Consider the following 41092-nt stretch of genomic DNA (forward strand, 5'->3'; position numbering starts at 1 on the left):
CTCTAAAAAGCTTTCATCCAGAATAAAAATTCCGATAACTTTCTGGGATGAGAGGTTGACCACAGTTGAATCTCTGAGGGTTTTAAGAGATACAGGAGCAAAACTTCATAAGCATAAAAAGAAAGTGGATATGCTTTCAGCGGCATTCATTCTTCAGGGATACCTGGACAATCTGCGAGTGAAGAAAAATGAGAAACCGGAATCCTGAGACCCCGGCTTAAGAGAATATATCTGAGTATCTCAACTCTATTGGTTCTGCTTTTGCGTAATAGCTTAGATAGGTAATCTATTTTATTGGCTCAAAAATGAAACGTCTTGTCAGAAGAAAAAATCTCACCAAAATTGGCATATCTTTTTTCATACTCTTAATTATAATCTTTTTGTATATATTTTTTTACCCTCTTCCCTGGGGAATAAGTAAGAAAAACACCTCCATAACAGTGGAAAAAGGTGATAATCTTCATAAGATCTCGCAAAAGCTGGGAAACTCTGGCCTGGGATTCAATTCCCCTCTTCTTTTTCTTTCCGCCAAACTCTTGGGGATTGACAGAAAGATAATCCCAGGCAGATATGATTTTCAAAAGGGAATAACATTTTCCGGGCTCTTGACGAAGCTGTCCAAAAACGAAATCTCCTCTATTGAGGTTACTATACCTGAAGGGTATAATCTTTACCAGATAGCATCTCTTCTGAAAAGGGAAACCGGATTAGATTCCCTTCTTTTCGTGAAGGCTACATCTGACACCAGCCTGATACATAGATTAGGCCTGGATTCCAAAAATCTGGAGGGTTATCTTTTCCCTGACACCTACAGGCTTTTCTGGAAAATGGAGCCTGAAAAAATCATTGAACTGATGGTGGATGAGTTAAAGAAAATCATAGATATCTCTTTTCCTCTTCAACTGAGGAATTTTAACTTCAGCCTCTCGCAACTGGTCACCTTAGCTTCTCTGGTGGAATCTGAAGCCGGGATGGACAAGGAAAGGCCCTTGATCTCCGCGGTCTATCATAACCGTTTAAAAATCGGAATGCCTCTGCAGTGCGACCCTACGGTGATCTATGCTTTAGGAGGCTTGAGCCGACCTTTAAACCATAAAGATTTAGAAGTGGATTCCCCTTATAATACTTACAAACATCCAGGTCTCCCCCCCGGACCTATCAATAACCCGGGAAAAGCTTCCATCTTAGCTGCTTTATTCCCGGCAGAAGTAAACTATCTTTATTTTGTGGCAAAAGGTGATGGCTCGCATATTTTCTCAGTCGATTTAGAAGAGCATAACCGGGCAATCGCTAAGATAAAAAGAGAAAACAAAAGTTAAAATCCCGGTATTCCCACCTTGCCCACCAAGGGGGGGATTTTTCTCTGTGGAGACGCATTGCCATGCATCTCTACTTTAATAACACCAATTTCTTCGCCTCAGAGAAATCCCCAACCCCGCCGTTGGCGGGATTTTTAACTTTCAATTGATAAAAATAGACCCCTGAAGCAACCTCTCTCCCTGAATCATCCTTCCCATCCCAGAGCACAGACTTATAACCAGGAGTCAAATTCTCCGAAACTAAGGTTCTCACCTTTCTTCCTAAAAGGTCATAGATATTTAGGCTGACAAAACCTGAATTCACCAGAGCAAATTCTATCTTAGTGCTCTGATTAAAAGGATTTGGGTAATTCTGAGACAAGGAAAACTGTTTGGGTAACTGGTCAATATCCTCTTCATCTTCTACGTTGACAATAATAGTCCGATTAAGAAGAATGAAAATGTTGTTGTCAACATAATTTGCCACAGCTAAATCCAGATCACCATCCTTATCTAAATCTGCACAAAAAACAGATAAAGGACGGTATCCTACCCCATAGTCCACCGCACTCTGAAAGCTCCCATCCCCGTTATTCTTTAAGATGGAGACATTATTGCTCTCATTATTTGCCACTGTCAGGTCCAGACTACCATCCTTATCTAAATCTGCACAAAAAACATCAGAAGGACCGTTTCCTGCAGCATAATCCACTTTAGACTGAAAAGTACCATCCCCGTTGTTCTTTAAAATGGAGACACTCTCACTAGTCCAAATATACCAATTTGCCACTGCCAGGTCTAAATCTGTATCCCCATCTAAATCCGCACAAAAAACAGAATAAGGATAATAACCTGCGCCATAATCTATCCTTGTATCAAAAAGTGGCTCAAAAGCTGGTGTAGTCGAAGGGATAAGTAATAATAGAGAAGAGAGTGTAAAAACTTTAATTTTTAGAGACATCTTTCCCTCCTTTTTAAGGTTGGAATTTTTAAAATCACTATAATCATAACTCAAAAATTGAAAAAGGCAAGGGAAATTTTTCTTCACAGCAGATAGAGCAGATTAAGCAGATTCGAGAAACGGATAGATAGGATAAAATTGCTGATATCAGCCTCAAGGTCAAATTCGACTTAATCCCATTAATCAGCTGTGAGGCATTTTTTGCTCAAAGCGGATGTTATCATCCGCTTATTCTCCCTGCTGGATGATAACATCCAGCAGGAGCGAAGTCCATTGGATGCACTCCATAAAGAAAATTTAAACCACCACTTTTCTTTTCAGATTAAATCTTTCAAGAAGTTGCGGATTTTGTAAAATCTCTTTTGGTTCTCCCCTGGCAGAAAGCTCGCCTTTTGGACCCATCAGGTAAAGGGTATCCGCAATCTCCGGAACCAGTTCCAGATCATGCAGGGCAGTTATCACTGTGGTGTGTCTGGATAAATTAATCTCTTTTAAAATCTGAATGAATTCCTCTTCAGACTTCTGGTCTAAATTGGCAAAAGGCTCATCCAGGATCAAAAGCTCCGGTTCTAGAATCAATGCCCCGGCTAAAGCCACTTTTTTCTTCTCCCCTCCTGAAAGATAATGCGGGATTTTGTCTTTCAGATGAATAATTCCTAACCGATGCATGATCTTATCTGCCAGCTTTTCAGCCTCTTCCATTTTGTAACCATAATTCAAGGGCGAGAAAATTATATCATCATAAACCGTAGGACCGATTATCTGTTCATCTACCTCCTGCAGCACCACCCCAATCCTCTCTCTTATTCTTTCAAATTCCTTTGCCGGATCAACCCCGAATACCTCCACCTCCCCTTCATTCGGCTTTAATATTCCTAGTATATGCTTCAGCAGAGTAGATTTGCCGCAACCATTAGGTCCTAAAATGGCAACCTTTTCCCCTTTTTTGACTAAAAAATCCAGCCCGCAGATTTTTATTGCGGTTTTATCCTGATAGGTATGGCTTATGCAGTGGACCTGAACTACTATCTCTTGTTCCAAGTACAATACCTCCGGTTATGCTCTATCTTGCCTTGAAATCCTCTGAGCTTTAACCCTTCATAAAATCTCTGGCTATCATCCATTCCCTTGAGGATTAAATAACCAAAGGCCTTGGCAAAATTGGACAAGCTTCTTTTTGGGTACTTTATCTGAAAACCCCCTCTTAATTTGAAACCCATTCTGATATTCTCGAAGATAGAAAAAAGGATAAAAATCGAACGGTAAGTCATAAAGAAAACCGTGATGAGAAATTCCGGAAAGACCTTGCCCAGGCTGGCAAAGATGCAGGGATAAGGCGTAGTGGAGAAAAGTAGTATCATGGTGGTGGCAGTTCCCAGGACCCTTAAAAGAATGATAAAAAACCATTCCCAGCCTCTTCCCAAACTGGCGTAGGCGAAGATCAGAGCGAATATCAAAGGATATAAAGAGATCAGGAAGATTTTTATGAAAGGTAGCCGGGATAAGAGTATGAGTGAATAGAGAAATGCCAGGATAATGACCATAAACAGAACCTGCTTGATCAAGATGATAAACCCGATCAATGTAAGAGCAAGTATTATCTTCAAACCTGCCGGAAAACGGTGCAGAAAACTTTTTCCGCTGGTAGCTAAATAATCCAGATAGGCTAAATCCATTTTAATCTCACTCCAATATCCCTGGCCTGACTTTGTTCAGGTAGCTTAAGATTCCGCTGGTGATCAATCCTTCTAATACCCAGCCTATAGATCCAAAACCTAAAACCAAAAGCAGGAATTTCCTGAAGTCAAATTGCGGTAAAGATTCCTGTTTATGCGTTTCCTGCTCTCCAGTCTCAAATTCCAGAAGACCCGTGCTTTTTTCTGGCTGAAGTTTATGTCCTATTCCAAAAGCGCTTGAAAGGTCAGTCTTCCCGATCGCCACAATCCCCAAAGCCAGGAAAGTCGATAAAAGAAGGCTTAAGAAGGTGGAGACAAAACCTGCCCAGGATATCTTCTTCAAAATTCGTCGCAGGGCTTTAAACATAAAATAACCCAGGACCCCCTCGGCTGATATTACCAGACTATTTAGTCCCACCACGGTAATCCCTCCGTGTCCAAAAAAAGCCAGGATAAGATTGACCACAAAAGAACAAAGGATAAACCAGGCAGGACCCAAGATTATGCCTGAAACGACTGAGAGGTTTATATGATAGAAAAGCGGAACTACCTCCAGAGACATCGAGATTACCATCACTGCGGCAAACATTGCTAAAAGAGGGATTTTGCTGGAGAATCTTTCTCTCTGGAACTGCCCTTTGAATATGAATAGAAGTCCGGCCAATAAGACCCAGCCTAAGACCCAGAGCCAAACCGGTAAAATTCCATCTGGAAGATGAATATGAGACATGGAATTAAACTTTGAAAAAATTATCTCCTACTAACTGCTAAGTTTAAACCTCTTTAGCCTTAATGTCAAGATATTTAAACACAAATGAGTTGTGCAAAATTCAAAAAAACCTTGATTTTCAGTCGATGTAGATTTATACTTTAAACAGGTTTACAAGTTCAAACCTTAACCAGTTTTTATTATGTCAACCACTCATAAGATAATAATATGCGATTCCAGGCAGATGAAAGAAGTGGAGGATGAATCTATTCATCTCATAGTAACTTCTCCACCTTACTGGCAATATTTTCTGAAGAAGGTGTAACCAAATGAATGAAAGTCTCGTTCAATGGGTTTTACTGAAGCGACCTGAATACTTACAGAAAAAACTTGGGTTTCAATTAGAGAGAAAACTTGGTGAAAATTATACTACGGAGCAAGGTAGGATTGATTTTGCTTTTGAAACTAAGAAAGAAATATTGGTTGTAGAACTTGAGACAGGAATAAACAACAAAGCTAAGCTTGAATACTGCACCGACCAAGTAGAAAGATATCAAGATATTAAGTTTATTACTGATAAACAGTTAAAGTTCATTATCTTGTATGATAAGGAGAATACTCCCCCAACATATGTAAAATTACTGGAAGATTTTTCTCAGAAAATGGGCATTATTTTAAGAACTTATTCAATATTAGACGTTCAGGAGCTGTATAAAAAATGTTTAGAAGAACTCAGTAAAACAACAGGAATCTATCTTGGTCCTACTGTGGCTATGGATGTTACTCATCTACGCTGGCTTAATAGAATCATCAAACCCTTTTACGATGATCAGGAAGATGCATTGCCCTATGATAAGCTAAGGGGTTTATTTAAGTCCAGTACAAACTTTGGAGTATATACATCTTTCGCGAAATATTTTGAATTAATAAGAGAAAAGGAAAATGGGGTAATAGGTTTGACAGATTACGGCAAGAGATTTAGGGACAACTATAATGCCCAAATAATCACGTCAAAAGCTATGCCAAATCTAAGCACAGAACAGAAACGTGTTTTGTTAGAAGTTTTAACCAATGGAGTTTTTACTAAAAGTAAGGTTAACGTATACTATTTTCTCAGATTTGTGCATCTTACGAGCGGCGATTGGCTACCTAAATCTGGTACACCTGAAGATAAAGAAAAACTTGAATTTGTTAATTTTTTATTCGGAAAGAGTTATAGATGGAATACTGCAATTGAATTATTGCAGTTCACTTGTAATCAATGTGAAGAACTAGAATTAGTCGAAAGAATGAAGCTTCAGAAAACCAAGTTTGATAGAGTAGTTTTAACAACATTGGGTTCAAGAGTTCTCGGGTATTTAGAATTATATCTGCATTTAAGAAGAGAACAGCTTCAAATACCATTACAAATCTAATTGGGCATAGATGAACAAGAATTTGAGCTTCCTGAGAAAATTTCCAAAGGAGACAAGTGGACTATACATAGTCTATGAACTTTATACCTTTGACAATCTCCTTCGTCTTCTTTTAAAACATGGTTTAGATCATGAAGAATCTCTCGACTTTATTATTTATAATTGTTCATTGAGCGGTATCGTATTTCAAGAGAGGATTTTCAATAAAAAATATAAGAAACTCTCCGCCAAGGATGCTTTGCCACCTGATTTAGCTGCTCATAAAGCCAGATTAATTAACGATCTAATGAGCCTGACATTGAGGAAAAGAAAGAGGAAACTGAAGTAGATTACGGGAAATCTCAAGTTAAAGTTACTTTCTTATCCCGATTTTCAAGGCCTGGCATAAAGCCTGGGGATTATTCGAGGTTAAAACGTAATCCTTCCTTTTATCCTTTATCTTTATCCTCACTCCCTTTCCGAAACGGGTGTTATAGCAAATAGTTCCGTCTGTGCCCAGGCGGATACCTATTCCCCAATACCTTCCAAAAGAAACCTGGCTTTCCTCGCAGGAGACAATGTCAGATAATGGAATCTTCTTCCTGAAAATCCCGAACCCGAACTCCAGAAATCTTCCCTGGACTTTTATCTCCAGGCTCCGGAAGTTGACAAACATAAAGATAAGGACTAACCCTATAAGTATCAAGAAAGGAGTCACCCAGAAAGGGGTATTTGGGTCCTGGGGAGACAGGACCAGACCCAGGATAATCCCAATCAAAGCCAGGACAAAAACAAATTTGACCCACCAGGCCAGACCTTGTTTCTCTGAGTACATGATACCTCCTTTTAAGTCCAATTGATAATCTCATCTCTAAAATAAACCTTTTTTGACTTGACACAAGGGATTTCTTAACTTAACATAGCCTCGAATCATGTCCTACGGATCTCCGATTGGATCCATTCTGGACAAATTCGGACCAGGCCAAGCCACCCAGATTCACTGGATGGCTATTATATTTTAAAGGAGGTTTTAGATGAAGTCTTATGTAACCCGGGATAACCTGAAAGAGAAAACGAAACTCTGGCTTAAGAAGATCTCCCCTTATAACACTCACAGGTTAAAATTGAATTTGAAAAAGTCAGCCCTTCTGGTGATTGATATGCAGAGATTTTTCTTGGACCCTGGCTCTCCATCCTTTACCTGCGGTGGTCCGCCTATACTTCCCAATATCAAGCGATTGATAGATTTCTATCGGGCTAAGAAAAGGCCGGTGATCTACACCTGCCACGTTCATAAAAAAGACGGAAGCGATGCCGGTATTATGCGCTGGTGGTGGCAGGGGATGTGCATAGAAGGAACCGAAGAGGCTAAAGTTCATCCGGAGATAGAGCCTCTGCCTGAGGAGAAGATAGTTTATAAGCATCGCTACAGCGCTTTCTATAACACAGACCTGGAGACTATCCTGAGATGTGCAAAGATCGAAGACCTGGTGATAACCGGGATAATGACCAATATGTGCTGTGAATCCACAGCCCGGGATGCATATTTCAGGGATTACCGCATAAAGTTCTTAGCTGATGCCACCGGAACAATCATCGAGGAAATGCACCTGGCAAGTTTACTTAATTTAGGCTTAGGTTTTGCAGATATTTCAACAACGGAGGAGGTTATCAATGCTCATAAGAAGTAGTTTCTTCTAACCAAAATTAGTAATTGGTAGCCGCTCTACGGGTGTTTTTTAAACTCATCCCCTGGCCCCTTCTCTTAAAAAGAGAAGGGGCAAAAGTCCCTCTCTTTTCAAGAGAGGGACTTAGGGTGAGTTATTTAATCGCAAACTGAACTCCGAGAAGTCCACCAAAGGTGGGTAGGACTTGCAGCTATCTTCTTCAGCAATAGTCTCAGAATATCTGTCTTACCGATGACTAATTTTAATCCTTGACAAATAAAATATAAATTCCTTATTAAAACTCGATTTTACTTTTAACCTGATTGTCAAAATAGAAGAAAAATAGACATTTTTTAAGATTTCGATGAGAAAATATAAGATTCTTTTCTTAAACTCAATTCGGGAGAACGTCTGGGGAGGTGGGGAGAACTTAATTTATAATTTAGCAGCTCACCTTTCTTCAAGAGGACACAGTATCTGGATTGCAGGAAGGAAGAACAGCGAGTTCATGATTCATTTTTCTTCCCCGGAGATTAATTTAGTTCCTCTGAAAATAAGAGGTGATTTTGGTCCGGTTAATATCCTGTCCCTGGCTAAAATTCTCTCAAAAGAAAAAATAGATTTCATCTGGGTCAATTTCAATAAAGACTTAAGGCTGGGAGGAATTGCAGCCAGACTTGCAGGAGGAGTCAAAATTATCTGGGGAATGGGTGTGCTTTTACCTGGAACCAATTTAGTTCACAGGCTCACCGGAAAGTACCTCCCGGATAGGATAGTTGTCCCCAGTCAGAATCTAAAAGACCAGCTGAAGAGATTTACCTGGATAAATCAGGAGAAAATTGAAGTCGTCTTGAATGGAATAGACCTCTCCTGCTTTGATTTTGATTTAAAGAAAGAGCGGGAGAAGCTCTTTCAAAAATACGGCCTTGACCCAAGGGTGATCTTGATCGGAGTTCCAGCCAGGCTGGTTGAAGCTAAAGGGCAGCGTTACCTTCTCCAGGCTATCCCTGAGATAGTTCAGACCTTTTCTGAGGTAAAATTTCTTTTTGCAGGAGATGGCTCAGAAAAGGAATCATTAAAGAGTCTGTGTACTCAACTGAATCTGGATAACTATGTAATCTTTGCTGGATATGTAAGAGAAATATTTGAGACTATGGCTGGATTCGACCTTCTGGTTTTGCCTTCGATAATCGAGCCTTTTGGCCTGGTCCTGGCAGAGGGGATGGCTTTGAAGAAGCCTATAGTCGCTACCCGTGTCGGTGGTATTCCAGAAGTAGTTCAAGATAAGGTGACCGGACTTTTGGTTCTGCCAAAAGATCCCCATTCTTTAGCTCAGGCAATTATGACTTTGCTTCAAGATAGAAACCTGGCTGTAAGTCTGGGCGAAGCCGGCAGAAAAAGAGTAGAAGCTTTTTTTGACATGAAGAAAATGATTGAGAAAATCGAGGCACTTTTGGCTGAGATGTCAGCATAAAAAAAGTCTCTACCCTTTTCAGATAGGTAGAGACTTCATTTAGACGAGAAGATCTACTTCCTTATTTCTTAGGAGCTGAGGCTGCTGGTGCACCAACTGCATAAATCAACGGAATCGTAACTCTGGTGTTCTCCTTACCCTGCAATTCAATAGTGAGGACTTTCTTAAACCCTTCAGCCGGGAATTCTTTGATCGGTTTTAACTTTATCTCAGCCGACTTGCCCGGTTTTAGCTTTTTGTCTGCCTTAACCTTAAAGAATTCATGCGGGTAATCGACCACTGAGATCTTATATTCAAGAACATCCAGATTTTTCAAGGAGAGCTTTTTCTCCTTGGGCTTCTGGCCTTGCAGCATTGAGAAATCCAGGAAGGAAGGGTAGGATTTGATTGTGAAGGTCGTATCCTCCTGGGGTGCTATCTGAGCGTGTAGATCAATTTTCTGAATCTGATCTACAGAATCTTCTCTATAAGATATACTGGCGTATTTGCTTACCCTGCCAGGGGTAAGTCCCGAAGTATAACTTACTATAAGCTCTGTGCTATCACCGATAGCAAGCTCCGTCTTCTTTAGCGGAGCCTTTGTGCACCCTCAGGCCACAGAGACATTAAGCGCTCTCAGGGTATCGGTGCCCACGTTCTTTAACCAGAAGCTGTGGCTGAGCACGGCATTCTGGGGCGACCGGCCCCAATCCCAGGTGGTTTCAGAAATCTGTAATTTTGCTTTACCTGCTTCCAGCCCAGTCTGTGCTAGAGCCAGAACAAGGATCAGAAATATCGCCGTGAGCAAAAACCTTTCTTTTCTCATCTTCACCTCCTTAAGAAAAGGAAAAACCCTTTTTTATATTTACGAAGATTTCACTCAAAATCATTAACTAATAATCTGCGATTTAAGGGGAGTTTTTATGATTTTTTCATCTTAACGACCAAGCTCACCTGCCGCTATGAAGCGCAGCGGAATAGCGGTCGGGTGCAGCGCTTTGTTAGGTTTTGTTATTATGTTCCAAAGTTATTATTATTTTTCCTCGGGCGTGTTCTTCTTCAAGATACCGGAGAGCTTCAGGAACCTCACTTAACGTGTAACGTCTATCTATAACGGGTTTTACTTTGCCGGCTTTAAGAAGCTCTTTCATAAAAACCAAATCTTTTTGGTTTGGTTTCGACATCAGGCTACCCATTTTCTTACTCCCGGTCATTGAAATCCATGGTCCTAGGAGCATAGCTTGGAACATTTGAGCCAACGAACCTCCGGTCATGACATAAGTTCCCTTGGGACTTAATGCACGCTTGTAATCTGAAATCGAATGATATCCGTTAGCAGCAAGAATCAGGTCATAACGCTGCCCACTTTGGGTGAAATCTTCCCTGGTGTAATCAATGACCTGGTCTGCCCCAATCGAGCGCACCATGTCCAAATTCCTCGTGCTGCACACGCCAGTCACTTCAGCCCCGAACGATTTGGCAATCTGCACCGCAAACGTACCAACACCACCAGATGCGCCATTAATCAAAACCTTTTGCCCTGGCTGAATCTGTCCTTTATCGCGAAGACCCTGCAGGGCGGTGATTGCCGCCATAGGTACGGCCGCTGCTTCCTCGAACGATATATTGGCTGGTTTCAACGCCAATGCATTTTCACGGGCACATACATACTCGGCAAAACCACCCCAACCACAATCGGATATGTTCCCGAATACCTCATCATCTGGCTGAAACTGCTTTACGTTTCTGCCAACCGCTTCAACCCGCCCCGCAATGTCAGATCCGAGTATCTTGTTTTTTGGTTTTAGAAGCCCAAAGCCCATTAGGCGAATCAAGAGCGGTTTACCTCTCAGGATATGCCAGTCACCTGCATTCACGGATGCCGCATGAACTTTTACCAGTACTTCATCCTCCTTGGGAGTAGGTTTTTCTTCCTCTTTTAATTCAAGAACATCCGGTGGTCCGTATTTTGTGTATACAATCGCTTTCATGAGCCTCCTCCATGAATACTTTGATCGGGTCATTTTACGTGTAGTTCACGACAATCTAACCGATAAGTTTGTAAAACCTAACCTAAGACGAGGACGCCTTTTAGCTACCTCCAGTTTTCACCGGAATGGTTATCCTGAACTCCTTTTCCCCGCTCACCTGTAAGGTAATCGATTTTTTGACCGTTCCTGCTGGAAGAGTTTTCGCAGGCTTCACTTTCAGTTCTACTGTCTTTCCCGGCATAAGGGTTTCCTTACTTAATTGCGCCTCAAAAAACCTCTTGGGATAATCAATAACTTTAAGCCTGAATTCTTTCTGTCCCTTATTTGTAAACTCAACTTTCATCTCCTCAAATTTCCCTTTTTTCTTCTCTTTGAATTCTAAACTGTATGGTGCATAGCTTATATCCAGCAGGGTATCCGGCTTAGGCTTTACGTCTGCCGTTATCTCCAGCCGGTTGAAGCCGGAAACAGTATCGCTGGAGCTCACCGTGACAGATTTCGTCTCCGGGGTCATTGCCGCTCCGGTAGAGTAACTTATCTCTAACTCAGTGCTATCGCCGATAGCCAGCTCCGTCTTTTTAAGTGGAGCCTGGGTACAGTGTCAGGGGACCCGGGCGCTGATTCCTTTAAGGGTGTCAGTCCCGACATTTTTAATCCAGAAGGTATGAGAGACTGTGGACTGCTGGGGGACCCTTCCAAAATCCCACACCCTCTCGGAAAATTCGATCCTCGGAGTCCCAGCCTGAGAAAAAGGATGAACTGCAAATATAACCGCTATGAGTAAAAAAGAACTTCTTAATCTCAATCTGCCTCCTTAACTCCTTGATAGAATTATAACTGAAACAATCATTTTGTCAATCGTTTTTTGCGAACGCTCCTGTCTTATTTTAGAGATTAATCCATAGAATATAAAAACCCGCGAAGATTATCAATAATCCGCTTATCTTTTTAGCTGTATTTGAGAAATTTGTTATCCCTCTGGATTGGGCAAAGCTCTCCACAAAGCCAGTTGATACCCCGGCCAGAATTATCAAAGCACAGTGTCCAAGGGCATAAACGAAAAGAAGGGAGATACCATATACTATCTTCGCCTTTGTGGCTACGAGAGCTAAAATGACGGCTAAGACCGGGGTAGCGCAAGGGGAGGAAACCATTCCGAAAAGAAGCCCTAAAAGGAAAGCACCTAAAATCCCTTTATGTTTAGTTTTCATCTCCACAGTTTTAGGAAACGGGATTTTAATAACACCCAGTAAATATAACCCCATAACCAAAGCCACTCCCGCGGCCAGGTAATACCATAACTTCCCCACATCTCCAAAAAGCTTTCCTAAGAGGGAGGCGATAGCCCCTAATATGGTAAAAGTAATGGATAAACCTAAGGCAAAAGTCAAAGAATAAAGCAGGGCTTTCTTTTTGTTTCCTTCAGAATAGCCTCCCACAAATCCGATCACCAGGGGTATTATCGCCAGAACACAAGGGCTGGAGGCTGACAAAATCCCGCCCAAGAAGATCAAGATATAAGCCAAGGCTGGGGTGTTATTTATTGCTGAGGATATATTTCCTAGAATATGTTCCATTTATTTAACCCCGATCTCCTGAAGCTTTTGTTCAATTGAGAGTTTATCCATAAACCCTTCATGCCTATAAATTTCTTTGCCAGAAGCATCGAAGAATATCTGGGTGGGGATTAATCTTATTTTATAGAACCTTGCCGGTTCTGGGTCGTAACGAATATCTATAATCTGGATGATAGCTCTTCCTTTATATTCCTCCTGTAATTCCTGTAATATCGGCAGCATCATTTTGCAGGCTTTACAGGTCCCCCTGCCTAAATCGATAAGAACTGGTAAATTTTTAGCTATTACGTCTAAACTGTCTTTATTCGTAGAAATTTTCTCGGAAGACGAAGTCTCCCCCTCCTTAAAAGATGCCTTATCTCTTCCTTGAAAGATAATTAAACCTGCAATTAAAAAAACAATTGCTAAAATAATCAATAATTTGAGGATATTATTCATAACCTTTCCGAGCTGAAGTTAGCTTTACTATTCCTTACTCAACCATTCTTTAATTTCTGCCAATCCTGGTACCCTGCCAGAACATAATACCTTTCCGTTGATAACCAGAGCCGGGGTCAAAAGGATTCCATACTGCATAATAGATTTTATATCCTTGATCTTTGATAACTCAGCTTCTTTGCCTAACTCTTTTAAAGTCCTCTCTACGATTTCATAGATCTTCTCGCATTTTGCACATCCCGGACCTAAAACTTCGATCTTCATTTTATGACCTCCTTTTAGACTATCATTAAACTATTTTGTAGCCTTCTTTACCCCCTCCTCTTTTTTACCGGCAATAAAACTATTAAGCTCCTTCTGAAAATTAATCAGGAATTTCTCTTCCTCTTCACAAAATTCCCATACGGATTCGATCTCTTTAAACTCCTCTTTCTCTTTAAATACCTTTTTAAAACCTAAGGCAGACCCGAATATTTTGTATTTCCCGGCAGTTGAAGAATCTTCATCTATATTGCATTCCTTGAAAATAATGCGTCCGTTTTTATAGGGCTTTGAATAAAGTTTTTCTAATCCTTTTTTTGAAAAGTTGCCAACATTTATGCAACAAGAACATTGAGCTGTGGGATGAAAATGAATGATCAACAGGCTGTCAAAATCAAAAGTGGAATCTACAGTTTCTTTGCCTGGGCTATCGACCTTTTTCTGAACAGGACCAGATGATTTCTTGTTTTGACTGTAACTGCTCGTCCACATTAGCAAAAACAGCATGATGCAAACGAGACAGAGGACTGAGCTTTTCTTAATCATCTTCTAAAATAACGCTCCGAATACCATTCCGGTTATAGTTGCCATTATCACTACTAAGATAATGTAAGCCCCTGTTTTCCTCCACCCCATAATCCCGATTAACACAATCATACTGGGAAGGCTCAAGGATGGACCGGCTAAAAGTAAAGCCAGAGCAGGACCTCTGCCCATTCCTAAATCTATCAAGGCACGGATTATGGGGACCTCAGTTAAAGTCGAGAAATACATAAAGGCGCCGAAGACTGAAGCTATGAAATTCGCCCTTAATCCATTCCCGCCGACCAAATGTTCTACTATCTGTTGCGGTAATAAAACCTTTATCATCCCGGCAATGAAGACCCCAACCAGCAGAATTGGAAAAATCTTTTTCCCTAAATCCCAGGTTTGATAGAGCCAATCTTTAAGCTCATTTTTTTTGAACCAACGATAGAGGATTAAAAGTAAAGCGAGCAAAAGGATTCCAGTAACCAGCCACTTTTTTGCCGCACCGAAGATAAGAATCCCCACTAAAACTGCAAAATATAGAATAGTGACCCCCTCATGTTTGGGTTTCTCGCTTTGGGGTAGGATTAATTCCTGAGCATTCTTTTCTTTTTCTAACTCCTCTTTTCTCCAGATAAAAGCCATAATCAACCCGATTATAATTGAAAAAGATATAGCTCCAACTGCCCTGGCAATTCCCAGATCAAATCCTAAAAGCCTGGCAGTATAAACGATAGCCAAGATATTAATTGCCGGACCAGAATATAGAAAAGCAATAGCCGGACCTAAACCTGCACCTCTTTTATGTATTCCTGCAAAAAGTGGCAAGATAGTGCAGGAGCATACCGCCAGGATCGTACCAGAAACTGAAGCGACACTGTAAGCTAAAACCTTTTTCGCCTGAGCTCCGAAATATTTCATCACCGCGGCCTGAGAGACAAAAACTGCAATCGCGCCAGCGATGAAAAATGCCGGAACCAGACAGGTCAGAACATGGGCGGAAAGATATTCAATTAATGCTTTCACTCCACCATTCAAGACTTCCACTAAACCCATGCTAATCTCCTATCTAAATAACCTTAACCGTTCTGGCTTTCTCTTTCACTTGTGTCCTAATGATCTCATCCACTAAATTAAGTAGATCAAATACTCTTTTATCATTAATTCGGTAATAAACCGAAACCCCCTCTCTGCGCGAATCTAAGATGCCTGCATCTTTCAAGTGATTCAGATGTCTGGAAATGTTAGACTGGTCTTCCCCTATTTCAGGGATGATCTCACAAGCGCATTTCTCTCCTTTTCTCAAAAAATACAAAATCCTAAGCCGGGTGGGCTGGGAGACGACCTTCAGGAAATCGCTTTCCAGTAACAAGACTTTTTCATCGACCATTTTGAACACCTGTTTATATGCATTTATGCTCATAATTACATTAAATACGCCATTAGAATTTTGGTGTTTGTCTAATTGATTATTTTATTTAGAGTTTTTTTTTAAAGTTGGTGCGGGAATTGGAATTCCCGCACCAGCGAGCGAGATTCTAAAATTTTCAACTTTGCTTTAACTTGCTCAAGAATTCTTTTATATTCTTTTCTATCTTATCTCTTACCTCTCTGAACTTTTCTTTTGCTTTTCCTTTAGGGTCTTCGATCTCCCATTCAATTCTTTCCTTTGCCGGCACAAAAGGACACACATCTCCACATCCCATAGTTATCACATAGTCAAAATCATTAAAGGGTAACTCCTTGAACCCTTTTGACTTTTGGTTGGAGATATCAATACCCTTCTCTTTCATAACTTCTATTGCTATCTGGTCGACCTTTCCAGAGGGATTTGAGCCGGCGCTGAAGACCTCTACTCTATCTTCGCCATAGAATTTAGCAAACCCTTCAGCCATCTGGCTCCGGCAGGAGTTCTCAATGCATACAAATAAAATCTTTGGTTTCATCTTTCATCCTTAGGGAGACGCATTCAATGCGTCTCTACGCTTGTGAAATATTCGAGTTGGTTCGGGAATTGGATTTCCCGAACCACGCCCGTGCAGGAATTCCAATTCCTGCACGAACTTAAAGGTTTCGTCTCTTAAGTTTGCTCTTCCGCTTTGAAGTATTTTGTTCTAAATCTTAAAGCTACATTCACCAGACTTATCAGAACCGGAACCTCTAACAGAGGCCCGATCACGGTGGCGAAAGCCTCTTCGGAGTTTATGCCGAATACTGCAACTGCCACCGCAATGGCTAATTCAAAATTGTTGCTGGCAGCGGTAAAGGAAAGCGCTGTCGTCTTTGGATAATTGACTCCAAGTTTGTAAGACATATAGAAACTGACAAAGAACATAAGCAGGAAGTAAATGACCAGGGGAATAGCCACTTTGACCACATCTAAAGGAAGCTGAACAATATAATTTCCTTTAAGGGAAAACATAATGATGATGGTGAAGAGCAGGGCAATCAGGGTTACAGGAGAAATTTTAGGGATAAATTTTTCTTCATACCAGCTTTTGTTTTTTGCTTTTATCAAGGCAAAGCGGGTGATTATTCCCGCGATGAAAGGTACACCCAGGTAGACAAACACGCTTCTGGCAATCTGCCCTATGGTTACATTTACTGCAATCCCCTCTGCCACTCCAAACAATTTGGGAAGAATGGTTATGAAAAGGTAAGCATAAATGGAATAGAAAAAGACCTGAAAAAGTGAGTTCAAACCAACCAGGGCTGCAGCATACTCTGTATCCCCTCCAGCCAGTTGATTCCATACGATCACCATCGCGATGCAGCGTGCCAGCCCGATGAGGATAACTCCATACATCAGATGAGGCTGATTGCGCAAAAAAAGGATAGCCAGAAAAAACATCAGAATCGGACCTATGACCCAGTTCTGGATAAGTGATAAAGTCACTACTTTAATATCTTTGAAGACCTTGCCCAGCTCCTCATATCTCACTTTTGCCAACGGAGGATACATCATCAGGATTAAACCGATGGCTATGGGAATAGAGGTGGTTCCTACCTGTAAACCAGCAATGAATTTAGTTATATCCGGTGCAAAATAGCCTATCCCCACCCCTGCGAACATCGCGGAGAATATCCACAGAGTTAGAAATCTAGTCAAGAACGAAAGTTTTTTGCCTCCTTGGGACATTTAACGACTCCAATATTTAGCGAGAGTTAACTGCACTTATAAGCATAAACCTGAGAAAGTTTTTTCTTCAGCCTTTTCTCATCTTCCTTAACCAGATCGTTATCAGCAAGAGCATTTTTTACAATCAGCCAGACCGCTTTCTCAAAATCATCTCTGGGTTTGAACAGGGAGTAAAAAATCCAGGTGCCCTCTCTTCTATCCTCTACCAGGCCTACTGAGCGAAGAACCGTAAGGTGTCTGGAGACTTTGGACTGAGGCAGGTTCAGCGCAGCCTCTAACTCACAAACACAGAGTTCTTTTCTCAAGAGAAGCTTCAAAATCCGAAGCCTGGTCTCATCCCCCAAAGCTTTAATCATCTTAGTTTGTCTCTGCATAATTCCCCAGAAATATATACGTATATTCGAATATACGGATATAATAAACGATTTTTTGTTTTATTGTCAATGGAGATATTGAAAACTGTCATTCTAGGGGAGTCCAGATGGACGACCGAAGAATCTTCCTTGCGCTCAAATTTAATAGATTCTTCGCCCTTTGGGCTCAGAATAACAATTCTGGCACGGGCTGTAGTTGTGCTCCACTCCCTAATTGGACAGAACACTGTTCTGTCCCTACAAAAAGAATTTCTGGAACTTTTCCCTACGTGCCCGTCGGGTCCCCTGACCCGACGGAAAACCTCTCTCTTGCCCTCTCTTTAGGAAGGACAAAGGATTATACCCTTCTCAATGATTCATTTGTCCCGTTTAGAGGACAAGGCGGAATTACCGAGAGTGAATTAAGAAATTTCTGGAACTTTTTTGCTTTTCTCAGCGTAGTTTTTATAGTATTATTAACTCAACCTTAAACCGGGAGTTGTTATGAGAAAAAGGATAAGTTTATCTCTGGCAGTCCTGCTGGCTTTTATACTGTGTGCTTTCAGTCAGGTAATGCCGGCAGAGGAGATCCTCACCAAACATCTTGAAGCAATAGGAGGAAAGGACAACCTTCTGCAGGTAAAAACCACCTACGTGAAAGGAACTGTCAGCACAGGAGGGCTGCAGGGTGAGTTTACTTCTTACTCGGAGTTTCCTAATCTATCCCGTCAGGATGTGGATTTTAAGATACTTCAAGTTAGCTCCGGCACAGACGGAAACACTTACTGGACCAAAGACCAGAACGGAAAAATAAGGGAGTTGGAAAAAATTGAGAAGTCATTTGCCTGGACTGAAAACTATTTCGGAAACTTCCTTTATTTTTTCCCGGATGAATATAGAAGGGACCTGACTTACTTAGGTGATGAAAAGGACAGTCTGGGACAATACTATGTTGTGGAGATAAAACCCGAAGGAGGTGAGCCTCGCAAGCTCTTCATAAACAAGGACACCTATCTATTGGATAAATACCAGCAGAAGATGGATATAGATGTGGCTACTACTTATCTTACGGACTATCGTGAAATCCAGGGAATAAAAATCCCCTTTCATTCGCATACCACCACGGGTAAGCCCCAGTATGATACAGACGTGACTATCACTGAGGTAAAATTCAATGTTGCAGTCGATCCATCGGTTTTCCAGATGTCTCAGGAGAAGGTAAAAGATTATGCGTTCTCCACTCCGGACGGAAAAACCACTGTTCCTTTTGAATTAGCCAATAACCACATTTACATCCAGGTTCTGGTCAACAGCACATATCCAGCCTATTTTCTCCTGGATACCGGTGCTGGTGCTTCCTGCATAGATTTGACCTTTGCCAAAAATATAGGCCTGGAGATAACCGGTAAATTCGAAGCCAAAGGGGTAGGCGGGTCCGAGGATGCCGGAATTTTAGAGCTTCAGTCTCTGCAGTTAGGTGACCTTAAGATGTCCCAGCAGAAGATCGTCAGTTTAAATTTAAGCCCGATGAATATTTATGAAGGCAGGGAGATGGACGGGATTTTAGGTTACGATTTTTTGAGCCGGTTTGTTTTCGAGATAGATTATCAGAACAGCAAACTGACTTTTTATGACCCCAAGTCCTTCAATTATGCCGGAAAAGGCGAGAGTTTGGAGATCGAGCTTTACGGAAACACCCCGCACCTAAAAGCGACTGTGGATGGAAAATATGAGGGGATGTTCACTCTGGATACTGGCTCCAGAAAAAGTCTGGACCTGCACGCGCCTTTTGTAAAGGAAAACGGTTTTTTGAAAAGATATCCTGATGCCATCGAGGCTTTTGGGGGAGCAGGGATCGGAGGGGAGACCAAATCCTTGCAGACCAGAATAAAAGCGATACAGATCGGAAATTTTACAATTAAAGAGCCAATAACCGGCTTAAGCTTAGCAGAAGAGGGAGCTTTCAAGAGCGAGAAAACTCAGGGAAACATAGGTGGTGCAATTTTAAAGAGATTTAAGGTGATTTTCGACTATGAGAACAAAAAGGTAATCCTGGAGAAGAATGAATATTTTAACCAGAAAGATGAGTTCGATAAAAGCGGGCTGATGATACTCTCGAAGGATGGGAAGTTTCTGATTCAGAGGATTTACGCCGGCTCTCCTGCAGAAAAGATTAAGATAGAGCCGGGTGAAGAGATAATCTCTTTAAACGGCGAGCCGGTTGTCAAATATTCCCTGAGCCAGTTGAGAGACCTTCTGTCAGGCAAAGACGGGACTAAGATAAAATTACAGTTGAAAAAAGACGATAAATCAAGAGAGGTTTCTTTCAAGCTGAAAAGTTTGATTTAAGTGTAGGGGCGTTTAATTAAACGCCCCTACAAAAAACGCTATCGGTAGGTCAGACATTCCTGTCTGACCATTTAGAACAGACAAAAATGTCTGTTCTACTGATCGGGTGAACCCATAGGAACGTAGAGACGCATGGCCATGCGTCTCTACCGCTCGACCGTCCCCACGTGAGTGAGGATGTTACATATTTGATTCTAGCTCAACGGGGATGTTATCATCCCCGTTATCTTTTCCGCTGGATGATAACATCCAGCGGGAGCAAGAGAGCAAGGGACAGACTGAAAGTCTATCCTACCGCTATATCTGTTTAAACAAAAATCTCTTTATCTTCCTTGTCGAGGTCTTCTCGAACTCTTCTTTCCTGATCTGGAAATGTTTTACCCTTTTGTAATCTGCAATCCCCTCACAACATTTTTCAATTTCCTGTTTCATCAAAAGCCTCAGATTCTCCTCATCTGGAATCTTGTCACCCTGTAGCTGTTGAATATATTCCAGATTCGGCACAACTACTGCCTCTACCTCTTCACCACCAGACACTTTCTTTCCTAAAACTAAAGCTTCTAAAATACAAGGGGACTGGATTAGCTGATTTTCGATTTCCTCCGGATAGATATTCTTTCCTGCGCTGGAAACGATAACATTCTTTCTACGTCCTACTATATAAAAATACCCATCCTTATCTTTCCAGCCTAAATCCCCAGTATAAAGCCAGCCATTTTTCAAAACCTTTTCAGTTTCCTCAGGATTATTATAATACCCTTTCATCACCATATTCCCTTTAGCTAAAATCTCACCAACCCCATCCTTATCCGGCTCAAAAATTTTAATTTCGGCTCCCGGAATCGGCAACCCAACTGATGAATACTTGGGCTTGTCGTATGGATTTAAAGTAAGAACCGGTGAGGTCTCAGTCAGACCGTAACCCTGAAGGAATTTAATCCCTAAAAGGTCAAAGCATTCAGGTATTATAGAGGGAAGAGGAGCTGCCCCGCAGATTAAGATTCTCAAACTGGAAAGCCCGGCTTTCTCCCTTAAGTTTTTGAAGACATATTTCCCCAGGTTTCTTCCAGATAATTTCTTAACGGTTTTCGTTAAATTAAAGCTCAGGTTAAAAAAAGTCCGGGTTAGAAAGGACTTTTTCTGGATATTTTTCCTCAAGCCAGTGAAAAGCTTCTCATACAAAAGTGGAACCCCAAGAATTATTGTGACTCCGCTGTTCTTTACATCCTCCAAAATCTCTTTGGATTTTAAACTGCGGGCATAGGTTACTCTGGAGCCACCGGAAAGAGGTATTAGAAATCCGGCTGTGCATTCAAAGGTATGATGCAAGGGAAGTAGAGAGAGGAAATTGTCTTCGGGATAAAGCGCTAAAGCTTTTTTTGTTCCCCAGACATCGGACATTATGTTCTTATGAGAAAGCATCACACCTTTGGACTTTCCGGTTGTACCAGAAGTATAGATTATGACTGCGGTATCTTCAGGAGAAACTTCAGTCAATTCAGATTTATTCTGCTTGCCTTTATCCAGAATCTCGGAAAATGAAAATATCCCGTTTCCCTTTTTCTCATCCATACAAACCAGAAAATCAAGTCCCGACAACTTCTTTTTGATTCCGAGAATGTCGAACATGAATCTACCTGAGGTAACCAGACCCTTCATTCCTGAATCTCGAATCAAGGCTTCCATCTCCGAGCACTTCAGCAACGGATCTAAGGGAACTACAATTCCTCCAGCTCCTAAAATCCCTAAATAAGATATCCCCCACTCAGGCCTGTTCTCGGAAACTATCCCCACCCTGTCGTTTTTAGTTATCCCTGAGCCTTTTAGACCCCTGGCAAAAAGAGCAACCTTATTTTCAAGCTCAGCGTAGGTCAGTGAACAGAATTCGTCATTCTTCCAAGTTGATAAGGCGATAGAATCACCAAAAAGGTGTGCGCTCCTCTTTAGCATTTCGGGGATAGTAAGTTCATTTAGCTCTTTTTTGTGCAGGAGCTCATTCATACTTGCTCAATCCTGTTTCCTATACTATTCTATTTAGAACCTATAAATGTCAAGAGATTCCTTTGACGAATTGGACGGGCAAGGTTGCCCGTCTTATCCTACCCTACGGGTGCTTGCTCCTGGTCCGTTTTTCAGGACGAAATTCAAAACCCTTGAACCCGTAGGCGGGGCTCCCAGCCCCGCAGCATCAAAAGGCTTGATAAATCAAGCCCCTACTGACGAATAATGCAGGGACCCACCTCTTCTTTAGCAAAGAATTACTGAAAGAACGATTTATAAATAAGTAAGGGCAGGCTGACCCTGCCCTTTCAGCTAAGAAAATCTTATATGAATCTACCTAAAAAGCTCTGAAACTTTAACCACGGATACATCCTCGGGCTTGATTTTAAGATCAAAAGCTTTGATCTTATCGTCCCCTTCTTTTAAAGATGCAGCATCTACGCCTGAGGGGTATTCAATCACAGTCTGATCTGAGAAAAGCTCTTTTTTGAAATCTTCTGCATTGCTGACAATTGCCACTATCGCAATATCATCCGGGAAAATATACTTCATAAGGTCTGAATTAACCTGGTCCGAGCTTACCCCTTTAACGTTTTTTTCGAAGTTGTCCACAAAACCATAATTACCATAAAACTCCTCATCCAAAAGGAGCCCTAATTTCCTCTGGGGGGTCTGAATCTCAAAAGGGAAATGGTTGATCTCGAAATTCTTATATCTTTCCAACTCCTCTTTGGGAACTCCAGCTTCTACTAAATCAGTCAAATCTTTCAAGACCAATTTCATAGTGAATTTACCGTTTATGCTCTTGGGATAAGTCCAGATGCTGAAATACTGCTCCCGGCGCGGAATATTGGGCGAGGTTAAATTAGACCAGCCTGCCTGCCTGAAATACTCCATATAGCTGTAAGCGCCGTAGCTCAACCCGTGTGCGGTGCGGACTGTCTGAAATAAGACTCCGAAAGATTCTCTATGTTTGCCAAAGTAGGTATTTGCGACATACAAAGGGAAAAACATTTTTTCATCTTTTCGCGTGAAACTAACCGGATGACCAAAACAGAACTGGGTCTGGCCCCTGCCCTCTTTTTCAACCAAGAGAAGTTTTCTACCCTTAAGAGGTTGAACAGTTCCCTCTGGATGAACCACTTTCCCTTCTTTTAAAGTGGAGAAGTCTTTTCTTACCTTTTCCCCCAAGTTTTCATCAATATCTCCGGCTAAGCCGATAACCAGATTATCCTTTAAAAAATGAGTGTCATAGAAATCCTGAACGTCCTGCCTGGTAAAACCCTTGATCGATGATAAACTTCCCACCACCGGGTGTCCGTAAGGATGGTCTTTGTAGATATAATCCTGCAGGCACTCCTTTACTAATTCCCCATCATCCTGCAGAAGCATATTGACCCCATCTTCCTGTTCTTTTTTCTGTTTTTCTATCTCCTCCTGAGGAAAAGAGGGTTTCAAAAGGACCTCAGTGAAGAGCGGGTAAAATTTGTCTAAATTTTCCTTTAAGGTCGTCCCGCTCACCACGATTACCTGTTTGTCCACGCTGACATCTATCCTGGCGCTCAGGAAATCCAAAAGCTCTTCTAACTGTTCCCGGGAATAAGACTGGGTACCTTTTTTCAACATAGAAGAAGCAAAATAAGCTAAACCTTCTTTCCCTTTCTGGTCATCAGCCGAGCCGGAGAAAACCATCACCCGGAAATGAACCACCGGTATCTCGGTCTTTTTCACCTGAATGATTTTGAGCTTCTGGGTCTTGCCGCAATCAATTGAAAAGACCAGTAAAAGACAAATCAAACTTAAGAGTATGATTTTCAGACCTGTATTTCTCATCTTTATTCCTCCATCTATTTTTTGAGAAAGTTAAGCTACTTCTTGGGTAATAAGGTAAGCACAGTCCTGTTCTCGGGACTGAAATATTTCTTTGCCACCTGTTGAATCATCCCCGGATTCACTTCCGAGTATTTCTTCTGAATCTCGAAAAGCAGATTGTAATCGCCGCCTTCTATCTGAAAATGCCCAATAGTATAAGCAACTGAGAGCGGGTTATCCATCCGGTAGATCATCTCAGCCTTTACGGAGTTTTTGGCTTTTTCCAGCTCTCTTTCCGAGACCGGCTCATTTTTCAGTTTTTCCAGCTCCTCTAAGATCAGGGGTTTCACCTCATCTATCGATTTTCCCCTTTTTAAAGAGGTGCTGATCTCGAAAAGCCCCGGATCCTTTCTATCTCCCATTCCGCCGGAGATATATTCGACCAGCTGTAGGTCATTGTAAAGCTTTTTAGTGAGCCTGCCTGAAGACATAAACAGAACCCGGGCTGCAAGCTCCAGCGCACAATAATCGTCATCTTTTATCTCAAAATTTGGCCCGTGAAAAGCGATCAAAAGCTTGGGAGAGATCTCAGAATCCTTCCACACGTAATTTTTCACCCTCTCCTTTGTCTGCTTCGGCTCAGCCGGTATCTTGAGATCAGGAGGAGGAGTCTTTTGCCAGTCCCCATAATACTTTTTGATTACTTCCAGGACTTTTGGAGTATCGAAATTGCCGGTTACGACGATGGCGGTATATCCAGGAGAATAGAAATTCTTTTTGAAATCCAGCCCATCCTGAACCTGGATATTTTTCTCCAGGTCTTCCTCAAAACCTATTACCGGATGGTGATAAGGATGCACCTGGTAAGCGGTCTGGACCAGCTCATCCCAGATGAAACCGTCCGGGTCATCCACCACACCCCTTCTCCTTTCCTCCTTGACCGGACCCATCTCCATTCGGAAAGCCTCATTGGTAAAGGCTAGATTCCTTACCCGGTCTGCCTCGATCGGGATTATTTTCTCCAGATAATCTTTTTTCACGTTCACAAAATAAGAGGTATAATCCTCGCCAGTCGAGGCATTGGTATTAGCTCCAAAAGAGGTAACCGCTTTATCATAGTCCGGATATTCTTTGGTTCCCCGGAACATCATATGCTCGAAGATGTGAGCCAATCCGGTAGTTCCCGGTTTTTCCTCACGCGAGCCGGCATTTATAAAGGTCATATAAGAAATAGTGGGTGCGGATTTATCCTCGCAGGTCAAAATGGTAAGCCCGTTATCCAGGACATTTTTCTTTATGTCCAGTTTGAGTTCCTGAGCCGGAAGAGAAAAGAACGGAATCAAGATCAAGAGTAAAAAAGAAACTATGCTTACCTTAAAGATTTGTCTTTTGTTCATATTTTCTCCTTGATTAGCTATTCGTTAGTTGTAGCTTCTTGCCTTGCTCAACTCGTCTAATTAAATTATTTACAGATATTTGTCAACTGATTTTTCTGGAAATAAAAATGTAGGGGCACGGCGTGCCGTGCCCCTACCAAAACTTGACACTTGAGTTTAGCAGGCTGGAGCTGGTCCGCCTTTAAACAGATAGTTTATCAGGAAGATCACGTCTGAGACGGTTGAATTGCCATCACAGTTGGCATCTCCGGCTTCCAGTGGATCGGGAGGATTTCCTCCTTTAAAAAGATAGTTTATTAAATAGATTACATCTGCCACGCTGATATTGTTATCCCCGTTGACATCCCCGCGTTTGTATCTGGCTATTCCCAGGATGAGGACGTCGTCTATGTTCCAGCCTCCCAAATGCAGCCCTTCATCTGACCTGAGCCGGTATTTGAGCTGAACCGAAAAGTTAGTGTCTGCAATTGAGGAGATATCGAAGTCCTGAAGCACCCATTTCATATCCAGATTATCAGTGGTTGAGTCATTTTGCCAGAGTAGATTTCCATTGAGTGAAACCTGGGCAGTATCCCAGATCGCTTTCTCTACAGAGAGCCACCTATGAAATTGCAGTCTGGTCTTGGTATATCTTCCGCAATTGATCACTGGAGAGAGGAGATAATTTTCCACCTGGTCAGGATAATTGTCGTTCAGATTATTTGCCCAGATCTTTGTTCCGGAGAAAGCAGACTTAGGGTCGGTTCTGCTACCGCCCAGAGGCGTTCCGTGCTGCCAGTCGTCCAAAAGGGTGACAAAACCATGTGTCCAGCCGTTATCAGTCCCCTCCATATTATCGAAAAAGACAGTGTCCATCTTCCCTATCAGGGTAAATAGAGTGCCGGTGAAACTGCCCTGGTCAGAGCTAATCGCTAAATTGAAATCTGCTCTGGTTCCGGGCTGAACTGAGGGATCGATCTGAAAACTGAACCCGGGTGAATCTGAAATCTGGGTTGCTCCAGGGGCAATTGCAGGAAAAGTGCCAGAAGAGCCGGTTATATTGATCCCTGGAGTGGAAATTGATAATGTAGCAGAAACCCCTGTGGCAGTACTCGGTCCGCTGTTTTTGAGGTCAACTGATAGCTTGATAGTTTCGCCTGGATCCAGTATTCCATCCCCATCTCCGGCTGACTCTGTAGCCTGATGTGACTCGTAAGCCAAATTCACCGGGTCAGGAGGATAAATCGGAAGGACTGTGCTTCTGCCTATGCCACAATCTCCCCATTTGATATAAAAGTATCCACCCAGTCCGCCCCAGTTTGCGCCCCAGCTATTTTTACAGATCCAGGCACCCTGGCCAGTGCCGCAGGAGTTATCATCCCAGCCAACGATTACTATGGCGTGCTCGCCCCGATAGTAACCAGAGGTATGCTGGTAACATCCGCTCGAATAAGAGTCAAAATCGTGATAAACGGAAAAGCCGCTATATACTGGTCCTGTAAGAAGTGCAGTCTTAATTGCGTTAACATCATTTTCTACGTATTGCCAGCCTTTGAGCTTAGCTACTATTTGACATTGGTCTTGAGAACAGGGCACGCCATCACTTGCCTGATAAGGCATACAGGATTCTAACACCGCTCCATATCTTTGAAAAAGCTCATAGGCCGTCTCAGCCCAGGCTCCATTACATCCGTCCTCCACATATACATTGCAGGATAGAACCTGCTGTTCGGAAAGATCATATGCTATTCCATCATGTTTTTTTATGGCTGCCTCAAAGGCACCAGTTGCAGCAAAATCCCAGCAGCTCCCACAGGAGCCTTGATTTTTAACCGAGGTTACGATACTCGAATCACGCCAGTCGAAAACCGGGGGGAATTCCATGCCCGCTTTAGCCCTCAGCTTAGGCTGTTTTTCCAGCCATTCATAATACCCTTTTGGTGGCTTAAAACCTAAAAGCTTATCGAACTCCTCATCTGAAAGCTCCGATGTCCAGTTCCTTCCCGCAATCCAGTGATACCCTTTAGCATCAATTTCCTTTTGAAGCTGGGCAATTTTCTGGTCAACAGAGTCTCCAACTGGTGTAACCTGAGCCAGAGCCAGACTCAGTCCGGCAAATAAGAAAACTATCCAGAATCCCAGTAGGGAAAACTTAAAAAACTTTAACAAAACTCCTCCTTTAGCCACCCTGGTCCAGAGATGTAAATAAGTGACCACATATCGATACATAATAACTTATTTCCAAAATTAGTCAATCCTCAATTCACCCTATAATTGCCACCTATCCTTATATCGGTATCCCCACCTTGCCACAAGGTGGGTCATGCGTTGAACTTCCTTTGCTTTCACGCTGGATGATAACATCCAGCAGGAGCAGGAGTACACCTTGCTTACCCTCAAAACTGGAAAATTCTTGTAAAATTCCTGTTGTATTTTCTCCAGATATACGTATATTTTAACAGGACTTATGCCACTTTCTTGGGGGCGATCGGTTTCGACGGGGATCAAGGGTAAAGGAAAGCAGGCCGAGGTACCCAGTAACCTCGTTAATCCATTGGGAACAAATCTAAATGCAAACGAATACTCGTATGCATTGGCTGCCTAATAAAAGGTAGCTCGTCTTACCTGAGCCTGCCTGTTGGTTCGGGCTAAGGCGTCGAGAAAAACAGGATAGCCTTCTTCTATCTCCTGGGGGAAGAGGGCGAATCAAAACCGGGATAGTTCCGGGTTAAACCTGCTTGTCGGTCTTTCCCGGAGCGAAATCCCCTCCTGCCAAAAGCGGGAAGGAAAAAAGATTAAGCTAAGCCTGTAGAAGTCCTTTAGTTCTTATCTTCGGACGTGGGTTCGATTCCCACCGCCTCCAGTTTTTTATTACCGGAGCAGTTCAAAGTTACGTTAAAAGCTCTAACATTAATGACTAATAAATTGCTTTTAGAAAAGAAAATCTCTCTGCTATTCCATTCCAATGCACTCTCATGAATGATTTCCCTATTGATAAAAAAAAGAATCCAGAGCAAAATGATATTGAAATACTGAATTTCGGGCCTCTGAGAATTGAGAGGAGGGGTCGATTTATTCGAATGAGTAGCCATTGGGATGAGAAAGATCATCAAGAATTTCTAAAGAAAATTGCAAAGGAACAACCAACTCTAAAGTCGAGAATTGATAGAGAGATTCAAGAACTGAGGAGTCTTTTGACTCAGCATGACTCACTTGAACTTTTGTCACCTGTTACTACATACAATCTAATTAATAATCAAGATACGGACTCTTATGGAAATTTTAAAGGCCAACCTTTAATAGAATTTGCGCTAAACTTAGCCCTAAGTGATGAATATCCTGAGAAACCTAAAAAACTCACTTCTTCGATTACTCAACAAGTAATTGACTCTGCAAGAAATATCATTAGAGATGTTTGGACATATTTTGGTTTTGAATTTGCTGAGAAGAAAAGAGAGCAAATCGAGGAGAAGCTCAGATATCTATCAATTTTAAGACATTTAGTTGTAAGAGGGAAAGCTTATCAAGATCATTATTTAGATACCACTAGAGAGTTATTCCAGCCACTTAATGATTTTTTTAAAAAACATTGGGGGTATGAGGTAATAGATTTTATAAATGTGGTTAAAGAAGTTTTTCAACAGATTTCTAATAACCTAAATAGTCATGCAGAAGCTTACAGATGCCAAGCAAAAGATTTACACGATTTATTCATTAAGTTCACAAGTGACAAAGATCTCAATAGATTGAAGAATTTCAATAACTTTAGGGAGCAGTTCAATGAACTCCCTGAGGTTAAAAAGAGTAGAGTCAAATTTCTTGAGCTAGAAGATATACGAGATTCTGCCTAATAAAAAAGTTCCTACCCAGATATTGGATTTGCTTAGCTGTTCTTATGGTGATAACAGAAATGATAAATTTCTATTAAAAAACTGGGAAGGTTGGCCGTTAAACGAATCAGTTATTTTTTATAAACCTATTATTAAATTCCAGAATAAGTATTATTGCTTTGTTTCTTATTTGCTCGTTCAGAATCTCCAGCCGATATTAGAAAATCTAATTAGAGAGGCTGATTCAAATTATTATTCTTCAAAATACTTAGTTATTAGAAAAGCATACTTAGAAAATAAAAGTATTAATTATCTCGCGAAAATGCTACCAGGAGCGAAAATTTATAAGAATTTATATTACTCTATAAGAGAAAATGGTGAACAAAAAAGAGTAGAGTTAGACGGGCTGATACTTTACGATCAAAATCTATTACTTATAGAGGCAAAGTCAGCCCCACTTTCTATTAGTGCTCAGCGTGGAGGGGTGGAGAGAATAAAGAGGGATGTGAATGAAGTAATTGTTGGAGCATACTCTCAATGTAAAAGGGCAAAAGATTACATTGATATTGAGGCCACGCCATGTTTTTATGATGCCAAAGATCAACTTCTCGTTAAAATAGGTGATAAAAAGTTTTTTAAAAATATTTTCCTGATTAACGTAACTTTAGATTCATTTGGAATTTTGGCAACTCATCTTAGTTCTATTAAGGCAATTGGATTGTTAGACGGTAAGGAATGGCCGTGGTCAGTCTATTTGAATGATTTAAGAGTGATTAGCGAGCTAATTGAATTTCCATCTCAGTTTTTGCATTATCTCCAGAGTAGGATTAGAATCAATGAATTCCCTCAATTTGAAAATATGGATGAACTTGATATTTTTGGGTTTTATCTTAAGGAGAATCTTTATTTCAAAGAAGGAGAACTTGATGACTTCACTAGTGTTACTCTTACTGGATACACAGATGAAATAGATAATTATTATCAAAGTGCAGGTGGTATTTCTGAAAAGAAAAAGCCTTGTCAACAATTTACTATGGGATTCAGAAAGATTATTAATAATATAGAGTTGTCAAAACGGCCAGGGTTTACAATAATTGTAACAAAATTGCTCGATTTTTGTGGAGATTCTAGGGAAGAATTTGCAAAACAATATGAGAGAGTAATACGAGATACTTTAAAAGACCATAACATGCATAATTTCAGTATGCTGTTTAATACAAAAGCCTCATTCGGTTTCACAGTTGTAGGTCTTTATGGAATTGATAAGGACGCAAAGAGCAAATGGACTTCGTACTGTTTGGCAAAAAAGCAGAAAAATAAAATTAATTCATGGTTCTGTCTATTAGTTTATGTGAAAGACAATCACTCAATATTCGATTTTCTATTCGCTTAAAGACCAAACTTATAAGATGGAATATGTGTTAAGGCATTGTCACTACTTGAAAATGATTTTAAGATAAAATGTCAACCAGTCCTTCGATTCGACTTCGCTCCCTTCGGGTCTGAGCCTCAGGGTCGAAGACATCGCCCTGAGTTTATCGAAGGGCGGACATGGTCGACCTACTTGAGATTCCTTACCAACGGATGTGAATTCTCGTTAACCCCGATTATCTTGGCATTTCTTATATCATGAGCTAAGACCACAGAAGGTCTGGCATCATCCAGGCCAAATCCTCTGCCTGTCAGGGTTTCCCGATAAACAATGGTGTGCAAATTGGTGAACCCTTCTGAGAATTCGACTTCATGCCCGTCAATGGTGATCGAGCGGAATGTTGTTCTGCCTTTGCTTTTACACTCTTCCGGCAGATCTTTTTTCTCGATTGACAAAAACCACTTTACCCTGGCATTTTCAAGCTCCATATAACCTGCGGTTCTTGTGGGTGTGGCAAGATGTACCTCGGAACCTTCTACTTTTCCGAATAGCCAGAGCAAAAGGTCAAAGAAATGAATCCCGATGTTTGTGGCTAAGCCGCCGGATTTGTCGACCTGGCCTTTCCAGGAAATCAGGTACCAAAGACCGCGGGAAGTAATATATGTAAGGATAATCTCTTTTTTGGAACTTGACTTCTCTTTCTGTACTTTTTCTTTGAGTGCGATCAATGACGGATGAACCCGTAACTGCAGGACCGTGAAAATCCTTTTCCCGCTCTCCATCTCTAATTCCTGCAGTGCATCGATATTCCAGGGGTTTAAGACAACCGGTTTTTCGCAGATAACATCCGCACCGACCCTGAGGGCAAAACGGCAGTGAGCATCGTGCAGATAATTAGGAGAGCAGATGCTGACGTAATGCACACGCTGGTCCTCTCCCTGCCGGCGAAGTTTTTCAATATGCCGGTCAAATCTCTCGAACTCGGTGAAGAAGCTGACATCTGCGAAGTAACTGTCCAGAAGACCCACCGAATCATGCGGATCAACTGCTGCGACCAATCTGTTACCGGTCTCTTTCATCGCCTTAAGATGCCTTGGCGCCACATATCCTGCTACTCCGGTTATTGCGAAGTTTTTGGACATTGTCTTTTCTCCGATTATATTTCTTTTATTTTATCGACTAAATTGCTCTTCTTCTTACTTTTCGACAGAGATAATAAACGCCTGGCAGTCCAGATTGTCAAATGGAAAAGATTCCATACCTGTCATTCTGAACGAAGCGAAGAATCCGCGACACGGAAAGCGAGATTCTTCGTCCCACCTTCGGTGGAACTCAGAATGGCACGAGTCGCCTTTTCTGGTTGCGAGATATGATCACCCACGTTGCGGGCAACGTGGGGCTAACGCTAATTACCCCTCATAGTCTGTCATTGCGAGGAGTCCGTAGGACGACGCAGCAATCCCTTCAGAGTAAACGGATTGCTTCGCCCCCGTACGGGGGCTCGCAATGACTCGTAAGGTTCACCAATTTCTCAACTCAACTTTATCTTGACAATCCCTTTTAGAAACGATAAAATATCCTCACATAAAAACCTTATTTCAAGGAGGGAAAGATGAATCACAAAAAAATCGTCCTGACAGTTTTAATGCTACTTTTATGTGTAGCTCTTTCGAACGCCCAGGAACTTAAATCTTATCCCTGCCATACCTATTCCATCGTTGCCCGTGACCCTTCAACCGGCGAGATGGGGGTTGCGGTTCAGTCTCATTATTTCTCAGTTGGACCTGTGGTCCCCTGGGCTGAGGCAGGGGTTGGCGCTGTGGCTACCCAATCCTTGGTGGATGTCTCTTATGGTCCTTTGGGCCTAGATTTGATGAGGGCAGGCAAGACTGCCCAGGATGCCCTGAAAGCTCTGCTTGCCGGAGATAAGAATAATGCCGTTCGCCAGGTGGCGATGATTGATGCGTCTGGAAACGTGGCAGCTCATACTGGAGATAAGTGCATACCGGCTGCTGGGCACATTGTCGGGAAAAACTATTCGGTTCAGGCAAATCTGATGTTGAATGATAAGGTCTGGCCTGCAATGTCCAAAGCCTTTGAGAATACCAAAGGGAGTTTGGCTGAGAGGATGCTCGCTGCCCTGGATGCGGCTCAAGCACAAGGCGGAGATATCCGAGGAAAACAATCTGCCGCAATTTTGATAGTCAAAGGTAAATCCTCTGGCAAGCCCTGGCAGGATAAGGTCCTGGATTTGAGAGTGGAGGATAATCCTGAGCCCTTAAAAGAGCTTAGAAGATTAGTAAAAATTGCCGAAGCCTACCACCATTCAGATTTAGGTGACCTGGCTTTAGAAAAGAAAGACCTGAAAACCGCTCTGAAAGAGTATGCTGAAGCAAGGAGACTATATCCTGAAAACGTGGAGTTGGAATTCTGGGAGGCAACCGCCTTAGTGAACAACAACCGGGTAGACCAATCCCTGCCTATCTTTAAAGAGGTTTTTGAAAAGGACCCTATCTGGAAAGAGCTGGTAAGAAGGCTTCCTTCAGTTGATTTGTTACCGAAAGACGAGAAGGTAATCAAGAGAATTCTGGAAGTTACAAAATAAGCTGGGAGCTTGTAGCCTGTAGCTTTTCAAAAATAAAAAAAGACGAAGAATATGAGAAATCCATTCAAGTTTCTAATAGTCTCTATTTTCCTTTTGGTTTTATTCTCGAACTCTTTAGCCCAGATAAATAGAACCTGGTATGTGAATGACCTCAAAGATAAGAAGATCGGAGTCGGGTCAAAAGATGAGCCTTTCAGGGATTTGCAGTATGCATTTGACCAGGCAAAAGATGGGGATACCATCTTCGTTTTTCCTGGAACTTATGAGGCTAAGCCTGAAGAATATATAGAAGAACTGTGCGGCAACTGTCAGGAGCACAAGACCAGGGTTACTGCTACCAGAGGCTTCATAATTCAGAACAAAGGTCTGAACATAATCGGTAGTGGAAAAGATAATACAATCCTGGTTACAAGTGCAGGCTATGGAGTTTTGTTCGAACAAAGCCGGAATTCATTTATAACGAAACTTAAGATAACCGGAGGAAAAAGGGACCCGGATGGGAATGCCACTGATGCAGGGATTGTCACCAAATTCAGCACTGTTACCATAAAAGACCTTGAGGTCTCGGACAACACTCACCGGTTAGATGGGGTCGTAGTTGGAATCGGAGGTGTGTTCGGAAGGGAGAATTCTGAAATACATATTCTGAACAGCCGGATTCAAAATAACGGCTGGGACGGAGTGGCATTATACCGGGGTGCAACTGCCTATATTGCAGATAATGTTATTTGCGACGGACGAGGTGCAGGAATAGGGATAACCTGGGATGCTGTGGCGACGGTTTACCGCAACGAAATTTCTGGCTACTGGAAGGGAATCGGAACCTTTGGAAATTCCAGAGCTGTGGTGAGGAATAATCTGGTGCACGAGAATTTAGGGTGGGGTATAATCGCCACTGGTACATCTTATATGGATGCTTCGAATAATGTTATCACCAGAAACGGAAACTGCGGCTTTGCAGTCTGGAGCGCAGAGTGCAAAGGGGTCTGCACGAATAATATCATCACTGATAACGGCTGGAGAAAAGAATGGGTCTGCCCCTGCGTTGGAATCTGGGCAACTGATATAAATCCGAATTTTCCCATAACCTATAATGACGTCTTGAATAATAGCGCAGGCAACTACAAAGATTTACCAGACCAAACTGAGCAAAATGGGAACCTGTCAGTTGACCCGCTCTTTGAAAGCCAGACAGATTTTCATTTGAAATCCGGCTCTACTCTAATTGACAAAGGCAACCCTCTTTTGACTGATCCAGACGGTAGCATAAGCGACCCTGGATTGTATGGAGGACCAAACGCTCGCAGATAATTACCGTTCAGGTGGGGGCGTATTTCAATGCGCCCCACTTGCTCTCCGTTGGTCTCCTGACCAACGGAGTATCTTTGTTGGTGAGGACACCAACAAAGAGCTTTTAAAAAAATCGTAGAGGCTTGATTTATCAAGCCTTATAATTTCATATCTATGACCTTTCCAAAACCAAAAAAATTCAAATGGCGCTATGTCTTTTTAGGTTTGCTTTTAATTTTTGTTCTCATCTTTCTTTTAGAGTATTTAACCCTGCCGGATGTAAAATATCTTCAAAAGGAAAATCCTGAGACCACCTCTTTAGTCCGGATAAGGAACAAAGAATATGAGAAAAAAGGCAAAAAGCCCAGGGAATACCGCATCTGGGTACCATATAGCCAGATTTCGCCCTATCTGAAAAAAGCTATTTTAGTGGGTGAGGATATAAATTTCTTCACTCACAGCGGAATAGATCTGCAGGAGATGAAAGAATCCTTAAAGATCGACTGGAAAAAGAAAAAATTCTCCAGAGGAGCATCCACCATTACCCAGCAATTAGCCAAAAACCTCTACCTTTCACCTTCAAAAAATCCTTTGAGAAAATTGAAGGAGATTCTAATTGCCTTCAGATTGGAAAAATCATTGAGCAAAAGAAGGATCTTTGAGCTTTATCTGAATTTAGTTGAATGGGGAGATGGAATCTACGGCTGTGAAGCGGCTTCCAGATATTATTTTGAAAAATCATCATCAGACCTTACTCCAGATGAGGCGATCTGCATGGCGACCTCTTTACCCTTTCCCCGGAAATACCCGCCTACCTCAGACGCCCGAAGATTTGAAAGAAGAAGAAATATAATTTTAAACCGGATGCTAAAATACGGATTCTTAACCTTAGAGGAATATGAAGCACCTTTGAATCCGCAAGTTGAGGAACCCAAAGATTCAACTTGATGGTAGACGTGTATTTCGTAGCGCGACCCTTTTAGGGTCGCAAAATACAAGGGACAAAATCCGCCTGTGGCGGATTTTGTCCCTACCCATTAAAAATATCGGCGCCTCCTTTATAAGACTCGACTTTACCTTAGAACCTCACCCTTACCCTCTCCTTTAAAAGAAGAGGGGGAATGAAGGGGCGACCCTTCCTTCGTTTCTGCTCAGGACGGTGAGCTTGTCGAACCGCGTGGTCGCCCGCGGGTATGTGAGACGGGAGGGGACAAGCCCCTCCCCTACAAAAGATCTTCCCAATAAACCGTTGACAAAAAGGCACTGAAAAACTATTATAAGCCATATATAGAACCGTCAAAGGATTAAATCCGGGGAGAAAAGATGCGTTCTTTAAGGGTCGGGATGGCACAGATAAACTGCACCGTAGGGGATTTAGGGGGAAATACCAAGAAGATAATCCAGTATTTGGACAAAGCCAGAAAAATTGGGGTTGAGCTGATATGTTTTCCTGAGCTTGCCATCACCGGATATCCGCCTGAGGATCTGCTCCTCAAGCCCCGGTTCATCGAAGATAACCTGAAGGCTTTGAAAAAAATTATCCAGAAGACTGTAGGTTTAACTGCAGTGGTAGGCTTTGTGGATAAAAATGGGGAGGTTTTCAATGCAGCAGCCATTATCCATAATAAGAAACTGGTGGACGTTTATTATAAAAGCAACCTGCCCAATTATGGGGTGTTTGACGAATACCGCTATTTTCAGCCGGGTGAAAAACCCTCTGTTTATCAGGTGGGCGACTTCGTCTTTGGGGTAAATATCTGCGAAGATATCTGGTATCCAGAAGGACCGGCAAAGATTCAGGCTTTAATCGGCGAAGCTGAACTGATAGTGAATATCAACGCCTCACCCTATCATATGGACAAGTGGAAAGAAAGGGAAAAGATGCTTTCCACCCGTGCCAGCGACAATCGGGTCTTCATTTTGTATAATAACTTAGTTGGAGGCCAGGATGAGCTGGTCTTTGACGGAATGGGTATGATTTTTGACCCTGAAGGTAAAACCATCTGCCGGGGTAAACAGTTCGAAGAGGATTTTATAATAGCAGACCTGGACTTGGATGAGGTTTTCAGGGCAAGATTACACGACCCTAAATGGAGAACGGAAAAAGAGAAACTCAAATCTAAAACCGTCAATAAAATAATCGTCACAAAAAAAACTCTTAAGAGAAGAAAATCAAAGATAAAAAGGATAAATCCGGAACCTCTCTCGCCTCTGGCTGAAGTCTATAAGGCTCTGGTTTTGGGGACTAAAGATTACCTCAGGAAGAACGGGTTTTCTAAAGCGGTCCTTGGACTGAGCGGAGGAATAGACTCTGCCCTGGTAGCCGTGATTGCCAAAGATGCCTTAGGTAAAGAAAACGTTATTTCTGTTTTTATGCCATCTGAGTTTACTTCTAAAAGAAGTCTTTTGGATGCTAAAAAATTAGCTCATAATCTGGGGACCAAGTTTATCAATCTTCCTATCCGGAAAATCCTGGAGACCTATATCTCAACTTTGTCTTCAGGGTTTAAAGGTAAAAAGCCGGACGTGACTGAGGAAAACCTCCAGGCAAGGATAAGAGGTAATCTTTTGATGGCTCTTTCCAACAAATTCGGCTGGCTGGTGTTGACTACCGGGAATAAAAGCGAGTTAGCTGCAGGATATTCTACTCTGTATGGAGATATGGTTGGTGGCTTTGTGGTTTTGAAAGATATTCCCAAAACTTTAGTTTACAAGTTAGCCCGCCATAGAAATTCTCAGGAGAAAAAGGAGCTGATCCCGGAAGATATTTTGAAAAGAGAGCCCACGGCCGAGCTTAAGCCCGGGCAAAAGGATACTGACACTCTTCCTCCTTATCCGGTTTTAGACCCGATTTTAAAATATTATGTGGAGGAAGATAAGGGGTTCAAGGAAATAAAGGATTTGGGTTTTAATGAAGATACTATAATTAAAGTTATGCAGATGGTGGACAGAAGCGAATATAAAAGAAGACAGGCGCCCCCTGGCATAAAGATTACTGCCCGAGCCTTTGGAAAAGACCGCAGATTGCCAATCACCAATAAATATAAAGAGTTCTAAGATGTCCGAGAAGCTAAGGCCGATTTTAGAGATAGCAGAAGATCTCGGCTTAAAAGAGGATGAGTTAGAGCTGGACGGTAAGTCTATTGCCAAAGTGTCTTTCAAGGTCTTAGACAGATTAAAAGAAAGAAAAAACGGGAAGTATATTTTCGTCACGGCTATCACCCCTACCCCGGCCGGAGAGGGAAAAACAGTTACTGCTATCGGTCTCTCTCAAGCTTTAAATAAAATCGGTAAAAAAACTGTCTGCACTTTAAGGCAGCCATCTATGGGACCATTGTTCGGGCTTAAAGGCGGGGCTACTGGAGGCGGGAAAGCTCAGGTTCTGCCCAAAGAGGAGATAAACTTACATTTCACCGGAGATTTTCATGCGGTTGGTTATGCGCATAATTTACTCTCAGCTATTCTGGATACCCATCTGCAAAAGGGAAATAAATTATGCCTGGATATATCTGAGATTTTCTGGCCCAGGGTGGTAGATATTGATGACCGGGCTTTAAGACATATAGTCATTGGCTTAGGTGGTAAAGCTGATGGAATTCCCAGGGAATCTTATTTTGACATCACCCCTGCCAGCGAAGTGATGTCGATTCTATCTTTATCTACAGATTTAGAAGACCTCAAGAAACGCCTCTCAAATATAACTGTGGGCATAGACCAGAACAAGAAGATGATAACAGCTCAGGATTTTAAATCTCCTGGCGCTATGGCAGTGGTCTTGAAAAAGGCTTTCAATCCCAATTTAGTCCAGACTTCAGAGGGAACCCCTGCCTTTATCCATACTGGTCCCTTTGCCAATATTTCCCACGGTAACTCTTCAGTGATTGCTGACCTCATCTCCCTGAAACTGGCTGATTATGTGGTGACTGAATCAGGGTTTGGAGCTGACTGCGGTGCAGAAAAATTGATGGATATCAAATGCCGGGAATCCGGGTTAACCCCTGATCTGGCGGTCTTAGTTGCTACAGTCAAGAGCCTGATGATGCATGGAATAGGTATTTATGATAAGAAAGCAATTGACCAGGAAAACCTTGAGACCCTGGAAAAAGGGTGCGGAAACCTGCAAAAGCATATACAGAATCTTAAACTTTTCGGCCTGCCGGTTCTAGTGGCTATCAACCGTTTTCCTGAGGATAGCGAAGCAGAGCTTTCGCTCTTGAAGGAAAAATCGCTCCAGGCAGGAGCAGATGACGTAGCAGTGGCAGAGATGTTCGACAAAGGCGGAGAAGGCGGAACAGAATTAGCTGAAAAGGCTGTAAAATTGTGTCAGAGAGGGTGCTGTTTTAAATTCCTGTACGAAGGCGGAGGGATAAAGGAAAAAATTGAAACCATCGCCAAAAAAATCTACGGAGCCGGCGAGGTACTTTACTTCCCCTTAGCTGAGAAAAAGATAGACCTTTTCAAATCCTGGGGATTAGATTTTTTACCAATGTGCATAGCCAAGACCCCTTACTCTTTTTCCCATGACCCCAAGCTCAAAGGAAGACCAGAGAATTTTCGTCTTCCCATTGAGGATTTGAGACCTGCAACCGGTGCAGGTTACCTTTATGCCTTAGCCGGTGATATCATGACTATGCCAGGACTCCCCACCAACCCGGCTGCTTTCAATTTCGATTTAGACAAGTACGGAAACATAACCGGGCTAACTTAGAAAAGGAGCAAAGATGGAAAAACTATTAGACATACTCTCCAATGCCATGCAGGTGGAAATAGACGGGTACCATTTTTACAAATTAGCCTCAGAGAAAACTGCAGACCAGAAGGGAAAGGAGGTCTTCTCATCTCTGGCAGAGGATGAGAAAAAACATTATCAGATTTTAAAGGGACAGTATGAGAAAGTGAGAAAAACCGGAGGGATAGAGTTCAAGGATAAAAAAGTTGAATTCTTCAAATCGGAAAGCCCCAGCCCGATCTTCTCTGAGGATTTCAAGAAAAGGATCAAAGATATGCACTTCGAGATGTCAGCCTTATCCATCGGAGCGCTTTTAGAGAAAAATTCAATCGAATTTTACCGGAAATCTGCTGAAGAAAGCGGAGATGAGGAGGTTAAAAACCTTTTCTCCTATTTAGTGCAATGGGAACAGGAGCATCTCAAAGCGCTGATTACCCAGCAGCAATATCTCAAAGAGGCTTACTGGCAGGACGCCAGATTTTTCCCGGATATCTAAAGGAGGTGAACGATGAAAACCTTTACCGCCTATGTAGAATGGGATCCTGAGACTAAACTTTACGTAGGAATTGTTCCCGGCATCCCCGGGGCCCATACCCAGGGTGCGACTCTGGACGAACTCCAGAAAAATCTCAAAGAAGTTTTGGAACTATGTCTTGAAGAGTACAAAGGCCCAGTAGAAGACTTACCGCATTTTATAGGCCTTCAGCAGATTGAGGTGGTTATATGAGCCGCCTACCGATTACGGACTTCAAAATAATGGAAAAACTGCTACTCAGCTTAGGCTTCAAACCAGTGCGGCAAAAGGGAAGTCATGTGTTCTTTCGTCACCCTGATGGAAGAACTACCACGGTTCCTAATCATCCAGGAAGGGACCTTGCCCGACCACTGATTCGTGAAATCCTTCGGGAAATCGAGATGACTGCTGAGCAATTTAGCAAGCAATTAGAGAAAATGTAACTTTATTAGATCACAGAACATCTCAGTCTCTGGCCCCCCTGAATGGAGTGAACCGGGATCAGTAGAATTGTGCACTCCTAAAAAAATTTAAAGGAGGAAAAAATGCCTATAAAGCCAGGAGAGAAAGCCCCGGATTTTGCATTAAAGGGGCATGATGATAAGGAATATAAGTTATCAGATTTCAAAGGAAAAAACGTGGTCTTAGCCTTTTATGTGGCGGATTTCAGTCCGGTATGCAGTAAGGAAAATGTCTGTTTTGTCAACGACCTGAAAAGATTTGAGAATTTGAATGCGCAAATCTTCAGCATAAGCGTTGACAATATCTGGTCACACAAGGCTTTTGCGGAGAAGCTCCAGATTAAATATCCGCTTTTGTCCGATTTCCACCCCAAAGGAGCAGTTGCCTCCAAATACGGGCTATATTTATCTGATCTCGGCATAACCAACCGGGCTACGGTGATAATAGATAAAGAAGGGATCGTTCGCTACGTTCAGGTTTATGATATCCCCCAGCAGAGGGAAAACAGCGAGCTTTTAAAGGTTTTAGAGGATTTAAAGTAGCCTATCTTTTAAGATTTTTGATATTTTATGTGGTCGTCGGGTCCCCTGACCCGACGGAAAACTTATATAAACTACCTTTGAAAATTAGGAATACGTTTTAAAACCTCATCTATCTGCTGGACTTTGAAGGGCTTTAGTAGAAATCCATCTGGTCTGGGTTCCTCTTCCGGATTAAATTCTGCTTCGTAGCCGGTTATAAGAACTACTGGAAGTTTAGGGAAATTATGCTTCACGGTCTTTAAAAGCTCATGTCCATTCATCTTGGGCATCATCAGGTCAGTTATCACCAGGTCGAAGGTTTCCTCATTTAAAATATCCAAAGCTTCCTCCCCATCCTGTGCTTTCTTGCTGGTAAGATCAAAACACTGAAGCAATATGTCTGCCAGGAGACTGGACATATTCGGATTGTCTTCTACTATCAGAACTTTTTTGTTTTTAAAACCATGACTCATATACTGCCTATTCCTCTCAAAATGATCGAACAAAACTGTATTTAATACTATTATCGGCTGGAGAAGAGCTTTCCTCAATAAAAAAGGACAGATGTTCTATCTATACTTTTTTATTTACCATATTTTAAAGAATAAACCCACGTTGAGGGCAACGTGGGTTTACTGATTTTGAAGGGGTAGCCGCAACCTTCAGGTTGCGTTACTCCTTAGTCTTTATTTCTACGGTTACCAAAAATAGGTTCCTTTTCTATTCGAAAAGATTTTCTCTTTTTATTTCCTCTTTGATGATTTGGTAAAGTTCTTTTGCCTCATC

Annotated in this window: 43 protein-coding genes and 1 other RNA gene; 19 read left to right on the forward strand and 25 right to left on the reverse strand. The window is 42.0% G+C overall.

Annotated elements, in window-relative coordinates; translation table 11 throughout:
• Both ruvX and mltG read left to right on the forward strand, forming a co-directional pair.
• Positions 1 to 208, forward strand: a 208-nt coding sequence (ruvX, locus tag MUP17_07735; GenBank protein MCJ7458867.1) for a Holliday junction resolvase RuvX, incomplete at its 5' end; no start/stop codon positions are given.
• A gap of 97 nt (positions 209 to 305) precedes the next feature.
• Positions 306 to 1319 carry an endolytic transglycosylase MltG gene (mltG, locus tag MUP17_07740; GenBank protein ID MCJ7458868.1) on the forward strand — a complete coding sequence of 338 codons (1014 nt, stop codon included), beginning with the start codon at positions 306 to 308 and terminating at the stop codon, positions 1317 to 1319.
• Positions 1320 to 1389: 70 nt separating this feature from the next.
• Here mltG and MUP17_07745 read toward each other — a convergent pair whose 3' ends face one another.
• The 4 genes from MUP17_07745 to MUP17_07760 form a co-directional block, all read right to left on the reverse strand.
• A complete protein-coding gene (locus MUP17_07745; GenBank protein ID MCJ7458869.1) occupies positions 1390 to 2259 on the reverse strand; it encodes an FG-GAP-like repeat-containing protein in 870 nt (289 codons plus the stop codon).
• Between the two features lie 297 nt (positions 2260 to 2556).
• The gene (locus tag MUP17_07750) at positions 2557 to 3300 is read right to left on the reverse strand and encodes an energy-coupling factor ABC transporter ATP-binding protein (protein MCJ7458870.1); all 744 of its coding nucleotides are present in this window, start codon (positions 3298 to 3300) and stop codon (positions 2557 to 2559) included.
• Entirely contained in the window at positions 3285 to 3935 is a 651-nt protein-coding gene (locus MUP17_07755) for an energy-coupling factor transporter transmembrane protein EcfT (GenBank protein MCJ7458871.1), read from the reverse strand. The genes MUP17_07750 and MUP17_07755 overlap by 16 nt, the downstream gene beginning before the upstream one ends.
• 7 nt (positions 3936 to 3942) lie before the next feature.
• Positions 3943 to 4665, reverse strand: coding sequence for an energy-coupling factor ABC transporter permease (locus tag MUP17_07760; protein ID MCJ7458872.1), 723 nt, complete (start codon positions 4663 to 4665; stop codon positions 3943 to 3945).
• A gap of 308 nt (positions 4666 to 4973) precedes the next feature.
• Here MUP17_07760 and MUP17_07765 point away from each other — a divergent pair, with 308 nt between their 5' ends.
• Together MUP17_07765 and MUP17_07770 are read left to right on the forward strand one after the other, a co-directional pair.
• The gene (locus tag MUP17_07765; GenBank protein MCJ7458873.1) at positions 4974 to 6059 is read left to right on the forward strand and encodes a hypothetical protein; all 1086 of its coding nucleotides are present in this window, start codon (positions 4974 to 4976) and stop codon (positions 6057 to 6059) included.
• Positions 6060 to 6069: 10 nt separating this feature from the next.
• A complete protein-coding gene (locus tag MUP17_07770; protein ID MCJ7458874.1) occupies positions 6070 to 6387 on the forward strand; it encodes a hypothetical protein in 318 nt (105 codons plus the stop codon).
• A 24-nt stretch (positions 6388 to 6411) separates the two neighbouring features.
• Here MUP17_07770 and MUP17_07775 read toward each other — a convergent pair whose 3' ends face one another.
• The gene (locus tag MUP17_07775; GenBank protein MCJ7458875.1) at positions 6412 to 6873 is read right to left on the reverse strand and encodes a DUF3093 family protein; all 462 of its coding nucleotides are present in this window, start codon (positions 6871 to 6873) and stop codon (positions 6412 to 6414) included.
• 199 nt (positions 6874 to 7072) lie between these two features.
• Here MUP17_07775 and MUP17_07780 point away from each other — a divergent pair, with 199 nt between their 5' ends.
• Positions 7073 to 7729 carry a cysteine hydrolase gene (locus tag MUP17_07780; GenBank protein ID MCJ7458876.1) on the forward strand — a complete coding sequence of 219 codons (657 nt, stop codon included), beginning with the start codon at positions 7073 to 7075 and terminating at the stop codon, positions 7727 to 7729.
• Between the two features lie 340 nt (positions 7730 to 8069).
• On the forward strand, positions 8070 to 9179 hold the full coding sequence (locus MUP17_07785; GenBank protein ID MCJ7458877.1) for a glycosyltransferase family 4 protein: 1110 nt from the start codon (positions 8070 to 8072) through the stop codon (positions 9177 to 9179).
• A 61-nt stretch (positions 9180 to 9240) separates the two neighbouring features.
• Here MUP17_07785 and MUP17_07790 read toward each other — a convergent pair whose 3' ends face one another.
• The 14 genes from MUP17_07790 to MUP17_07855 all read right to left on the reverse strand — a co-directional run bounded on the left by MUP17_07790 (position 9241) and on the right by MUP17_07855 (position 17448).
• Positions 9241 to 9534, reverse strand: coding sequence for a hypothetical protein (locus MUP17_07790; GenBank protein ID MCJ7458878.1), 294 nt, complete (start codon positions 9532 to 9534; stop codon positions 9241 to 9243).
• A gap of 234 nt (positions 9535 to 9768) precedes the next feature.
• Positions 9769 to 9984 (reverse strand): DUF1573 domain-containing protein, encoded by a 216-nt coding sequence (locus MUP17_07795; GenBank protein MCJ7458879.1) that lies wholly within the window; start codon positions 9982 to 9984, stop codon positions 9769 to 9771.
• A 175-nt stretch (positions 9985 to 10159) separates the two neighbouring features.
• Complete coding sequence (locus tag MUP17_07800) at positions 10160 to 11149, reverse strand: NAD(P)-dependent alcohol dehydrogenase (GenBank protein ID MCJ7458880.1); 990 nt, start codon at positions 11147 to 11149, stop codon at positions 10160 to 10162.
• Between the two features lie 100 nt (positions 11150 to 11249).
• Positions 11250 to 11663: a DUF1573 domain-containing protein gene (locus tag MUP17_07805; GenBank protein ID MCJ7458881.1), complete on the reverse strand. Its 414-nt coding sequence runs from the start codon at positions 11661 to 11663 to the stop codon at positions 11250 to 11252.
• A gap of 87 nt (positions 11664 to 11750) precedes the next feature.
• A complete protein-coding gene (locus MUP17_07810) occupies positions 11751 to 11954 on the reverse strand; it encodes a DUF1573 domain-containing protein (protein MCJ7458882.1) in 204 nt (67 codons plus the stop codon).
• An 82-nt stretch (positions 11955 to 12036) separates the two neighbouring features.
• Positions 12037 to 12726 (reverse strand): cytochrome c biogenesis protein CcdA, encoded by a 690-nt coding sequence (locus tag MUP17_07815; protein MCJ7458883.1) that lies wholly within the window; start codon positions 12724 to 12726, stop codon positions 12037 to 12039.
• Positions 12727 to 13164 carry a thioredoxin family protein gene (locus MUP17_07820; GenBank protein ID MCJ7458884.1) on the reverse strand — a complete coding sequence of 146 codons (438 nt, stop codon included), beginning with the start codon at positions 13162 to 13164 and terminating at the stop codon, positions 12727 to 12729.
• 27 nt (positions 13165 to 13191) lie between these two features.
• Positions 13192 to 13428, reverse strand: coding sequence for a thioredoxin family protein (locus MUP17_07825; protein ID MCJ7458885.1), 237 nt, complete (start codon positions 13426 to 13428; stop codon positions 13192 to 13194).
• 30 nt (positions 13429 to 13458) lie between these two features.
• Positions 13459 to 13971 (reverse strand): nitrophenyl compound nitroreductase subunit ArsF family protein, encoded by a 513-nt coding sequence (locus MUP17_07830; protein ID MCJ7458886.1) that lies wholly within the window; start codon positions 13969 to 13971, stop codon positions 13459 to 13461.
• A gap of 3 nt (positions 13972 to 13974) precedes the next feature.
• Entirely contained in the window at positions 13975 to 15009 is a 1035-nt protein-coding gene (locus MUP17_07835) for a permease (protein MCJ7458887.1), read from the reverse strand.
• Between the two features lie 13 nt (positions 15010 to 15022).
• Positions 15023 to 15343, reverse strand: coding sequence for a metalloregulator ArsR/SmtB family transcription factor (locus MUP17_07840; protein ID MCJ7458888.1), 321 nt, complete (start codon positions 15341 to 15343; stop codon positions 15023 to 15025).
• Positions 15344 to 15500: 157 nt separating this feature from the next.
• Entirely contained in the window at positions 15501 to 15899 is a 399-nt protein-coding gene (locus MUP17_07845; GenBank protein ID MCJ7458889.1) for an arsenate reductase ArsC, read from the reverse strand.
• A gap of 134 nt (positions 15900 to 16033) precedes the next feature.
• Entirely contained in the window at positions 16034 to 17092 is a 1059-nt protein-coding gene (arsB, locus tag MUP17_07850) for an ACR3 family arsenite efflux transporter (protein ID MCJ7458890.1), read from the reverse strand.
• Between the two features lie 26 nt (positions 17093 to 17118).
• Positions 17119 to 17448 (reverse strand): metalloregulator ArsR/SmtB family transcription factor, encoded by a 330-nt coding sequence (locus MUP17_07855; GenBank protein MCJ7458891.1) that lies wholly within the window; start codon positions 17446 to 17448, stop codon positions 17119 to 17121.
• 501 nt (positions 17449 to 17949) lie between these two features.
• On the opposite strand from MUP17_07855, the gene MUP17_07860 reads away from it, so the two are divergent.
• Positions 17950 to 19794, forward strand: coding sequence for an aspartyl protease family protein (locus tag MUP17_07860; protein MCJ7458892.1), 1845 nt, complete (start codon positions 17950 to 17952; stop codon positions 19792 to 19794).
• A gap of 297 nt (positions 19795 to 20091) precedes the next feature.
• Here the strand turns inward: MUP17_07860 and MUP17_07865 are convergent, their stop codons facing one another.
• The 4 genes from MUP17_07865 to MUP17_07880 all read right to left on the reverse strand — a co-directional run bounded on the left by MUP17_07865 (position 20092) and on the right by MUP17_07880 (position 27152).
• The gene (locus tag MUP17_07865) at positions 20092 to 21795 is read right to left on the reverse strand and encodes an AMP-binding protein (GenBank protein MCJ7458893.1); all 1704 of its coding nucleotides are present in this window, start codon (positions 21793 to 21795) and stop codon (positions 20092 to 20094) included.
• 333 nt (positions 21796 to 22128) lie between these two features.
• Positions 22129 to 23628, reverse strand: coding sequence for an insulinase family protein (locus MUP17_07870; protein MCJ7458894.1), 1500 nt, complete (start codon positions 23626 to 23628; stop codon positions 22129 to 22131).
• Between the two features lie 35 nt (positions 23629 to 23663).
• Complete coding sequence (locus MUP17_07875; GenBank protein ID MCJ7458895.1) at positions 23664 to 25004, reverse strand: insulinase family protein; 1341 nt, start codon at positions 25002 to 25004, stop codon at positions 23664 to 23666.
• Positions 25005 to 25160: 156 nt separating this feature from the next.
• Entirely contained in the window at positions 25161 to 27152 is a 1992-nt protein-coding gene (locus MUP17_07880) for a dockerin type I domain-containing protein (protein MCJ7458896.1), read from the reverse strand.
• 311 nt (positions 27153 to 27463) lie between these two features.
• Between MUP17_07880 and ssrA the strand changes: the two genes are divergently transcribed.
• From ssrA to MUP17_07895, 3 genes are all read left to right on the forward strand, one after another.
• Positions 27464 to 27849, forward strand: a transfer-messenger RNA (tmRNA) gene (gene ssrA / locus MUP17_07885).
• 109 nt (positions 27850 to 27958) lie between these two features.
• Entirely contained in the window at positions 27959 to 28834 is an 876-nt protein-coding gene (locus MUP17_07890) for a hypothetical protein (GenBank protein MCJ7458897.1), read from the forward strand.
• Positions 28835 to 29003: 169 nt separating this feature from the next.
• Entirely contained in the window at positions 29004 to 30206 is a 1203-nt protein-coding gene (locus MUP17_07895) for a hypothetical protein (GenBank protein MCJ7458898.1), read from the forward strand.
• A gap of 167 nt (positions 30207 to 30373) precedes the next feature.
• Here the strand turns inward: MUP17_07895 and MUP17_07900 are convergent, their stop codons facing one another.
• Positions 30374 to 31327: a Gfo/Idh/MocA family oxidoreductase gene (locus tag MUP17_07900; protein MCJ7458899.1), complete on the reverse strand. Its 954-nt coding sequence runs from the start codon at positions 31325 to 31327 to the stop codon at positions 30374 to 30376.
• Positions 31328 to 31797: 470 nt separating this feature from the next.
• On the opposite strand from MUP17_07900, the gene MUP17_07905 reads away from it, so the two are divergent.
• The 9 genes from MUP17_07905 (at position 31798) to MUP17_07945 (ending at position 40327) form a co-directional block, all read left to right on the forward strand.
• Positions 31798 to 32790, forward strand: coding sequence for a DUF1028 domain-containing protein (locus MUP17_07905; protein MCJ7458900.1), 993 nt, complete (start codon positions 31798 to 31800; stop codon positions 32788 to 32790).
• A gap of 51 nt (positions 32791 to 32841) precedes the next feature.
• Positions 32842 to 34101 (forward strand): right-handed parallel beta-helix repeat-containing protein, encoded by a 1260-nt coding sequence (locus tag MUP17_07910; protein ID MCJ7458901.1) that lies wholly within the window; start codon positions 32842 to 32844, stop codon positions 34099 to 34101.
• A 153-nt stretch (positions 34102 to 34254) separates the two neighbouring features.
• Positions 34255 to 35028 (forward strand): monofunctional biosynthetic peptidoglycan transglycosylase, encoded by a 774-nt coding sequence (mtgA, locus tag MUP17_07915; GenBank protein MCJ7458902.1) that lies wholly within the window; start codon positions 34255 to 34257, stop codon positions 35026 to 35028.
• A 375-nt stretch (positions 35029 to 35403) separates the two neighbouring features.
• Complete coding sequence (locus tag MUP17_07920; protein ID MCJ7458903.1) at positions 35404 to 37137, forward strand: NAD+ synthase; 1734 nt, start codon at positions 35404 to 35406, stop codon at positions 37135 to 37137.
• Between the two features lies 1 nt (position 37138).
• Positions 37139 to 38788, forward strand: coding sequence for a formate--tetrahydrofolate ligase (locus MUP17_07925; GenBank protein ID MCJ7458904.1), 1650 nt, complete (start codon positions 37139 to 37141; stop codon positions 38786 to 38788).
• 13 nt (positions 38789 to 38801) lie between these two features.
• On the forward strand, positions 38802 to 39305 hold the full coding sequence (locus MUP17_07930) for a ferritin family protein (GenBank protein ID MCJ7458905.1): 504 nt from the start codon (positions 38802 to 38804) through the stop codon (positions 39303 to 39305).
• Between the two features lie 12 nt (positions 39306 to 39317).
• The gene (locus tag MUP17_07935) at positions 39318 to 39536 is read left to right on the forward strand and encodes a type II toxin-antitoxin system HicB family antitoxin (protein ID MCJ7458906.1); all 219 of its coding nucleotides are present in this window, start codon (positions 39318 to 39320) and stop codon (positions 39534 to 39536) included.
• Positions 39533 to 39766, forward strand: a complete 234-nt coding sequence (locus tag MUP17_07940; protein MCJ7458907.1) for a type II toxin-antitoxin system HicA family toxin — start codon at positions 39533 to 39535, stop codon at positions 39764 to 39766. The genes MUP17_07935 and MUP17_07940 overlap by 4 nt, the downstream gene beginning before the upstream one ends.
• A gap of 102 nt (positions 39767 to 39868) precedes the next feature.
• On the forward strand, positions 39869 to 40327 hold the full coding sequence (locus MUP17_07945; protein ID MCJ7458908.1) for a peroxiredoxin: 459 nt from the start codon (positions 39869 to 39871) through the stop codon (positions 40325 to 40327).
• Between the two features lie 71 nt (positions 40328 to 40398).
• Here the strand turns inward: MUP17_07945 and MUP17_07950 are convergent, their stop codons facing one another.
• Positions 40399 to 40779, reverse strand: coding sequence for a response regulator (locus tag MUP17_07950; protein MCJ7458909.1), 381 nt, complete (start codon positions 40777 to 40779; stop codon positions 40399 to 40401).
• Positions 40780 to 41092: the final 313 nt, after the last annotated feature.

This window comes from Candidatus Zixiibacteriota bacterium, from assembly GCA_022865345.1.
GTDB lineage: Bacteria > Zixibacteria > MSB-5A5 > MSB-5A5 > RBG-16-43-9 > RBG-16-43-9.

Bases quoted from the DNA above. Each gene is read 5' to 3' on its own strand.
- mltG (MCJ7458868.1), top strand. From the start codon at position 306: ATGAAACGTCTTGTCAGAAGAAAAAATCTCACCAAAATTGGCATATCT.
- MUP17_07745 (MCJ7458869.1), bottom strand. From the start codon at position 2,259: ATGTCTCTAAAAATTAAAGTTTTTACACTCTCTTCTCTATTATTACTT.
- MUP17_07755 (MCJ7458871.1), bottom strand. From the start codon at position 3,935: ATGGATTTAGCCTATCTGGATTATTTAGCTACCAGCGGAAAAAGTTTT.
- MUP17_07760 (MCJ7458872.1), bottom strand. From the start codon at position 4,665: ATGTCTCATATTCATCTTCCAGATGGAATTTTACCGGTTTGGCTCTGG.
- MUP17_07765 (MCJ7458873.1), top strand. From the start codon at position 4,974: ATGAATGAAAGTCTCGTTCAATGGGTTTTACTGAAGCGACCTGAATAC.
- MUP17_07770 (MCJ7458874.1), top strand. From the start codon at position 6,070: ATGAACAAGAATTTGAGCTTCCTGAGAAAATTTCCAAAGGAGACAAGT.
- MUP17_07775 (MCJ7458875.1), bottom strand. From the start codon at position 6,873: ATGTACTCAGAGAAACAAGGTCTGGCCTGGTGGGTCAAATTTGTTTTT.
- MUP17_07780 (MCJ7458876.1), top strand. From the start codon at position 7,073: ATGAAGTCTTATGTAACCCGGGATAACCTGAAAGAGAAAACGAAACTC.
- MUP17_07785 (MCJ7458877.1), top strand. From the start codon at position 8,070: ATGAGAAAATATAAGATTCTTTTCTTAAACTCAATTCGGGAGAACGTC.
- MUP17_07790 (MCJ7458878.1), bottom strand. From the start codon at position 9,534: ATGCTGCAAGGCCAGAAGCCCAAGGAGAAAAAGCTCTCCTTGAAAAAT.
- MUP17_07795 (MCJ7458879.1), bottom strand. From the start codon at position 9,984: ATGAGAAAAGAAAGGTTTTTGCTCACGGCGATATTTCTGATCCTTGTT.
- MUP17_07800 (MCJ7458880.1), bottom strand. From the start codon at position 11,149: ATGAAAGCGATTGTATACACAAAATACGGACCACCGGATGTTCTTGAA.
- MUP17_07805 (MCJ7458881.1), bottom strand. From the start codon at position 11,663: ATGACCCCGGAGACGAAATCTGTCACGGTGAGCTCCAGCGATACTGTT.
- MUP17_07815 (MCJ7458883.1), bottom strand. From the start codon at position 12,726: ATGGAACATATTCTAGGAAATATATCCTCAGCAATAAATAACACCCCA.
- MUP17_07820 (MCJ7458884.1), bottom strand. From the start codon at position 13,164: ATGAATAATATCCTCAAATTATTGATTATTTTAGCAATTGTTTTTTTA.
- MUP17_07825 (MCJ7458885.1), bottom strand. From the start codon at position 13,428: ATGAAGATCGAAGTTTTAGGTCCGGGATGTGCAAAATGCGAGAAGATC.
- MUP17_07830 (MCJ7458886.1), bottom strand. From the start codon at position 13,971: ATGATTAAGAAAAGCTCAGTCCTCTGTCTCGTTTGCATCATGCTGTTT.
- MUP17_07835 (MCJ7458887.1), bottom strand. From the start codon at position 15,009: ATGGGTTTAGTGGAAGTCTTGAATGGTGGAGTGAAAGCATTAATTGAA.
- MUP17_07840 (MCJ7458888.1), bottom strand. From the start codon at position 15,343: ATGGTCGATGAAAAAGTCTTGTTACTGGAAAGCGATTTCCTGAAGGTC.
- MUP17_07845 (MCJ7458889.1), bottom strand. From the start codon at position 15,899: ATGAAACCAAAGATTTTATTTGTATGCATTGAGAACTCCTGCCGGAGC.
- arsB (MCJ7458890.1), bottom strand. From the start codon at position 17,092: ATGTCCCAAGGAGGCAAAAAACTTTCGTTCTTGACTAGATTTCTAACT.
- MUP17_07855 (MCJ7458891.1), bottom strand. From the start codon at position 17,448: ATGATTAAAGCTTTGGGGGATGAGACCAGGCTTCGGATTTTGAAGCTT.
- MUP17_07860 (MCJ7458892.1), top strand. From the start codon at position 17,950: ATGAGAAAAAGGATAAGTTTATCTCTGGCAGTCCTGCTGGCTTTTATA.
- MUP17_07865 (MCJ7458893.1), bottom strand. From the start codon at position 21,795: ATGAATGAGCTCCTGCACAAAAAAGAGCTAAATGAACTTACTATCCCC.
- MUP17_07870 (MCJ7458894.1), bottom strand. From the start codon at position 23,628: ATGAGAAATACAGGTCTGAAAATCATACTCTTAAGTTTGATTTGTCTT.
- MUP17_07875 (MCJ7458895.1), bottom strand. From the start codon at position 25,004: ATGAACAAAAGACAAATCTTTAAGGTAAGCATAGTTTCTTTTTTACTC.
- MUP17_07890 (MCJ7458897.1), top strand. From the start codon at position 27,959: ATGAATGATTTCCCTATTGATAAAAAAAAGAATCCAGAGCAAAATGAT.
- MUP17_07900 (MCJ7458899.1), bottom strand. From the start codon at position 31,327: ATGTCCAAAAACTTCGCAATAACCGGAGTAGCAGGATATGTGGCGCCA.
- MUP17_07905 (MCJ7458900.1), top strand. From the start codon at position 31,798: ATGAATCACAAAAAAATCGTCCTGACAGTTTTAATGCTACTTTTATGT.
- MUP17_07910 (MCJ7458901.1), top strand. From the start codon at position 32,842: ATGAGAAATCCATTCAAGTTTCTAATAGTCTCTATTTTCCTTTTGGTT.
- mtgA (MCJ7458902.1), top strand. From the start codon at position 34,255: ATGACCTTTCCAAAACCAAAAAAATTCAAATGGCGCTATGTCTTTTTA.
- MUP17_07920 (MCJ7458903.1), top strand. From the start codon at position 35,404: ATGCGTTCTTTAAGGGTCGGGATGGCACAGATAAACTGCACCGTAGGG.
- MUP17_07925 (MCJ7458904.1), top strand. From the start codon at position 37,139: ATGTCCGAGAAGCTAAGGCCGATTTTAGAGATAGCAGAAGATCTCGGC.
- MUP17_07930 (MCJ7458905.1), top strand. From the start codon at position 38,802: ATGGAAAAACTATTAGACATACTCTCCAATGCCATGCAGGTGGAAATA.
- MUP17_07935 (MCJ7458906.1), top strand. From the start codon at position 39,318: ATGAAAACCTTTACCGCCTATGTAGAATGGGATCCTGAGACTAAACTT.
- MUP17_07940 (MCJ7458907.1), top strand. From the start codon at position 39,533: ATGAGCCGCCTACCGATTACGGACTTCAAAATAATGGAAAAACTGCTA.
- MUP17_07945 (MCJ7458908.1), top strand. From the start codon at position 39,869: ATGCCTATAAAGCCAGGAGAGAAAGCCCCGGATTTTGCATTAAAGGGG.
- MUP17_07950 (MCJ7458909.1), bottom strand. From the start codon at position 40,779: ATGAGTCATGGTTTTAAAAACAAAAAAGTTCTGATAGTAGAAGACAAT.